The 57413-nt window shown below is 70.2% G+C and carries 49 protein-coding genes; 29 read left to right on the top strand and 20 right to left on the bottom strand.

What is annotated here, in order from left to right; all coding sequences use genetic code 11:
* Positions 1-1122: 1122 nt before the first annotated feature.
* The 3 genes from ACFQU4_RS04430 to ACFQU4_RS04420 all read left to right on the top strand — a co-directional run bounded on the left by ACFQU4_RS04430 (position 1123) and on the right by ACFQU4_RS04420 (position 4787).
* Positions 1123-2412, top strand: a complete 1290-nt coding sequence (locus ACFQU4_RS04430) for an ABC transporter substrate-binding protein (protein WP_377487457.1) — start codon at positions 1123-1125, stop codon at positions 2410-2412.
* Positions 2413-2497: 85 nt separating this feature from the next.
* Positions 2498-3790, top strand: a complete 1293-nt coding sequence (locus tag ACFQU4_RS04425) for an ABC transporter substrate-binding protein (RefSeq protein ID WP_377487455.1) — start codon at positions 2498-2500, stop codon at positions 3788-3790.
* Complete coding sequence (locus ACFQU4_RS04420; RefSeq protein ID WP_377487453.1) at positions 3780-4787, top strand: dienelactone hydrolase family protein; 1008 nt, start codon at positions 3780-3782, stop codon at positions 4785-4787. The genes ACFQU4_RS04425 and ACFQU4_RS04420 overlap by 11 nt, the downstream gene beginning before the upstream one ends.
* Here the strand turns inward: ACFQU4_RS04420 and ACFQU4_RS04415 are convergent.
* Positions 4777-5820, bottom strand: coding sequence for a LacI family DNA-binding transcriptional regulator (locus ACFQU4_RS04415; protein ID WP_377487451.1), 1044 nt, complete (start codon positions 5818-5820; stop codon positions 4777-4779). The two genes, ACFQU4_RS04420 and ACFQU4_RS04415, sit on opposite strands and share 11 nt — an antisense overlap.
* Positions 5821-6193: 373 nt before the next feature.
* On the opposite strand from ACFQU4_RS04415, the gene ACFQU4_RS04410 reads away from it, so the two are divergent.
* The 6 genes from ACFQU4_RS04410 to ACFQU4_RS04385 are packed head-to-tail and all read left to right on the top strand — an operon-like array spanning position 6194 to position 15725.
* The gene (locus ACFQU4_RS04410; RefSeq protein WP_377487449.1) at positions 6194-7687 is read left to right on the top strand and encodes an ABC transporter substrate-binding protein; all 1494 of its coding nucleotides are present in this window, start codon (positions 6194-6196) and stop codon (positions 7685-7687) included.
* Between the two features lie 48 nt (positions 7688-7735).
* Entirely contained in the window at positions 7736-8680 is a 945-nt protein-coding gene (locus ACFQU4_RS04405; protein WP_377487447.1) for an ABC transporter permease, read from the top strand.
* Positions 8677-10443 (top strand): dipeptide/oligopeptide/nickel ABC transporter permease/ATP-binding protein, encoded by a 1767-nt coding sequence (locus ACFQU4_RS04400; RefSeq protein WP_377487445.1) that lies wholly within the window; start codon positions 8677-8679, stop codon positions 10441-10443. Before ACFQU4_RS04405 ends, ACFQU4_RS04400 begins: the two co-directional genes overlap by 4 nt.
* Complete coding sequence (locus tag ACFQU4_RS04395; protein WP_377487443.1) at positions 10436-11302, top strand: ATP-binding cassette domain-containing protein; 867 nt, start codon at positions 10436-10438, stop codon at positions 11300-11302. Before ACFQU4_RS04400 ends, ACFQU4_RS04395 begins: the two co-directional genes overlap by 8 nt.
* A gap of 25 nt (positions 11303-11327) precedes the next feature.
* Positions 11328-15323: a hypothetical protein gene (locus ACFQU4_RS04390; protein WP_377487441.1), complete on the top strand. Its 3996-nt coding sequence runs from the start codon at positions 11328-11330 to the stop codon at positions 15321-15323.
* Between the two features lie 57 nt (positions 15324-15380).
* Positions 15381-15725 (top strand): cupin domain-containing protein, encoded by a 345-nt coding sequence (locus ACFQU4_RS04385; protein ID WP_377487439.1) that lies wholly within the window; start codon positions 15381-15383, stop codon positions 15723-15725.
* Here ACFQU4_RS04385 and ACFQU4_RS04380 read toward each other — a convergent pair whose 3' ends face one another.
* Positions 15726-17342 carry a molybdopterin-dependent oxidoreductase gene (locus tag ACFQU4_RS04380; RefSeq protein WP_377487437.1) on the bottom strand — a complete coding sequence of 539 codons (1617 nt, stop codon included), beginning with the start codon at positions 17340-17342 and terminating at the stop codon, positions 15726-15728.
* Positions 17343-17436: 94 nt separating this feature from the next.
* On the opposite strand from ACFQU4_RS04380, the gene ACFQU4_RS04375 reads away from it, so the two are divergent.
* Positions 17437-18879, top strand: coding sequence for an MFS transporter (locus ACFQU4_RS04375; RefSeq protein ID WP_377487435.1), 1443 nt, complete (start codon positions 17437-17439; stop codon positions 18877-18879).
* A 2-nt stretch (positions 18880-18881) separates the two neighbouring features.
* Positions 18882-19556 (top strand): ArsR/SmtB family transcription factor, encoded by a 675-nt coding sequence (locus ACFQU4_RS04370; RefSeq protein WP_377487433.1) that lies wholly within the window; start codon positions 18882-18884, stop codon positions 19554-19556.
* Positions 19557-19659: 103 nt separating this feature from the next.
* Here ACFQU4_RS04370 and ACFQU4_RS04365 read toward each other — a convergent pair whose 3' ends face one another.
* Genes ACFQU4_RS04365 through ACFQU4_RS04355 form a run of 3 tightly spaced genes read right to left on the bottom strand, consistent with a single transcriptional unit; the run spans position 19660 to position 24123 of the window.
* Positions 19660-21648 carry an ABC transporter ATP-binding protein gene (locus ACFQU4_RS04365; RefSeq protein WP_377487431.1) on the bottom strand — a complete coding sequence of 663 codons (1989 nt, stop codon included), beginning with the start codon at positions 21646-21648 and terminating at the stop codon, positions 19660-19662.
* Positions 21645-23381, bottom strand: coding sequence for an ABC transporter ATP-binding protein (locus ACFQU4_RS04360; protein ID WP_377487429.1), 1737 nt, complete (start codon positions 23379-23381; stop codon positions 21645-21647). The genes ACFQU4_RS04365 and ACFQU4_RS04360 overlap by 4 nt, the downstream gene beginning before the upstream one ends.
* A 52-nt stretch (positions 23382-23433) precedes the next feature.
* Positions 23434-24123 carry a TetR/AcrR family transcriptional regulator gene (locus ACFQU4_RS04355; RefSeq protein ID WP_377487427.1) on the bottom strand — a complete coding sequence of 230 codons (690 nt, stop codon included), beginning with the start codon at positions 24121-24123 and terminating at the stop codon, positions 23434-23436.
* Between the two features lie 79 nt (positions 24124-24202).
* Here ACFQU4_RS04355 and ACFQU4_RS04350 point away from each other — a divergent pair, with 79 nt between their 5' ends.
* Positions 24203-24892: an HAD family hydrolase gene (locus ACFQU4_RS04350; RefSeq protein WP_377487425.1), complete on the top strand. Its 690-nt coding sequence runs from the start codon at positions 24203-24205 to the stop codon at positions 24890-24892.
* 2 nt (positions 24893-24894) lie between these two features.
* Here ACFQU4_RS04350 and ACFQU4_RS04345 read toward each other — a convergent pair whose 3' ends face one another.
* Genes ACFQU4_RS04345 through ACFQU4_RS04335 form a run of 3 tightly spaced genes read right to left on the bottom strand, consistent with a single transcriptional unit; the run spans position 24895 to position 26529 of the window.
* Positions 24895-25089, bottom strand: a complete 195-nt coding sequence (locus tag ACFQU4_RS04345) for a DUF5302 domain-containing protein (RefSeq protein WP_377487423.1) — start codon at positions 25087-25089, stop codon at positions 24895-24897.
* 59 nt (positions 25090-25148) lie between these two features.
* Positions 25149-26042 carry a YbjQ family protein gene (locus tag ACFQU4_RS04340; RefSeq protein ID WP_377487421.1) on the bottom strand — a complete coding sequence of 298 codons (894 nt, stop codon included), beginning with the start codon at positions 26040-26042 and terminating at the stop codon, positions 25149-25151.
* Positions 26043-26091: 49 nt separating this feature from the next.
* Positions 26092-26529, bottom strand: coding sequence for a hypothetical protein (locus ACFQU4_RS04335; RefSeq protein ID WP_377487419.1), 438 nt, complete (start codon positions 26527-26529; stop codon positions 26092-26094).
* A gap of 79 nt (positions 26530-26608) precedes the next feature.
* Here ACFQU4_RS04335 and lysS point away from each other — a divergent pair, with 79 nt between their 5' ends.
* Together lysS and ACFQU4_RS04325 are read left to right on the top strand one after the other, a co-directional pair.
* A complete protein-coding gene (lysS, locus tag ACFQU4_RS04330) occupies positions 26609-28117 on the top strand; it encodes a lysine--tRNA ligase (protein WP_377487417.1) in 1509 nt (502 codons plus the stop codon).
* On the top strand, positions 28114-28605 hold the full coding sequence (locus ACFQU4_RS04325) for an NUDIX domain-containing protein (RefSeq protein WP_377487415.1): 492 nt from the start codon (positions 28114-28116) through the stop codon (positions 28603-28605). The genes lysS and ACFQU4_RS04325 overlap by 4 nt, the downstream gene beginning before the upstream one ends.
* Before the next feature lie 6 nt (positions 28606-28611).
* Here the strand turns inward: ACFQU4_RS04325 and ACFQU4_RS04320 are convergent, their stop codons facing one another.
* Complete coding sequence (locus ACFQU4_RS04320; protein ID WP_377487413.1) at positions 28612-29118, bottom strand: DUF4395 domain-containing protein; 507 nt, start codon at positions 29116-29118, stop codon at positions 28612-28614.
* Positions 29119-29184: 66 nt separating this feature from the next.
* Between ACFQU4_RS04320 and ACFQU4_RS04315 the strand changes: the two genes are divergently transcribed.
* Positions 29185-29637 (top strand): PaaI family thioesterase, encoded by a 453-nt coding sequence (locus ACFQU4_RS04315; RefSeq protein WP_377487411.1) that lies wholly within the window; start codon positions 29185-29187, stop codon positions 29635-29637.
* 121 nt (positions 29638-29758) lie between these two features.
* Here the strand turns inward: ACFQU4_RS04315 and ACFQU4_RS04310 are convergent, their stop codons facing one another.
* The gene (locus ACFQU4_RS04310; RefSeq protein ID WP_377487409.1) at positions 29759-30265 is read right to left on the bottom strand and encodes a cupin domain-containing protein; all 507 of its coding nucleotides are present in this window, start codon (positions 30263-30265) and stop codon (positions 29759-29761) included.
* Between the two features lie 121 nt (positions 30266-30386).
* Between ACFQU4_RS04310 and ACFQU4_RS04305 the strand changes: the two genes are divergently transcribed.
* Both ACFQU4_RS04305 and ACFQU4_RS04300 read left to right on the top strand, forming a co-directional pair.
* The gene (locus ACFQU4_RS04305) at positions 30387-31547 is read left to right on the top strand and encodes a response regulator transcription factor (protein ID WP_377487407.1); all 1161 of its coding nucleotides are present in this window, start codon (positions 30387-30389) and stop codon (positions 31545-31547) included.
* 32 nt (positions 31548-31579) lie between these two features.
* The gene (locus ACFQU4_RS04300) at positions 31580-32554 is read left to right on the top strand and encodes a TIGR01777 family oxidoreductase (protein WP_377488754.1); all 975 of its coding nucleotides are present in this window, start codon (positions 31580-31582) and stop codon (positions 32552-32554) included.
* Between the two features lie 24 nt (positions 32555-32578).
* Here the strand turns inward: ACFQU4_RS04300 and ACFQU4_RS04295 are convergent, their stop codons facing one another.
* The 3 genes from ACFQU4_RS04295 to ACFQU4_RS04285 are packed head-to-tail and all read right to left on the bottom strand — an operon-like array spanning position 32579 to position 35446.
* Entirely contained in the window at positions 32579-33661 is a 1083-nt protein-coding gene (locus tag ACFQU4_RS04295; protein ID WP_377487405.1) for an S-adenosylmethionine:tRNA ribosyltransferase-isomerase, read from the bottom strand.
* Between the two features lies 1 nt (position 33662).
* Entirely contained in the window at positions 33663-34334 is a 672-nt protein-coding gene (locus ACFQU4_RS04290; protein WP_377487403.1) for an SDR family NAD(P)-dependent oxidoreductase, read from the bottom strand.
* Between the two features lie 56 nt (positions 34335-34390).
* A complete protein-coding gene (locus tag ACFQU4_RS04285; RefSeq protein ID WP_377487401.1) occupies positions 34391-35446 on the bottom strand; it encodes a LacI family DNA-binding transcriptional regulator in 1056 nt (351 codons plus the stop codon).
* A 105-nt stretch (positions 35447-35551) separates the two neighbouring features.
* Between ACFQU4_RS04285 and ACFQU4_RS04280 the strand changes: the two genes are divergently transcribed.
* Positions 35552-37006, top strand: coding sequence for an aldehyde dehydrogenase (NADP(+)) (locus ACFQU4_RS04280; protein ID WP_377487399.1), 1455 nt, complete (start codon positions 35552-35554; stop codon positions 37004-37006).
* A gap of 1 nt (position 37007) precedes the next feature.
* On the opposite strand, the gene ACFQU4_RS04275 is transcribed toward ACFQU4_RS04280, so the two are convergent.
* A complete protein-coding gene (locus ACFQU4_RS04275) occupies positions 37008-37565 on the bottom strand; it encodes a hypothetical protein (protein WP_377487397.1) in 558 nt (185 codons plus the stop codon).
* 55 nt (positions 37566-37620) lie between these two features.
* Positions 37621-38829, bottom strand: a complete 1209-nt coding sequence (gene tyrS, locus ACFQU4_RS04270; protein ID WP_377487395.1) for a tyrosine--tRNA ligase — start codon at positions 38827-38829, stop codon at positions 37621-37623.
* A gap of 166 nt (positions 38830-38995) precedes the next feature.
* Here tyrS and ACFQU4_RS04265 point away from each other — a divergent pair, with 166 nt between their 5' ends.
* The 4 genes from ACFQU4_RS04265 to ACFQU4_RS04250 all read left to right on the top strand — a co-directional run bounded on the left by ACFQU4_RS04265 (position 38996) and on the right by ACFQU4_RS04250 (position 42343).
* Entirely contained in the window at positions 38996-39394 is a 399-nt protein-coding gene (locus ACFQU4_RS04265; RefSeq protein ID WP_377487393.1) for a hypothetical protein, read from the top strand.
* Positions 39382-39942, top strand: coding sequence for an AAA family ATPase (locus ACFQU4_RS04260; protein WP_377487391.1), 561 nt, complete (start codon positions 39382-39384; stop codon positions 39940-39942). The genes ACFQU4_RS04265 and ACFQU4_RS04260 overlap by 13 nt, the downstream gene beginning before the upstream one ends.
* Before the next feature lie 31 nt (positions 39943-39973).
* Positions 39974-40630, top strand: a complete 657-nt coding sequence (locus ACFQU4_RS04255; protein ID WP_377487389.1) for a class I SAM-dependent methyltransferase — start codon at positions 39974-39976, stop codon at positions 40628-40630.
* A 753-nt stretch (positions 40631-41383) separates the two neighbouring features.
* The gene (locus ACFQU4_RS04250; RefSeq protein ID WP_377487387.1) at positions 41384-42343 is read left to right on the top strand and encodes a hypothetical protein; all 960 of its coding nucleotides are present in this window, start codon (positions 41384-41386) and stop codon (positions 42341-42343) included.
* A gap of 87 nt (positions 42344-42430) precedes the next feature.
* Here ACFQU4_RS04250 and ACFQU4_RS04245 read toward each other — a convergent pair whose 3' ends face one another.
* Positions 42431-44008, bottom strand: a complete 1578-nt coding sequence (locus ACFQU4_RS04245; RefSeq protein ID WP_377487385.1) for a YibE/F family protein — start codon at positions 44006-44008, stop codon at positions 42431-42433.
* A gap of 175 nt (positions 44009-44183) precedes the next feature.
* Here ACFQU4_RS04245 and ACFQU4_RS04240 point away from each other — a divergent pair, with 175 nt between their 5' ends.
* Genes ACFQU4_RS04240 through ACFQU4_RS04225 form a run of 4 tightly spaced genes read left to right on the top strand, consistent with a single transcriptional unit; the run spans position 44184 to position 47199 of the window.
* Positions 44184-44978 carry a DUF3152 domain-containing protein gene (locus ACFQU4_RS04240; protein ID WP_377487383.1) on the top strand — a complete coding sequence of 265 codons (795 nt, stop codon included), beginning with the start codon at positions 44184-44186 and terminating at the stop codon, positions 44976-44978.
* A gap of 36 nt (positions 44979-45014) precedes the next feature.
* Complete coding sequence (locus ACFQU4_RS04235) at positions 45015-45779, top strand: YaaA family protein (RefSeq protein ID WP_377487381.1); 765 nt, start codon at positions 45015-45017, stop codon at positions 45777-45779.
* Complete coding sequence (locus ACFQU4_RS04230; RefSeq protein ID WP_377487379.1) at positions 45776-46252, top strand: GNAT family N-acetyltransferase; 477 nt, start codon at positions 45776-45778, stop codon at positions 46250-46252. The genes ACFQU4_RS04235 and ACFQU4_RS04230 overlap by 4 nt, the downstream gene beginning before the upstream one ends.
* On the top strand, positions 46249-47199 hold the full coding sequence (locus ACFQU4_RS04225; RefSeq protein ID WP_377487377.1) for a DNA-3-methyladenine glycosylase family protein: 951 nt from the start codon (positions 46249-46251) through the stop codon (positions 47197-47199). The genes ACFQU4_RS04230 and ACFQU4_RS04225 overlap by 4 nt, the downstream gene beginning before the upstream one ends.
* Before the next feature lie 60 nt (positions 47200-47259).
* Here ACFQU4_RS04225 and ACFQU4_RS04220 read toward each other — a convergent pair whose 3' ends face one another.
* The 3 genes from ACFQU4_RS04220 to ACFQU4_RS04210 are packed head-to-tail and all read right to left on the bottom strand — an operon-like array spanning position 47260 to position 50424.
* Positions 47260-48270, bottom strand: a complete 1011-nt coding sequence (locus tag ACFQU4_RS04220; protein ID WP_377487375.1) for a phosphotransferase enzyme family protein — start codon at positions 48268-48270, stop codon at positions 47260-47262.
* 5 nt (positions 48271-48275) lie between these two features.
* Positions 48276-49712 carry an ATP-binding protein gene (locus ACFQU4_RS04215; protein WP_377487373.1) on the bottom strand — a complete coding sequence of 479 codons (1437 nt, stop codon included), beginning with the start codon at positions 49710-49712 and terminating at the stop codon, positions 48276-48278.
* A gap of 16 nt (positions 49713-49728) precedes the next feature.
* Positions 49729-50424, bottom strand: coding sequence for a response regulator transcription factor (locus ACFQU4_RS04210; protein ID WP_377487371.1), 696 nt, complete (start codon positions 50422-50424; stop codon positions 49729-49731).
* 81 nt (positions 50425-50505) lie between these two features.
* Between ACFQU4_RS04210 and ACFQU4_RS04205 the strand changes: the two genes are divergently transcribed.
* Complete coding sequence (locus ACFQU4_RS04205; RefSeq protein ID WP_377487369.1) at positions 50506-51147, top strand: uridine kinase; 642 nt, start codon at positions 50506-50508, stop codon at positions 51145-51147.
* Here ACFQU4_RS04205 and ACFQU4_RS04200 read toward each other — a convergent pair.
* The gene (locus tag ACFQU4_RS04200; protein ID WP_377487367.1) at positions 51125-51745 is read right to left on the bottom strand and encodes a TetR/AcrR family transcriptional regulator; all 621 of its coding nucleotides are present in this window, start codon (positions 51743-51745) and stop codon (positions 51125-51127) included. The two genes, ACFQU4_RS04205 and ACFQU4_RS04200, sit on opposite strands and share 23 nt — an antisense overlap.
* Before the next feature lie 136 nt (positions 51746-51881).
* On the opposite strand from ACFQU4_RS04200, the gene ACFQU4_RS04195 reads away from it, so the two are divergent.
* Both ACFQU4_RS04195 and ACFQU4_RS04190 read left to right on the top strand, forming a co-directional pair.
* On the top strand, positions 51882-54557 hold the full coding sequence (locus tag ACFQU4_RS04195; protein WP_377487365.1) for an MMPL family transporter: 2676 nt from the start codon (positions 51882-51884) through the stop codon (positions 54555-54557).
* Positions 54558-54570: 13 nt separating this feature from the next.
* Positions 54571-57183, top strand: coding sequence for a YhgE/Pip family protein (locus ACFQU4_RS04190; RefSeq protein WP_377487363.1), 2613 nt, complete (start codon positions 54571-54573; stop codon positions 57181-57183).
* Positions 57184-57413 lie beyond the last annotated feature (230 nt).

Genomic DNA, 57413 nt, shown 5'->3' with positions numbered 1-57413 from the left:
CTCGACCCAGCCGCGACCGCTCGACCCAGCCGCGACCGCTCGACCCAGCCGCGATCGCTCCACCCAGCCGCGACCGTTGCAGCGGTCGCGGCTCGGAGGAATGGTCGCGGTTGCGCTGGTGGGGCCGGTGAGCGTGTCGAGGTGGGGCGAGCCGGGTGCGGTGGGCAGGTGGCGCAGCGATCGTCGGGGGTGGTCGGAAGTGACGATGTGGGCGGGCGCCACGGGATGGGTGCCCGTTAGGGAGTCGCGGAAGGGGAGGGGATTTGGCGAGGCGCACCACCGGGTTCCCCGCGGCATCGAACGCGGTGGCGCTGCCTCGAGGTCGATCATGCCGGGACTCGGGTTAGCTGCGGGTTACCTGGAGTGGACGAATTCCCCGGACTTGTCCGAAGTCGCAGTTGCCGCCCCGAAGCCGAGCCGCACCAAACTCGTACCGGAGCAGTCTCTTCGCCGCGTTGGCAACGGTTCGCCTCTCGGAATCGGTGTCGCTGAATCCGTCCGAAAGCAGCCCAGCCGAAGATCTTGCGGTCCGGCTTCATACGCGCTCTCTCGGCTCACACCGAGTGGACGCTTTGACCGTTCTGCCGGCCTCGCTGGCGGTCTTAGCGTCCACTCGATGAAGCCTGATCGCGGGCGACCGAAGATTCTCCGGTTACGGCATGCAGCTAAAGTCCGCGATCCGCTCGCCGCGGCCGGCTCGGTTGATCGCGCTCGCCGACGAGCCACCGTGGGACTCAGCCCGCTGGTCGACGGGATCGTGGTCATGATCGCCGCTCGCTCGTCGAGCCGCGCCTGGTCGAGCGATCCTGCCCGCCAACCGGTGCGACCGGCCAATGAACGTGATGGGCCCGATCCAGTACGGCCAGCTCGACCGGGTCCGACAGCGCTCCCCGGCCGGAACCGTCGCCGCACACCTCCTGCCGATGCTCAGCGGAACAGGCCGACCCGACCGCACGGAGCCCGAACTGGCCAAGCCGGCGGGCAACTGGGCGGTGCCCATCCCCGGAGTCACGCTCCCCCAGACCGCCAACCGGCATGACTGGGCGGGGGTGAATATTGACCCAGGGCGCGGGTCGCGCTTAGCCTCGAGGTCAGAAACCACTTTCTCGACGGGGAGGAACGATGGCCGGATTGACCAGGCGCGGGCTGCTCGGGCTGGCGGGCGGCGCGGCCGTGGCCGGGCTCGCCGGCTGCGGGCGGAACAGTGGGGCGCCGGCCGCCGACGGGTCGGCGTCGTTGATCTTCGCGTGGTGGGGCAATGATCTGCGCAACGCCCAGACGGGACAGGCCGTCGAGCTCTACCTTCGGCAGCATCCGGGGCTGGCGGTCGAGCAGCAGCCGGCGGAGTTCTCGGCCTACTGGGAGCGGCTGGCCACCCAGACCGCCGGCAACGACGCGCCGGACCTGATCCAGATGGCCGACGGGTTTGTGGGCGACTACGGATCCAAGGGTGCGCTGCTCGACCTGGCCGACCTTGTCGACGTGACGAAGTTCGGTCCGGGAACGCTGGACTCGGGGCGGGTCGACGGGAAGCTGGTCGGGATCAACGCGGGCATCAACACGCCGGTGATCATGGCCCGACCGGACGTCCTCGAGCAGGCCAAGATCGAACTTCCGGACGACCAGACCTGGACCTGGGACGAGTATCGCGAACTGGCCGCCGAGGTCACCGCGAAGTCGCGGGACGGGATCTTCGGCACCGCCAGTCCCTTTGGTGACAAGGCGATGCAGGCCTGGCTGCGGCAGCACGGCGCTGACCTGTTCACGCCGGAAGGGCGGCTCGCCTTCACCGCGACCGATCTGGAGTCCTACTTCGCGCTCATGATCGACTTCATGAAGGCGAAGGCGATCCCGCCGGCCGAAGTGGTGATCGAGGACGGCAGCAAGTCCCTGGAGCAGTCCACCCTGGTCGAGGGCCGGACCGCGTTCATGATCAGTTGGTCGAACCAGCTCGCGGCCACGACCAAGGCCGCCGGGAGCGAGATCGCGATGCTGCGGTTGCCGAGCGTGACCGGGAAGGCGGCCGACCTCAAGGCCTGGTACCACCCGTCGATGATGTGGTCCGCCTCCAGCCGGACCAAGCATCCCGAGGAGGTGGCGGCCTTGATCGACTGGTGGGTCAACAGCGTCGAGTGCGCCTCGATCTGCCTGGACGAGCGAGGCTATCCGGCGAACACGGAGGTGGCCGCGGCGATCGAGTCGAAGCTGACCCCGGAGGGGCGCCGGGTCGCCGAGTTCATCGCCGACCTGGAGTCGGCCCTCGGGGGCACGCCGCCGTCTCCGCCACCGGGTGGTGGCACCATCCTGGGCGACGTCCTGGCCCGGGCCCACTCCGACGTGCTGTTCGGGAAGATCTCCGGCCAGGAGGCGGCGGCCCGGTTCGCGACCGAGTCGGAGGGCGCCCTCGGCTGATCGCTCGACCCTTGACGGCTCCCGTACGATAGCCTCAGGAAAACGGTTTCTCAGATCGAGGGTTCTCAAAGTCGAGGAGTTTCCGATGAGCGTACTGAGCCGGCGCGGGATGCTGGGGGCGATGGCCGGACTGGCGGGCCTCGGCCTGGTCGGCTGCGGGCGGTCCGGCACGGCCGGGCCGGGTGGCGGATCGGTCCGGTTCGCCTGGTGGGGCAATGACTATCTGAATCGGCAGACCCAGGCCGTGATCGACCTGTTCACCAGCCGGCACCCGGACATCCCGGTTGCGCCGGAGCCGGGTGAGTGGGGCAGCTACTGGGACAAGCTGGCCACGATGACCGCCGCGAACGACGCGCCGGACGTGATCAACATGGACCAGAAGTACATTGCCGAGTACGGCGAGCGCGGTGCCCTGATGAATCTCCGCGAGGCGACCGGCCTCGAGCTCGGCACGATCGATGATCAGGCCCTGGCCGCCGGCAGCTACACCGACAAGCTGTACGGCATCAGCACCGGCCAGAACGCGTACACGGTGGTGGCGAATCCCCGGCTCTTCGCCGACGCCGGACTGGAACTGCCGGACGACAAGACCTGGACCTGGGACGACTACCGCGAGGCCGCGACCAAGATCGGCCAGGAGTCCGGCGGCAAGATCATCGGCACCGCGTACGGGATCAACGAGGCCTACTTGATCATCTGGCTTCGGCAGCACGGCGAACAGCTCTACACACCGGACGGCAAGCTCGGCTACCGGCCGGAGACCTTGATCAACTTCTTCGCGGAACTGCTCGCCTTGATGGAGGCCGGCGCGGGCCCGGCGGCCGAGCACTACGTCGAGGAGGCCGACGCCTCTCTGGAACAGTCCGCGTTCGGCACCAACCGGGCCGCGATGACCTGGTACTGGACCAATCAGCTCGGCTCGCTGGAGGGCACCAGCGGCTCCGACCTGGTCCAACTCCGCCCGCCCAGCCGGACCGGCCAGGCGGCCGACAACGGCCTCTACTACAAGCCGAGCATGTTCTGGTCGCTGTCCGCGCGGACCGAACGGCGGGACCAGGCGATCACCTTCCTCAACTTCCTGGTCAACGACCCGGACGCGGCGAAGACGTTGCTGGTGGACCGGGGCGCGCCGATCAACCGGGCCACCAGGCCGGCCGTCGAGCAGGCGCTGCGTCCGGTCGACCTGAGGTCGTTGCAGTTCCTGGACGCCCTCGCCGGCGAGATCAAGGACGCGCCGCCGGTGCCACCGGTCGGCGCGAGCGACGTACAGAACGTCCTCAAGCGGTACGTCTCCGACGTCTTCTTCACCAAGCTCAGCCCGGAGCAGGCCGCGGAAAAGTTCACGACGGAAGTGCAGGGGATGCTTGATGCGGGTTGACGAACCGGGGGCCGACCCGGCCCTGTCGGTGCTGGACCGTTCGCTGGACCGGGAGGCGGTCTCGGCGCAGCAGCGGCTGGAGTTCCTTCGCGAGCTGACCACGCCCTTCCTCCGGATGCGGACCGACACCGAACCGAAGATCATCGAGCAGGTGGCCTGCGACGGCTACCGGCGGGACCGGATCGAGCTGGAACTCCTGTCCGGCATGCGATTCCGGGCCTACGTCCTGGTACCGGACCAGGTCGCTGCGCCGGCGCCGGCGGTGCTCGCCGTGCACGGCCACGGGTACGGCAGCCGGCAGATCACCGGCCTGCTGCCGGACGGCGGTCCGGACCCCGATGATCTTGACGGGCACCACCATTTTGCCGTCGCGCTGGCCCGCCGTGGCCTCCTGGTCATGGCACCGGACGTGGTGGGCTTCGGCGAGCGACGCAGCCGGGCCGACCGCGGCTACGACACCGACGCGGGCAACTCCTGCTACCGGCTGGCCAGCACGTTGCTCATGCAGGGCGCCACCCTGGCCGGGCTGCGGGTCGTCGAACTGCTCGGTGTCCTTGATCAACTCGCGGCCCGGGACGACGTCGACCCGGACCGGATCGGCATCGTCGGGCACTCCGGCGGCTCCATGCTGTCCATGATCGTCGCGGCGCTCGACGAGCGGGTCCGGGCGAGCGTGCTGTGCGGCTACCCGAACACGTTCGCCGACTCGATCCGCTCGGTCCGGCACTGCCTGTGCAACTACCTGCCGGGGGTTCTGACACTGGCCGAGCAGCCCGACCTGCTGGAGTTGATCATGCCCCGCCGGCTGTTCCTGGAGTCCGGCGAGCGGGACCCGATCTTCCCCCGGGCCGGCTTCGAGCGGGCAGCGGCCAAGCTGGCCGAGGGCTACGCGGCCGCCGGAGTCGCGGACCGGTTCGGCACCGACCTGCACCCGGGCGGTCATGAGGTGAGCGGCTGGCAGTCCTTCGCCTGGCTGGAACGGGCCCTCACGGACTGACGGCTTCCCGCGTTCCCAGCGCGGGTGCCGATTCGCGGATGATCAGACTCGGCGTGTACAGCACGGTGGAATGCCGGTGGGCGACGGGACCGGGCGCGGTCTCCTCGAGCAACATCCGCATCGCCGCCCGGCCGAGCTCGTACTTCGGTTGTTCGACGGTGGTCAGCCCGATGATCCCGTGGGTGGCGGGCTCGAGGTCGCCGTAGCCGACGATGGCGAGGTCGTCGGGCACCCGCACGCCACGATCATGGAGACCGAGCGCAAGGCCCGCCCCCAGTAGATCGTTGATGCAGAAGACTGCGTCCGGCAACGGACCTTCGGCCAGCCGCCGGCCCAGTTCGCGGCCCTCGTCGAACGACATGTCGACCACCTCGTACTCGATCATGGAATCGGGATCGCGGTGGTGCTTCTCGAAGGCCAGGCGGGCGCCGGTTCGTCGGTTCGTGCACTGGGTGACGGTGGCCGGGCCGTTGATCATGGCGATCGACGAACGCCCCGTGGACAGCAGGTGATCGACCGCGATCCGGCCGCCTTGGACGTCGTCGATCGCCACGGCGCATCCTTCGGTGGTCGACGCCAGCCGGTCGACCAGGACGAGCCGTGAGCCGACGGCGCGCAACCGGCGAAGCCGGCTCTGATCAGCGGTGATCGGAACGATCAGCGCACCGGCGGCGCGTTGCTCGGCGAGCATGCGCAACTGCCGTGCCTCGCGTTCCGGGTCGTCGCCGGTGACGCACACCGCGACGGTGAACCCCGAGGTGTCGGCGGCGTCGGCCACTCCGCGCGCGATCTCGGCGTAGAAGGGGTTGGCGATGTCGGGGATCACCAGCCCGACCAGCCGGCTGAGGCCCTGGCGCAGGGTCGCCGCGGCGCGATTGGGGACGAAACCCAGCTCCTCGATCGAGGCCAGCACCTTGGCCTTGGTCTTGGCGGTGACAATTTCAGGACGATTCAAAACATTGGAGACCGTGGCGGTGGAAACCCCGGCATGGCGAGCAACCTCATCGAGCCCCAGCTTCGTCCTTTCGGCCACCCGAACCACTCCCGTCGACTGATGGTGCAGTGCGCCGATCGTCGACCGGCCATCATGGGCGGCGCTTCGCCCCTTCTGCCGCAAACCCTAGCTCACAAGGAGTCTCGGCAGGTTGGTCGGAGAGCAATTCGGCGCCCAGCGCGCGGTCTTCGCCTAACCGGACGGCCGGGATTCCACGGAATAACCGGTGCTCCGACGGGGTCCCCCTTGACGTCCGGGCGTCGGCCTGCTTCGATCTGAATCGATACAAATTCTGCCCCGGCGGTGCTGGGGACGGCCAGCGATCGGTTGTAAAGGAGCAACGATGCCGCGACATCACCAGCAGGTTCCGGTTGCGCTCACCCGAAGGGCCGTCTTGGGCGGAGGTCTCGGGTTGGCGGCCACGGTCGCGCTCTCGGGCTGCGTCGACGCCGTCCAGGGCGGCGGCGGAGGCGGCGAGATCGACCACAGTGTGCTGAACCTGGCGCTGGCGGGGGAACCGGGTTCCTGGAATCCGGCGATGCTGACCAGTGCGGGCGACGTGCGCTGGCGGTGGATGGCGGTGTACGACACGCTGCTCCGGGCCGAGCCCGGCGGCAAGGTGGTGCCCGGCGCGGCGGAGTCGTACGACTTCAGCGAGGATGCCAAGACCCTCACCATGAAGCTGCGGTCCGGGATGAAGTTCTCCGACGGCAACCCGGTGGACTCCGCGGCGGTGAAGGCCTCGATCGTCAACATGCAGAACGGCGGCGGCACCGACGCCAGCCGGGTGGCCGGCCTCACCATCGAGACGCCCGACGACCTGACCGTGATCTTGAAGTCACCGGAGCCCAGGGGTCAGCTCCCGGTGTTCATGTCGTTCTCGACCGGCGTCGTGGCGAGTCCCGCCGCCCTGAAGTCGAAGGACGTCGACAACACCCCGGTCAGCTCCGGACCGTACGTGCTCGATGTCGCCAACACCACCAGCGGATCGGTCTACACGTTCAACAAGCGCCCCGACCACTGGGAAGCCGATCGCTACCCGTACCAGAAGCTGGTCCTCACGGTGATGACCGATCTCAACGCGCGGGTCAACGCGCTGCGGGCCGGCCAGGTCAGCGGCGCCAGCATCGACCGGGAGGTCGCGGCCGAGGCGGAGGCGTCCGGGATCAAGGTGACCAAGCGGGTCAACAGCTGGCTCGGTCTCTACATCATGGATCGCAACGGCAAGCGCACCAAGGCGCTGGGTGACAAGCGGGTCCGGCAGGCGATGAACATGGTCTTCAACCGGGACGACATTGCCACCGGCCTCTATCAGGGTGAGGCGACCCCGACCACACAGATCTTCAACCCGGAGACCCCGGCCTACCTCAAGGAACTCGACGGCCGGTATCCGTACGACGTGGAGAAGGCCAAGCAGCTGATGGCCGACGCCGGGTACGCCGACGGCTTCAGCCTGACCATCCCGGCCCAGTCGCCGGACACCGACCAGGCGAATCCGTTGATCATCCAGCAGCTCGGACTGCTGAACATCAAGGTGACCGAGAAGCCGCTGTCGGGACCGACGGCGATCAACGACATCCTGAGCGGAAAGTTCGACGTCCTGTACGCCTGGATCGGGATGGCGGATCCGCTGTTCGACACCGTGCAGTCGCTGGTGCCGGACGCGGTCTGGAACACCAGCAAGGCCACGGATCCGCGGCTGAGTGAGATGGTCACCAAGGCCGAGGTGCTCACCGGTGCGGAGGCGGACGCGAACTTCCAGGAGATCAACCGGTTCTGCGTCGAGGAGGCCTGGTTCGTGCCGTGGGTGAACGCGAAGTTCTATTTCGGTCTCGATCGGGAGGATCGGATCAGCGGCAACACGGACTACTTCCAGACCACCCCGCTGCTCTGGGACTTCCAGTGATCCCGAGCTGTCGTCGCTCGGATCCGTTCGCCGGGTGATCAGCATCCGATGATCAGATTCGCACTGAACCGGCTGGCTTCGGCGCTGCTGCTGTTCGTGGTGGTCAGCTTCGTCAGCTATGCCATGGTCTTCAGCAACGGGCCGGCGATCGCGCGGGCGATCCTTGGTCCCGACGCGGGCCAGGACCAGGTCGCGGCCAAGGTGGTCGAGCTGCAGCTCGACCAGCCGGTGATCACGCAGTACGGGCAGTGGCTGCTGGCGTTGGTGACCCGCGGTGATCTTGGTCGGAGCTTCTACACCCAGGACTCGGTGAGCTGGCTGCTGGCCTCCCGGATCCCGGTCACCCTGTCCGTGATGATCGTGGTGATGCTCGGTACGGCGCTGATCAGTGTGCTGATCGGCGTGGTCGCCGCAGTGCGCGGTGGCTGGGTGGACCGGGTGTTGCAGTTCTTCGCCGTGCTCGGCGCGGCGGTGCCGCAGTTCGTCGTCGCGATCGGCCTGATCATCGCCTTCGCGATCACCGTGCGCTGGTTCCCGCCGACCGGCTACGTCTCGTTGCTCAAGAATCCGGCCGGGTGGATGGCGAGCCTGGCTTTGCCGTGGACCGCGGTCCTGATCGGGTCGGCGGCCAGTGCGGCCCAGCAGTTCCGCGGAGCGGTGGCCGACGTGCTGCGGCAGGACTTCGTCCGTACGCTGCGGACCCGGGGCATCTCCGAGCGGGCGATCATCTTCCGGCACGTGCTGCGCAACGCGGCGGCTCCGGGCCTGACCATCCTCGGCCTGCAGATCGTCGGGATGATGGGCGGTGCAGTGATCATCGAGCAGGTGTTCGCCCTGCCCGGCGTCGGCAACCTGACGGTCGCGAACTCGCTGCGGTCCGACGTGCCGGTCGTGATGGGGTGCGTGTTCTTCTCCATCGTCGTTGTCGTCGTGGTGAACTTCCTCGCCGATCTGCTGATGGCCTGGGTCAATCCGAAGGCGAGGGTGCGATGACCGCGGGACCCGTCGTCGAACCGGCGGACGTGATCACGACCGGCCGGCGTCCGTCCGTGCTGCGGGCCCTGCTCGGCGAACCGGTCGGCCTGGTCTGCACGGTCTTCCTGGTGCTGGTGGTGCTGACCGGCCTGCTGGCGCCCCTGATCGCGCCGTTCGATCCGAACCTGACCCAGATCGGGCTGACCAACGCGCCACCCTTCAGCGGCGACTACCTGCTCGGCGGCGACGCCGCCGGCCGGGACACCTTGTCGCGGCTGCTCTGGGCCACCCGCTCGACCATGATCGCGTGCCTGGTGGTGCTGGTCAGCTCCGTTGCGGTCGGGGTCACCAGCGGCCTGCTGGCCGGCTTCTACCGGGGCCGGGTCGAGATCGTCGCCAACTGGCTCTCCGACACGATCATCGCGCTGCCCGGAATGATCTTGCTGATCGCGCTGTACGCCGTGATCGGAACCTCGACCACGATCGCGATGGCCGTGTTCGGGCTGATGATCGCTCCCACCTACTACCGGCTCGTTCGCGGCGTGGTGGCCCAGGTGCGCTCGGAGCTGTTCGTCGACGCCGCCTACGTCGCCGGCCTGTCCGACGCCCGGATCATCTTCAAGCACGTGCTCGGCGCGGTCCGTCCGCCGGTGATCATCCAGAGTTCGTTCGTGCTGGCCGCCGGCATCGGAATCCAGGCCGGGTTGGCGTTCCTCGGGTTGGGGGATCCCAAGGAGGCGTCGTGGGGCGGGATGTTGCAGCTGGCGTTCCGCAACATCTACATCAACCGATCGGCCGTCGCCTGGCCCGCCGTGGTGATCACGATCACGGTGCTCGCTCTGGTGCTGCTGGGGAACGCCCTCCGCGACGCGATGCAGCAGGGCACCCGCAACGCGGAACTGAGCCGGCGCACTCGGCGGCGCCTCGAGCTGAGCGTCCCGGTCGAGCACCCTGACCGGCCGGCGCCGGACCCGGTCGTCGACACCGAGCCCGAGCTGCTGACCGTACGGGGCCTGCGGATCGGCTACCCGGGCAGTGACGGCGCGATCTCCGAAGTCGTCCACGGCATCGACCTGTCGGTGCGGCGCGGCGAGATCCGCGGTCTGGTCGGCGAGTCGGGTTCGGGCAAGTCGCAGACCGTGTTCGCGATCCTGGACATCCTGCCGCGGGAGGCGGTCGTGCTCGGCGGCAGCGTGCAGGTGGGGGACACCGAGATCCTGCGCCGCCCGGCGCTGAAGGCGATGCGGGGACGCCGGATCGCGTACGTGCCGCAGGAGCCGATGACGAACCTCGACCCGACGATGACGGTCGGCCAACAGCTGACATACGGGTTGCGGGCGGTGCGGCCGATCAGCAACCGCCAGGCCCGCACCGAGCTGCTCGAGTTGCTCGGCTCGGTCGGGATCCGCGATCCCCAGCGGGTGTTCGACAGCTATCCGCACCAGATCTCGGGCGGCATGGCGCAGCGGGTGTTGATCACCGGGGCGGTGGCGTCCGACCCGGACCTGATCTTGGCCGACGAGCCGACCACGGCACTCGACGTGACCGTGCAGGCCGACGTGCTGGAGATCCTCCGGGAGCTGCGTGATCAGCGCGGACTCGGGATGATCCTGGTCACCCACAACCTCGGCGTGGTGGCCGACCTCTGCGACACCGTCAGCGTGATGCGCTCGGGCGAGATCGTCGAGTCGGCCGACTGCCGGACCCTGTTCGCGTCGCCCCAGCACGAGTACACGAAGGTGTTGATCGCCGCGGCCGAACAAGGTGATCACGTTGCCTGATCAACTTCTCGAGATCAGCGACCTGCACGTGCACTTTCCCCAGCCGGGCCTGCGCCGGAAGCCGGTCCAGGTGATCAACGGTGTCTCGCTCAGCATCAAGCGCGGCGAAACGGTCAGCCTGGTCGGGGAGTCCGGATCGGGCAAGACCACCATCGGTCGTGCGGTGCTCGGGCTCGCCCCGGTCACCGCCGGCACGATCACCTTCGACGGCCAAACGATCAGCAACCTGCCCCGCCGGCAGCGTCGCCCGCTGACCCGCGGTATTCAGGTGATCTTCCAGGACCCGTACTCGTCCCTGAATCCGGCGATGACGATCGAGGACATCCTGGTCGAACCGCTGCGGGCCCGGGGCATGCTGGGCGTCGATGGTGTGAAGGGCGGCCGGACGAAGGTCCGGGACCTGCTCGACGCCGTCCACCTGCCCGCGGACGCCGGGTCGCGGTACTCACGGGAGTTCTCGGGCGGGCAACGGCAGCGGATCGCGATCGCGCGGGCGCTGGCCCTGGACCCGACCTTGATCGTCTGCGACGAGCCCACCAGCGCGCTCGACATGACCACCCAGGATCGGGTGCTGACGCTGCTGAGCGAGATCCAGCAGCGCACCGGGGTCTCGTACCTCTTCATCAGCCACGATCTCGCCGTGGTCCACCGGATGAGCGATCGGGTCGCCGTGTTGTTGCGAGGAGAGATCGTCGAGACCGGTCCGGCCGACGTGATCATCAACCGTCCCGAGCACCCGTATACCCAGCGGTTGCAGATGGCCACCCCCGTACCCGATCCGGTACGCCAGCAGCGGCGGCGCGAAGATCGCCGTACCTTGCTTGACGCGCAGTCACACGAATCGTCAGAGTCCGCCTGACGCCGTCCGGAAGGACCAACGTCCCATGCCCTCCCGTCAGTTGCTGGACCGGTTCACCGACCCCGATCGATCGTTCGCGCCGATCCCCCTGTGGTGGTGGAGCGGTGATCAGGTCACCGACGAGCGCATCGACTGGCAGCTCGATCAGTTCGCCGCCGGCGGTGTCCAACACCTGGTGATCATCAATCTGGCTCCGCGCGGCCCGATCGTCGGCGGGTATGCCGACGACCCGGCCTGGTTCTCGGAAGCCTGGTGGGATCGCTTCGAGCACACCTGCGAGTCGGCGGCGAGCCGGGGCATGAAGCTCTGGTTCTATGATCAACTCGGCTTTCCGGGGTCGGGCAACAACATCCGCGGCAGCCTGGCCCTCGACAACCCCTGGATCGCCGGGCGCAAACTGGTCCGCACCGACCTGGGCCAGCTCGATCCCGAGGTGATCACGGACCTCGACGACGAGACCTTCGTCGGCGCGTACGACCATGACGGCAACCGCTACGGCCTCGGTGACCTGGCCGACCTGCGACGCCGCGGCACCAAGGTCGAACTGATCACCAGCCAGCGCACCTCGCTGGACTATCTGAACCCGGACGCAGCGCGGCTGCTGTTCGACTACGTCCACGGTGAGTTCGAACGTCGGGTTCCGCAGCACCTCGGGACGGTGATCGTCGGCAGCTTCCAGGACGAACTGCCGCCGGTGAACACCTGGACGCCGCGGTTCGCCGAACACTTCGCCGAGCTCAAGGGCTACGACCTGATCAAGGAACTGCCGGCGCTGTTCACCGGCGACGACGACCGGTCGGCCAAGATCAGGACCGACTACTACGAGGTACGGACCGCGCTGGCCGAGCAGGCCTTCTTCCGGCCGTTGGGCGAATGGCATGACCGGTACGGCATGCTGCTCGGCGCCGACCAGTCACACCCCGCGCGGTCGGGGTGGCCCACGCAGTCGACCCAGCTCTACTCCGACTACTTCCGAACCCATCGCTGGTACAACGCCGTCGGCTCCGATCACAACGGGGACGCCAAGGTGCACAGTTCGATGGCGCACCTGTACGGCCATGATCGGGTCTGGATGGAGTCCTTCCATTCCAGCGGCTGGGGCGGCACGCTCGAGGAGACCTACGACTGGTTGATCCCGTTCGTCGGGTCCGGCGCCGACCTGTACAACCCGCACGCGAGCTACTTCGGCACCTTCGGAGGGTGGTTCGAGTGGGCACCGCCGTCGACCGACTGGCGGCAACCGTACTGGGCGCACTATCCGGAGTTCGCCACCGCGGTCGCCCGGCTGTGCTCGGTCGCCAACTGGGGCAGCTACGTCGCCGAGGTCGCGCTGCTGCATCCGGCCACCGTGAGCCAGGCCCTGACCACGCTGGACACGACCATGAGCACGTCCAGCGAGGGCATCGGCCTGCTGGGTGAGGACTATCCCGAGGTGGACCGCGCCCAGCAGCTCTACATCGAGCTGGCCGGCGAAGGGAACTGGTTCAACCCGAAACGTGGGGCGCTCGACTCCGCAGGGGTGCCGTTCGACGTGATCGACGACGCCTCGATCCAGGCGGCGGAGCTCGATGCCGACGCACTGGCCGTACGGGATCAGCGTTACCGGACGGTGCTGCTGCCGGCGGCCACCGTCCTCGAACCGGGAACGGTGGCCGCGCTCACCGAGCTCCTGGACGCCGGCGGCACGGTGATCAGCATCGCCGCGGCACCACGCCTGGCCAGCGGGCTCGCGACCGACGAGGCGCTGATCACGCGGTTGGCCGAGCATCCGAGGCTGACCCGGGTCGACTCCATCGACGCGGCGATCGCGGTGATCAACCAGAACCGTCGCTGGCCGCACAGCGACGTGCCGCTGCTGACCAAACGGGTCGGCGATCAGTACGTGACGCTGGTACCCGCGGCTTGGCCGAGTGCCACCGAGCACATCGAAGGCGTCGGACTGCGTACGGTCAAGAAGTTCGATCGGGGCCGGTACGCCGAGCGACGGACACTCACCGTGCCGGGCCCGGTCACCGACGTGGAGTTCTGGGACCCCGCGACCGGCGAACGCCGACCCGGAACGGCCCGGCCGACCGAGGCCGGCGGGCACCGGATCGACGTCGAACTCGCCGGTGCGCCGGCCCTGTTCGTGACCTGGCAGGCGACCGAGCCCGCTGCTGGAGTTGATCATGAACCAGCCGGTGATCATCAGCGCCGCATCGTGCAGGAGCTCACCGAGTGGACCGGCGAACTGATTCCCACCCTCGACAACCGGTGGGGTGATCTGGCGCGACCGGCGGGCGCCGCACTGGACCGGCTGCAGATCTGGGCGTTGGACTGGGCCGAGACCACAGACCCCGCCGCACCCCGGGCCGAGGACTGGACCCCCGCCCGGGTGACGTTCGGCCAATGGCTTCGCACGGTCGGCCCGGTGCCGAGTGATCAACTTCCCGAGCCGCTCGCCGCCGGCGATGCCGAGGCCGTCCGGACCGGCCGGCAACCGCTCGGCGCCGACCCCTGGCAGCGGTACGAGTACTCGGCATCGCGCGGCCGGGACCGGGATGCCGGAGAGCTGGGCAACAAGGGGCTGGTCTATGAGGAGTTCGTCCGGACGCCGCAGCCGGCGGCCGGCGAGTCCGTCCAGATCCGAGCCCTGATCTCCGACGCCGCCCCGGGTCCGGTGGACCTGGTGATCGGGGCGGCCGCCACGAAGCGGGTGTGGTGGAACGGTCGGGAGGTGGCGACCGACGAGCGGGCGTACCACGCGATCGCCAGGGTCGAGGTGCAGCCGGGGGCCAACGTGCTGGAGTACCGGCTCGAGGCCATCGAGCGACCGAAGAAGGGCGCCGCCGAACTCGGGTCGTTCGTCGGGCTGGCCGAGCCCGGCGGCTTCGCCGTCCCCGCGCAGGTGGTCAGCTACGGACCGATCGAGGAACCGGCCGTCCTGACTTATCGCGCCGAGTTCTCCTGCCCGGAAGGCCTCCGGTCCGCGCACCTGATCACCGGATCGCACGCGACCATGACCGTACGCCTCGACGGGAAGGTCGCGGCGGTGCAGGTCCGCAACGAGCTGTACGAGGACCTGATCGGCGACGAGCCACGCTACTTCTCGCACGACGTCACCGAGCTGCTCGGTTCCGGTGATCATGAACTCGAGCTGGAGGTGGAGGCCTTTGCCGGCGCCGAGTTCGCCTACGCCGACCTGGCTCTGCGCACCGGGACGTCCGGGCAAGAGGTGATCACCACCGTCGCGACCGACGGATCCTGGACGGTGCACGGCCCCGACGGTGAGCGGCCGGCCACGATCCTGCCCCGGCACTGGGGCGAGACCGCGTCGCTGCGCGCGGCCCGGCGCCCACACCCGCTGCCCGAGGCGAACTGGATGCGCGGCGAGGCCGAAGTGGGATCCGAGTTCCACCGGCTCGCGCTCACCGATGACCTGACCCCGGCGCTGCAGTGGTACCGGATCGTGCTGCCGTCGGGCGCCGTCGCGGTGACGTTGCCGACCGCTGTCGAGCCGGAGTCGATCATGCTCGACGACGCTTCCGTACGGTGGCGGCGAACCGCCGAGGGACTCTCCCTCGGCGAGCCGCTGCAGCGCGCCCAGACCTTGATCATCCGACTTCCGGCGCGCGCCTTCGATCGGGCCGGCGCCGCATGGCGCGGTCCGCTGCAGGTGACGACCGCCGTGGCACCGCTCAGCTTGGCCGACTGGTGTGAGATCGGGCTGGCCGCCTGGAGTGGTGGCGTCGAGTACCGCAGCACGGTTCGCGGCGAGGACCTGGAGGGTGCCCTGGAACTTGATCTTGGTCATCTCCGCGGCACGGTCGAGGTCGAGATCGACGGCGAGCTGGTCGGCACGCGGTTCTGCGGGCCGTACCGGTTCGCGCTGGGCCGTCGCCCGGTCCCGTTCGACCTGACCGTACGCGTCTACAACACGCTGGGTCCGTTCCTGCACGAATCGACGCCGACCATGTGGGTGCTCCCGGGGCAGCGCGAGTCCGGCCTGATCGGTCCGGTGCGGCTGGTCCGGGTGGGGTGACGGCGACCGGTTCCCGCGAACCCTGCGAGGGGTGGAGCCGTCGTCTACGCTCGGGCCATGGATGGCTTCGTGATCAATCGTGAGGACGGCCGCGCCGACGGCGAGGACTGGGAACAGAACTACGAGGAACTGCCGGGCAACGCCAGCATCTCGATCATTCTGGAGTCGACGACGAAGGAGGGCACCGGGCCGCGGCTGCACAAGCACCCGTACGCCGAGACCTTCATCATCCGGCGCGGCTCGGCCACGTTCACCATCGGCGACGAGCAGGTGGTCGGCACGGCGGGGCAGGTGCTGGTGGTGCCGGCCGACACCCCGCACAAGTTCCGTACCGGGCCGCAGGGCTACGAGGCGGTGCACATCCACGCGGGCAGCAAGTTCGAGACCGAGTGGCTCGAGTGATCACTCGACCTTGATCGCCACCGAGTGATAGCCGGTCGCGCCGTCCGGTGCGGGCGGGGCGGCGGACTCGATCTGCGTGGTTCCGTCGGCGGCGACGGCGCGGACGGTGATCGTGTGATCACCGGGACTGGCGGCCCAGGGGTACGACCACTGGCGCCAGGTGTCCGGGCCCGTGACGTCGGCGAGTTGGGCCTGCTGCCAGGCGTCGTCGTCGATCTTGACCTCGACGCTGCCGATGCCGGTGTGCTGGGACCAGGCGACGCCGGCGACCATGATCGTGCCGGCCGCGACGCCGCGGCGCGGGGTGTCGATCCGTGACGCGAGTTTGACCGGACCGAGGGCGGACCAGCCGAGCGGTGTCCAGTAGCCGGCGTCCTCCTCGAAGGTGGTGACCTTGAGTTCGACCACCCACTTGGTCGCCGAGACGTAGCCGTACAGGCCCGGCACGACCATCCGGACCGGGAAGCCGTGCTCGAAGGGCAGCGGTTCGCCGTTCATGCCGACCGCGAGCAGGGACTGCCGGCCCGGGTCGGTGAGCACCTCCAGCGGAGTGCCCGCGGTGAAGCCGTCCTGGCTGCGGGACAGCACCATGTCGGCGCCGCGCAGCGGCCGGGCCTCGGCCAGCACCTCGCGGATCGGCCAGCCCAGCCAGGTCGCGTTGCCGATCAGGGAACCGCCGACCTCGTTGGAGACACAGCAGAGCGTGATCTGGTGCTCGACCAGCGGCTTGTTGATCAACTGGTCGAAGCTGAGGGTGATCTCCCGCTCCACCATGCCGATGACCCGGAGCTCCCAGGTCGCCGGGTCGACCTGCGGCACCTGCAGGGCGGTGTCGATCCGGTAGAAGTCCTCGTTCGGTGTGACGTACGGGGACAGTCCGGGCACCCCGAGCTCGGCGCCGGGCGGCACCGGATCGGCCGGGCGGGCCGGAACCGGGAGCCGGACCCGTTGTCTGGCCTCGGTGACGGCCTGCAGCGCGCCCCCGATGGCCTGTCCGGCCAGGGTTCCGGCGGCACCGAGGCCCGCCACCAGGGCGGCAAGGCCGAGCACCCGCCGCCGACCGGCGGGGTCCACCGGCGCGTCCGGGCGCAGATGCCCGACCAGGCTTCTCATGATCAGGTACGCGATCGTGCTGCCGATGATCATGGGAACGAACGCCAGCCAGCCGCCCGGCTCCCCGGCCTGGATCGCCAGCAGGGCCAGGACGGTGAGGACGAGGACCGGCGCGACTCCCGCCCAGCGCAGCCGGCGTTCGACCAGCCCGGCCACCGCGGCGACGGCCAGGCTGACCAGGGCGATGATGATGATCAGGATCGGCTTGTCGGCGGTGCCCAGGACGTCCTTGCCGAAGTTGATCATGGGGGCGGGCAGGCCGGCGATCACCGCGTCACCGACGGCGACCAGCGGCGAGCCGGCCGGTGCCAGCACGGCGGCCCCGAACTCGGCGACGCCGAGGCCGAGCAGTCCGGTGGCGGCACCGATCAGGGCGGCCCGGCCGCTCAGTCCTCCGCGCTCGGAGCCGGCGGTGTGGGCCCCGCGCGTCGGCTCGTCGCCGTCCGGCGGCGTGCCGCGACCCGGCTGGTCGAGCGCGCCGGGTCCTGGTGGGGCTGTCGTCACCCTTCCATGGTGCGCCCGCCCGGTCGGCAGGACAACGCCGGGCGGCGTACCGTCAGAGTTTGACAATATCTCTTATTCTAACGATCCTTAGATTATGAGTCAGAAGAGCAGCACGGCGGGGCCCAGGCCCGAGGTCGGCGACGGAGACGGTTGGCGGGATCTGTTCGGCCCGGCGGCCCGGGGGCCGGTGACGGTGTTCGCGGGCGGGGTCGCCCTCTACGCGATCAACGTCTACCTGACCACGAGCCTGTTGCCCAGCGCGGTCGCGGAGATCGGCGGGCTGGAGCTCTACGCCTGGGCGATGACGGTGTTCCTCATCGCATCGGTGATCACATCGATGCTGGTCAGCCGGACGTTGACCCGGTTCGGCCCACGGACCTCGTACTGGATTGCGCTGGGACTGTTCGGCGCCGGCAGCCTGGTCGCGACCTTCGCCCCGACGATGCCGGTGCTGCTGGCCGGCCGCGGACTGCAGGGGCTCGGCGGCGGACTGCTGGCCGGGCTCGCGTTCGCGGTGATCCGGATGGTGCAGCCGGAACGGCTGTGGAAGCGCTCGCTCGGCCTGACCTCGGCGATGTGGGGCATCGGCAACGTGGTCGGACCGGTGCTCGGCGGGATCTTCGCCCAGTTCGGCGCCTGGCGCGGCGCGTTCCTGCTGCTCGCGATCTGCTCGGCCGGCATCGCCCTGCTGGCCAAGCGCGCCATGCCGGCCCGGACCCCGGACTCCGGTAGCACGACGCCCGGCCGGGTGCCGACCCTGTCCCTGGTGCTGCTGACCCTGGCCACGACGGCCGTCAGCATCGCCTCGGTGGTGGGGTTGTCGGTGATCATGGTCGTCCTGATCGCGGTCGCGGTGATCCTGGTGATCGGCTTCGTCGTAGCGGAGCGCCGCGGCGGCGCCCAGGTGCTGCCGGCCGGCACCTTCCGTCGCGGTTCGGTGCTGATCTGGCTGTACCTCGCGGTCGCCGTGCTGGCGATCACCTCGACGGTGGAGGCGTTCCTGCCGCTGTTCGGCCAGCGGATCGGCGGGTTGTCGCCGCTCGGGGCCGGCCTGCTCGGTGCCTCACTGTCCTGGGGCTGGAGCGTTGCGGCCATCCTGAACAGCGGCATCTCGCGCCCCGCCGCCACCCGGGTGGCCCGGCTGGCCGGCCCGATCCTGGTGGCGGTCGGCCTGGCCGGCTACACCGCGCTGCAGCTCGAGGGCGCCGCTCCGGTCCGGATCGGGCTCTGGTTCGTGCTGCTGTTCGTGGCCGGCGCGGGCATCGGCATGTCGCTGGTGCACTGGATGCCTGCGGTGATGTCGATCAGCGCGGACCCGACCGAGTCGCAGCAAGCGGCCGCGGGCGTCAATACGGTGCAGTTGATCTCCAACGCGTTCGGCTCGGCGCTGGCCGGCCTGCTGGTCGGGATCGGCGGCCCGGCGATCATCGGATCGGCCCAGCTGCTGGGGTACGGCTACGCTGTGGTCGGCGTGCTGGCCCTGGTCGTCGCCGCCAGAGCGCTGAGGACTCGCGCCCTCCGTACCGACGGGAAGTGATCATGAATCGTCCAGAGCCGAACGATTTCGACGACACCGGCGTCTACGACCAGCTGGCGCGGCTGGGCAAGGCCCTGTCCAATCCGGTACGGCTGCGGCTGCTCGACCTGCTGGAACAGGGCGAGCACACCGTGGAGGAACTGGCCCGGGCGGCCCACCAGCCGGTGAAGAACACCTCGGCCCAGCTGCAGCAACTGCGGGCCGCGCAACTGGTCGAGACCCGGCGGGACGGGGTCCGGATCCACTACCGGCTGGCCGGCCGGCGGGTGTCCAGGTTCCTCGGCGAGTTCCAGGGATTCGCCGAAGAGACGCTGGCCGGGATGAAGATCGAACTGGACGAGCTGAGCCGCAAGCCGGGCGGCATGCAGCGGGTCTCGATCAAGGAATTCCGGGAGCGGCTGCGGGACGAGCACACGGTGATCATCGACGTCCGGGCCGCCGAGGACTACGCCCGCGGCCACATCCCCGGCGCGGTCTCCATCCCGCTCACCGAACTGCGGCAGCGGATGGACGAGATCCCCGATGATCATGACGTGATCGCCTACTGCGACGGACCGTACTGCTTCGCCTCCGGCCGCGCCGTCGATCAACTGGAACGAGCCGGCCACCCGGTCCGCCGCCTCGACGGCGGCCTGGCCCGCTGGGTCCGCGCCGGCGGCCGCCTGCAGTCGGCCTGACCCGGGCCGAACGCGCGGCCGCTCCACCACTCCGGACTGATCCCGACAACGGCGAAGCCCGGCCCACCAAGAGTGGTGGACCGGGCTCCGTGCGCCGGGTCGATCAGCGGCGCAGGGCCGGTGCCGGGGTGGGCGTGCCACCGCCGGCGGCGGCCGGCTCCTCGTCGATCTCGATCGCACCGGAGAACTGCGAGTTGTACAGGTCGAAGTAGTGACCCTGCCGATCCAGCAGTTCGGTGTGGCTGCCCTGCTCGACGATCGCTCCGTCCTCCATCACCAGGATCACGTCGGCGTCCCGGATGGTCGACAGCCGGTGCGCGATGACGAAGCTGGTCCGGTCCGCGCGGAGCGCCGACATGGCCTGCTGCACCAGCAGTTCGGTCCGGGTGTCCACCGAGCTGGTCGCCTCGTCCAAGATCAACAGGGCGGGGTCGGCCAGGAAGGCGCGGGCGATGGTGATCAACTGCTTCTCACCGGCGCTGACGTTGCTGCCCTCCTCGTCGATCACCGTGTCGTAGCCGTCCGGCAGCGAGTGGACGAACCGGTCGACGTAGGTGGCCTCGGCGGCGGCGATGATCTCGGCGTCGGTCGCGTCGGGGCGTCCGTACGCGATGTTGGCCTTGATCGTGCCGTGGAACAGCCAGGTGTCCTGCAGCACCATCCCGATCTGGGACCGCAGCGCGTTGCGCGGCACGGTGGCGACGTCGACGCCGTCCATGGTGATCCGGCCGCCGTTCAGCTCGTAGAACCTCATGATCAGGTTCACCAGCGTGGTCTTGCCGGCGCCGGTCGGACCGACGATGGCGACGGTCTGGCCCGGCTCCGCGGTCAGCGACAGGTCGGTGATCAGCGGCTTGTCCGGGTCGTAGCTGAACGAGACGTGCTCGAACGCCACCCGGCCCCGGGTCGAGTCCAGCACCCCGGTCGCCTCCGGCGTCTGCTCCTCGGAGTCGAGCACCTCGAACACCCGCTCGGCCGAGGCGACCCCGGACTGCAGCAGGTTGGCCATCGACGCCACCTGAGTCAGCGGCTGGGTGAACATCCGGGAGTACTGGATGAACGCCTGCACGTCGCCGAGGCTGAGTGTCCCGCTGGCCACCCGGAGGCCGCCGATGACCGCGATCACGACGTAGTTCAGGTTCCCGATGAACATCATCGACGGCATGATCGTCCCGGAGACGAACTGGGCGCCGAAGCTCGCTTTGAACATCCGCTGGTTGCGCTCGTCGAAGTCGGCCTCGACCTCCTTGGACCGGCCGAAGACCCGGACCAGGGTGTGGCCGCTGTAGGCCTCCTCGATGTGCGCGTTCAGTTCGCCGGTGCTCTTCCACTGCTCGACGAACAGCTTCTGCGACCGCTTCCCGATCAGCGTGGTGATCACGATCGTCACCGGTACGGTGATCAGCGCGATCAATGCCAGCACCGGCGAGACCACGAACATCATGACGATCACGCCGATCACGGTGAGCAGTGCGGTGAGCAACTGGCTCAGCGTCTGCTGCAGCGACTGGGACACGTTGTCGATGTCGTTGGTGACCCGGCTCAGCAGCTCACCCCGCGGCTGCCGGTCGAAGTAGCTCAGCGGCAGCCGGTTGATCTTGGCCTCGACCTCGTTGCGCATCCGGAAGATCGACCGCTGGATCGCGCCGTTGACCAGGTAGCCCTGGAACCACAGCACCAGCGAGGCGACCAGATAGATCGCGATCGCGCCGCCGAGGATCTGGCCGAGCCGGGCGAAGTCGATCCCGGCGCCCGGCACGATGTTCAGCCGGGAGGCGACGTCGGGCGGGATCTCCGAGGCCGGCCGGGTGCTCAGGAAGCCGGCGAAGATCGTGTCGGTGGCCGCGCCGAGGATGATCGGCCCGAGCACGTTGAGCAGGATGCCGACCAGGGCGAGGAAGATCGCCACGGCGAGGATCTTGCGCTCCGGGCCGAGGTGGCCGAGCAGCCGCTTCAGCGACGGCAGGAAGTTCATCGACTTCTCCACCGGCCGGGCGCCGGGCGGACCGGCGATGCGTTCGGTCGGTGCGTACTTGGGTCGTTCCGGAGCCTTGGCCTTCGGTTGCTCGGAGGTTTCGGTCTGCTCGGTCACGCTGCTGCCTCCTCGGCGCTCAGCTGGGAATCGACGATCTCCGCGTAGGTCGGGCTGTCCAGCAACAATTCGTCGTGGCTGCCGCGTCCGACCACGGCCCCGTCCTCGAGGACGATGATCACGTCGGCGTCGGCGATGGTCGCGACCCGCTGCCCGACGATGATCACCGCGGCGTCACCGGTCTCGGACTTCAGTGCGGCGCGGAGCCGCGCGTCGGTCGCCACGTCGAGCGCCGAGAAGGAGTCGTCGAAGATGTAGATCTCGGGCTTCTTGACCAGGGCCCGGGCGATGGCGAGTCGCTGCCGCTGGCCGCCGGAGACGTTGGTGCCGCCCTGGGCGATCGGCGCCTCCAGCTGCTCCGGCATGGCCCGGACGAAGTCCTCGGCCTGCGCCACCCGGAGTGCGTGCCAGAGTTCGTCGTCGGTCGCCTCCGGGTTGCCGTACCGCAGATTGCTGGCGACCGTCCCGGTGAACAGGTACGGCCGCTGCGGCACCAACCCGATCTTGGACCAGAGCGCCTCGCCGTCCAGCTCGCGGACCTCGGCGCCGTCCACCGTCACCGAGCCGCCGGTGGCGTCGAAGAGCCGCGGGATCAGCGAGATCAGGGTGGTCTTGCCGGCACCGGTCGACCCGATGATCGCCGTCGTCTGGCCGGCCCGGGCGGTGAGCGACACGTCGCGCAGCACCGGGTGATCGGCACCCGGATAGGTGAACTCGGCATTGCGCAGCTCGACCTGGCCGACGGCGCCGCCGACCGCGACCGGACGCTCCGGCATGACCACCGACGACTCGGTGTTCAGCACGTCCGAGATCCGTTCCGCACAGACGATCGCGCGCGGCGCGATCATCAGCATGAAGGTCGCCATCATGACCGACATCAGGATCTGGATCAGGTACGTCAGGTAGGCGGTCAGCGAGCCCACCTGCATGGCGCCGCTCTCGACCCGCTGGGCGCCGAACCAGAGCACCGCGACGCTGGACAGGTTCATGATCAACATGACGATCGGGAACATCGAGGCGAACAACCGGCCGACCGAGGTCGCGGTGGCCGTCAGGTCGCCGTTGGCGCCGTCGAAGCGCTTGATCTCCTCCGGCTCGCGGACGAACGCCCGGACCACCCGGATGCCGGTGATCTGCTCCCGCAGCACCCGGTTGACGGTGTCGATCTGGGTCTGCATGACGCGGAACAGCGGGCCGAGCTTGCGGACCACCAGGCCGATCGAGACGCCGAGCACGGGCACGGCGACGGCGACCAGCCAGGACAGGCCGACGTCCTCACGGAGCGCCGCGATGATCCCGCCGACCATGGTGATCGGCGCCATCACGAGCAGCGTGAACGTCATCAGCACGAGCATCTGCACCTGCTGGACGTCGTTGGTGTTCCGCGTGATCAACGACGGGGCGCCGAAGCGGTTCAGCTCCCGGGCCGAGTAGTGCAGCACCCGGTCGAAGATCGCGCCGCGCAGGTCACGACCGAACGCCATCGCGGTGCGGGCGCCGAGATAGGTGGCGCCGATGGCGCAGACCAGCTGGACCAGGCTGACCACGAACATGATCATCCCGGTGTTGGTGATGTAGGCGGTGTCGCCCTTGGCGACGCCGTTGTCGATGATCGCGGCGTTCAGGCTCGGCAGGTAGAGCGACGCGATCGTACCGATGAGTTGGAACAGGATGACCCCGACCACTGCGGCCCAGTAGGGCCGCAGATAGGTCCGGAGCAGCTTGATCAACATGAGCGTCCTCGGGGATTCGGTGGAGTGGGCATGACGTGCTCGAGTTCTGGGGTCAGGTCGCGGAGGGCCGCGCGCAGTTGTGGGTTCCGGGCTGGGACACCTGGGCGAAGGCCGCCGCCAGGTCGACCCGCTGGGCCGGCCGGCCGGTGTCGTCGAGCCCGTACAGCAGCAGGTCGACGATCGCCTCCGGGTCGGTGGCCTCGAGGTGCCAGCCGTGCACCCAGGCGACCATCGGGTGCGAGAGGGCGAATACGGTCGACCGGAGCAGGAAGGCGGCCGCCGTCCCGTCGACCCGGAGCTGATGCGCGTCGTCGCCGATCAGTTTGGTGATCGCGTCGGTCAGCAGTTCGGCGTCGGCGATCATCCGGTCCCGGAGCTTGCGCCGGTCGTCCTCCTGCGGCTCGGCCGGCGGACCGATGGCGTGGATCAGCGTGAAGCTCTCGATCATGCGCTGCTGCATCACCCGGGCCATCTCCACCAGCCGGTCCCGAAGGCTCGCGTCGGTGGGGATCTGGAGCAACTGCTGCAGGGTCACCTCGGAGCTGAACGCGCGCTCCAGGACGGCGTCGATCAGGGCCTGCTTGCTGTCGAAGACGCGGAAGATGGTGCCCTCGGCGACGCCGGCGGCCTCCGCGATCTGCTTCGTACTGACAGTCCGGCCGTGCTCGCGCAGCAGCGGTTCGGTCGCGGCGATGATCATCGCGCGGCGGTCCTCCGCGGACATCGGGGTAGCACGGGCCATGCCGAGCAGCCTATGTGAGTGAGCACTCACTCACAAGTGGGTTTTTCGGAGTCGCCGACCCCGCTGGTTGAATGAGGCGGTGATCGACGTACCTGGAGCCGACCCGCTGGCCGGGCTCGCGGACCGACGGTTCGCCGCCGTGATCTTCGACATGGACGGGACGCTGGTCGACTCTACGCCTGCGATCGTCCGGGCGTGGACGGCGTGGGCGATCGATTTCGGGATCACCGCCGAACAGCTGGCCGGCAGTCACGGACTGCCCTCCGCGGACGTTGTCCGGCGGCTGATCGCCGAGCCGGATCAGGCGCGGGCGATCGACCGGATCAACGAGCTGGAACTGGCCGATCTGGCCGACATCGTGGTGCTGCCGGGAGCCGACCACGCGCTGCGCGATCTCGCCTCGGCGCGCAATGCGATCGCCACCTCGGCCAGCCGCCCGCTCGCGGCGGCCCGGCTTGCGGCCGCCGGCCTGGTGCCGCCGACGGTGCTGGTCACGATCGACGATGTCCGTCGCGGCAAGCCCGCCCCGGACCCGTTCCTGGAGGCGGCGCGGCGGCTCGACGTACCGCCGGAAGATTGTCTGGTGGTGGAGGACGCGCCGAACGGGATTCGCGCCGCCCGCGCCGCCGGATGCGCGACGCTCGCCGTACTCACGACGTCCGACCGCGCGGAACTGCCGGCCGACGCCGTCCTGCCGGACCTGTCAGCGGTCCGCTTCCTGCCGGACGGTGAGCAGATCACCGTCCGGCTGCACAGTCGTACGGGCTGAACTCAGCCGGTCTTGCGGCGGAAGTTCCGCTTGGCTTCGATCCGGCCGTGGGGTTGCACCTTGGGGCCGTTGCCGTCGAGGTGATCCTCACCGCGGCGACCCTGCTTGGCCTCGAGTGCTTCCCGGAACTTGCGCTTGGTCTCGTCCTCGGCCGCGTCGACCGGCGGCGTGGACTTCTTGTTCTTGTCGGCACTCATGGCGCCAATTCTATTGGCAAGGAGCACGGCCCCCCGGATCCCCGCTCCGCCTGGGGCGATCAGGACTGGGACGGCCAGCCCGGGCTCGACGGCGGCCACGGACCCGGCTGGTCCGGCCGCTTCAGGGTGGTCGCATCCGACTCGGGCGCCGAGGCCGACGAGACCGGCGCCTGGCCGGTCGGCGAGCCGGTGGCGCTCGGGCCGGACGTGGGGTTCGGGCTGGACGTGGGATTCGGGCCGGAGGTGGGGTTGGCGGGGATGTCGTCGGCGCCGAACGCCTTGCGCGGCGCCGCCTCCGCCTCCTGCTCCTCGGTCGCGACGCCGGGATCGGTCTCCTCGGCGGCGTCGCCCTCGACCGGGTGCAGCTTCACGGCCGTCCCGTACGCGGAGACCTCGCTGAGCGACTGGGTGATCTCACTGGAGTCGAAGCGCAGTCCGATCACCGCGTCCGCGCCGGCCGCGGTGGCCATCTCGACCATCCGGCCGACCGCGTCCTGGCGAGACCGGGTGAGCAGTGCGACGTAGCTCTCGGTCGGATTGGCGGTACGGAGCTCGCGGGGCAACTCGCGGGCGCGTGCGACCACGCCGACCACCTCGCCGAGGATCTCGGACACCTCCCGGCCGGGCACCGTCTCGGTGGTGCTGACCGGCACCGCCCGCTTGATCAACTCCGGCTGCTGCGGACGCTCCGGCTGCTGCGGCCAGACCTGCTGTTGCTGCTGCCCGTACTGCTGCTGGCCGCCGTAGGGCTGCTGTCCGTACTGCTGCGGCTGCTGCGGCTGCTGGCCCCAGCCGGGCTGCTGTCCGTACTGGCCGGGGCGCTGTTGCTGCTGCCCGTACGGCGGCTGCTGGGGTTGTTGGTACGGCTGCTGACCGCCCGGCTGTTGCGGGTACGGATTGGGCTGACCGTACGGGTTCTGGCCGTAAGGGGGCTGCTGGCCGTAATTGCTCATGCGGCCAAACATAGTGCTCGGGCCGACCCCTCGGCCATGGCCCGATCGATCAGCTGTTCAAGCCCGCGATGACGCCGACGATCACCAGAAGCAAGATCACCGCGACCGGGATCGTGATCATCAGGATCCAGGCGATCATGCCTGGCCGGGGCTGCTCGGTGAAGCCCATCCGGCCGCTGCCGAAGGTGATCACGGGGCCCGTGTAGTGCACCTCGAGCGACTGGCCGGGCGGGATGTCGACGGCCATCGTCTGCGGGCCGAACTCCCACATGTAGCGGGAGGAGCAGGCGACCTGGTGCTGTCCGGCGTGGGTCGGGTAGAAGTTCTGGCCCCACTTCGCCGGTGCCGGATGGCCGTTGATGTTGACCACCGGCGACACCATCTGATCGGCCAGCAGCCCGAACGGCTTGCGCAGGTTGACGACGAGTTGGGACTGCCCCATGGCGGGCGGAGGCGGCGTCGGTGCGCCGTACGGTGGTTGAGCCATGGCGCACACCGTAGTGGTCGCACAGGTCGGCCAGGCAAACCTGGCGGAACGGCCGGCCGGCGATCGATAGGCTGACCCGGTGAGCCACGACAGCGACATCGAGGAGTCCGAACAACAGCGCATTCGGACTCAGAAGCGGGCGGACCTGATCGCCGAGGGGATTCCCGCCTACCCGGTCGAGGTCCCGCGCACGCACACCCTGCGGGACGTACGCAAGGACTGGGCCCACCTGGCCGCCGGCGAGGAGACCGACGACGTCGTCTCGGTGACCGGACGGGTGGTCTTCGTCCGCAACACCGGCAAGCTCTGCTTCGCCACCCTGCAGGAGGGGCTGTCCCTCGATGATTCCGGGGTACGGCTGCAGGCGATGCTCTCGCTGGCCGAGGTGGGCGAGGAGTCGCTGGCGACCTGGAAGCGGTTCGTCGATCTGGGCGACTTCGTGTCCGTGACCGGCCGGGTGATCTCCTCGAAGCGCGGCGAGCTGTCGGTCCTGGCCACGTCCTGGCAGCTGGCCAGCAAGGCGCTGCGGCCGCTGCCGACGCTGCACAAGGAGCTCTCCGACGAGGCCCGGGTCCGTCGCCGCTACGCCGACCTGATCGTCCGCGACGCGGCCCGCGACATGGTCCGGACCCGCGCGACGATCATGCGCAGCGCCCGGGAAACGCTGCACGAGCAGGGATTCCTGGAGATCGAGACGCCGGTCCTGCAGCTGATCCACGGCGGCGCCCATGCCCGCCCGTTCGGCACCCACCTGAACGCGTTCGACATCGACATGACGCTGCGGATCTCGCTGGAGCTGTTCCTGAAGCGGGCCGTCGTCGGCGGCATCGAGCGGGTGTACGAGATCGGCCGGATCTTCCGCAACGAAGGGATCGACTCCACCCACAGCCCCGAGTTCACCATGCTCGAGGCGTACGTGGCCTGGGGTGATCAACGGACCGTCGCCGACCTGCTGCGCAAGATCATTCTCGACATCGCGGACCGGCTCGGCAGCCGGGTCGTGCAGACCGCGGCCGGCCCGGTCGACCTCGGTGTCGAGTGGCGCTGGCTCGGCGTCTACCCCGGGCTGTCGGAGGCGCTCGGCGAGGAGGTCACGCCGGACACGCCGGCCGACCGGCTGCGCGAGATCGCCGCCGCCCGGTCGATTCCGGTCGAAGCCTCCTGGAACGCCGACAAGTTGATCATGGAGCTGTTCTCCGAGATCGTCGAGCCGACCCTGATCCAGCCGACCTTCATCCATGATCTTCCGGCGTCGAAGGAGCCGCTGGCCCGGCCGCACCGGAGCGATCCACGGCTGATCGAGGCCTGGGACCTGATCATCGGCGGCACCGAGCTGTGCACCGCGTTCTCCGAGCTGATCGACCCGGTGATCCAGCGGGAGCGGCTGGTCCAGCAGTCGCTGGCCGCGGCCGCCGGCGATCCGGAGGCGATGCAGCTGGACGAGGACTTCCTGACCGCGCTCGAGTACGGTGCGCCGCCGATGGGCGGGCTCGGGGTCGGCATCGACCGGCTGGCCATGCTGTTCACCGGAGCCGGGATTCGGGAGACGATCCTGTTCCCGCTGCTCCGGCCGGAAGCTCAGCGGTGACCTCGGCGGTCCCCTTCTCCGTGGTGCCGGCCGCGTACCTGATCTTCCTCCGGGACAACCAAGTGCTGCTGCAGTACCGGTCCGGCACCGGCTACCGGGATGATCACTGGGCGGTCGCCGCGGCCGGGCACGTCGAGGCGGGCGAGTCCGTCCTGTCGGCCGGGGTACGGGAGGCTGCCGAGGAACTCGGCGTGACCGTACGGGAGCAGGATCTGGTCGGCGTGACCACGCTGCACCGGACCAACGAGGACCCGGCCGAACGGCGCGGCACCGTCGAGGACGAACGGTGCGACTACTTCTTCGTCGTCACGGACTGGCAGGGCGAGCCGAAGATCATGGAGCCGGAGAAGGCGGCGGACCTGCGCTGGTTCGCCCTGGACCGGTTGCCGGACCCGGTGGTGCCGCACGAGTTGCGGGTGCTCGAGGCCGTACGCGACGAACGGGCCGGCCGGTCACGGGTGCCGGCGATCATGATCCACGGCTGGTGATCAGCTTCAGCGCGGAGTGATCACCGCGCCGGTGCCGTACCGGCTCCAGATGTCGTTACAGGACTCGCAGGTGTCCGCCGGGATGACCCCGGCCCGCATCAGCAGGGCGAACATCCAGCAGCCGGCACAGAACCCGACCACCGACTCCAGCGTGGCGAAGATCAACAGGATCCCGATCAGCACCGAGCCGGCCAGGGTCAGCCCGAACCCGAGGCTGAGCACCGCGGCGGCCGTGGTCAGCACCAGCCCGATCCCCTGGGCGAACCGCTTCGGCGGCCCGGGGACGAACTTCGGCAGGCCGAGCCTCGGCGCGATCACCTGGGTGGCCAGCCGGCCGAGCAGGCTGAACCGCGGACCGGCCGCGACCCGCGCCGCGAAGCCGATCGCGATCAGCACGATCAGCCAGTGCCAGTTCGTGATCAAGGTCAGGGCGGCGAGCACGACCACACCGCCGGCGACCACGCGGGCGGCCTTCTCGTTCACCGGATTGGGGAATCCCCACAGTGAGGCCATGGAATAACCGTAGGTCGGCGCCGGGCCCTTGTGATCGCTGTCCGATGGGTGAGACCCTGCGGAGTCATGGACGGAGAGACGAGAACGGGTGTGTTCTGGGACGCGGTCCGCGGCGAGGCTCCGGTGCCGCCCGCGGCGGCCACCCTCGGGTTCGAGTTCGTCGAGGTCGACCCGGACCGCGGCACGATCGAGCTCGCCTTCACCGCGACCGAGGCGTTCACCAACCCGGCCGGCAACGTGCTGGGCGCGTTCGTCGCGGCGATGCTCTACGACACCGTCGGCCCTGCTCTGATCGCGACCCTTGACCCGGACCAGTTCCAGTCGACGCTCGACCTGAACACCCGCTTCCTCCGCCCGACCCGCCCCGGCCGCAAGCTCGGCCACGGCCGGATCGTGCACCGGTCCGGCGACCTGGCCCACCTCGCCGCCGAACTCACCGAACCCGACGGCACCCTGATCGCCACCGCCACCGCGACCGCCCGGGTCATCCCGCTCACCGAAGCCCGAAACGCCGTCTGACCCTCCGCCACCGAGCCGCAGCCGCGACCGCTCCTCGTATCCGCGACTGTTGCATCGGTCGCGAACGCGAACAACGGTCGCGTACGGCGAGCGCGGCCGAGGCGTTGTCGGCGGGGACGGGTTAGAAGGCCAGTCCGTGGCGCTCGACCAGGGGCATGGTGGCGGCGAAGTCGAGATCGCAGCCGTAGCGGCCGGCCAGGTCGCGAAGATCGTCCGGCGTCATGTCGCCGACTCTTGGGCCGAGTTCGCGGAAGAGGTCCTCCAATCCGGCCGCGGTGATGATCTCCAGGATCCGGGCCGGCTCGTCGCCGGCGTTCCAGAAGGTGTGCCATTGCCCGCGCGGCTTGTAGATCAGGTCGCCCGGCCGGCCGACGACTTCCTGGTCACCGAGCAGCACGCCGATCTCGCCGGCCAGCACGTAGCTGTATTCGTCCTCCCGGCTGTGCCGGTGGACCGGTGCGACCAGCGCACGCGGGGCCAGGCTGTGCTCGACCAGGGCCAGCCGGCCGTCGGTCCGGTTGCCGTCGATCATGAACCGGTCGGTGACCGCTGCCGGGTCTCCGGTGATCTCGCCCTGCTTCGGGCCGAGGATCGGATGGGTGGTGGTGAGTTGGCCGTTGGTGATCATGGCTGCTGCTCCTTCGCTCGTCGAGTCGGTATCGGCATCGACGCTAATCAGGGCCGAAGGGCCCGCCCATCCCAGATTTGTGCCATGTTCGCCGCCTCGGCGCGGGCGTAGGCTCCCGACCATGGGTGCCGAGACCCTGCGTCGGGCCCAGGCCAAGATCACGCGACTCGCGGGTCAGCAGTTGGACCTGGTGTCGTTCTGGCGGGCCGTGACCGCTGTCCTCAGCGGTGCCGTCCCGCACTACCGATCGCCGTGTTTCTACACGCTCGACCCGGCCTCGCTGTTGATCACCAGCCACTTCCAGGAAGGGCTGCCGGAGTTCCCGGCCAACTGGCTCACCCACGAGTACCTCGGCGACGACGTGAACAAGCTGGCCGACGTCGGCCGGTCCGAGCGGGGGATCTCGACCCTGCACGAAGCGACCGGGGGCGACCCGGCGCGGAGCCTTCGCTGGCACGCCAACATGGCCTACGGCGGTGATCAGGAGCTGATCGCCGCGCTGCGCGTCCGTTCCGGTGACGTCTGGGGCGCGCTCGGGCTCTACCGCGATCCGGGGCGGCCGATGTTCGATCCCGTCGAGCTGGCCTTCGTCCAGGCCATCGCGCCCGTCCTGGCCGAAGGTATCCGGCGGGCCCTGTTGTTCGGCGAGGCCACCGATCCCGACTTCCCGGACGGTCCCGGCCTGTTGATCATGACCGACACCGGCGACGTGGAGTCGGTGACGCCCGGAACCGAGCGCTGGTTGGCCGACCTGCCCGACGGCGACTGGGCGGCGGGCCGGTTGCCGTCCTCCGTGCAGGCCGTCGCCGGCCGTGCCCTGCAATCGATGCGGCACCCCGGCGAGCCCGGCTCGGTCGCGATGTCCCGGGTGCTGTCGCGGAGCGGAAGCTGGGTCGTTCTGCACGGAGCCGGCCTGGCCACGGCCGCCCAGGGCCGGGTCGCGGTGATCGTCGAGCCGGCGCATCCGGGACGGATCTCGCCGCTCCTGATGGCGGCGTACGGGCTGACCGACCGCGAGCAGGACGTGACCCGGCTGGTGCTGATGGGGAATTCCACGACCGAGATCGCCGCCAGGCTGGTGCTCTCCGCGTACACGGTGCAGCAGCACCTGCAGAACGTCTTCGACAAGACCGGGGTCCGCAGTCGTCGGGACCTCGTCGGCAAGATCTTCTTCGCCCACTACGAACCTCGGCTTCGGGACAACGAGCGACGTGCCCAGGACAGCAAGCCGTTGCGCGGCGGTCCCTACGGTCCGGCGAATTTGAGCGACTGCTCAAAGTAGCGTTACGCTGGGCGGGAGAGGTCGTGAGGCGGATGAAGATCGTCGTACCCGGTGGCAGCGGGCATCTCGGCAGGGTGCTCGGTTCGGCGCTGGTCGAGGCGGGGCACGAGGTGGTCGTCCTGACCCGGACGCCGACCGGGGCTCCGGGGGTCCGGGAGGTCGCGTGGGACGGCCGAACGCTCGGGGCGTGGGCGGCGGAGATCGACGGGGCCGAGGCGGTGATCAATCTCGCCGGGCGGAGCGTCGGCTGCCGGTACACCGAGGCCAACCTGCGGGACATGATGAACTCGCGGGTCGACTCGGCCCGGGTGGTCGGACAGGCGATCGCGGGTGCGGAGCGGCCGCCGTCGGTCTGGCTCCAGATGAGTACGGCGACGATCTATGCCCATCGGTTCGACGCGGCCAACGACGAACCGACCGGGATCATCGGAGGTACGGAGCCGGACGTGCCCGCCTACTGGGCCTACAGCGTGGACATCGCCCGCAACTGGGAGGCCGAACAGGCCCGGGCCGACACCCCGGACACCCGCCGGGTCGCGCTGCGGACGGCGATGGTGATGAGTCCCGGCCGGGGCGGCGTCTACCGGATCCTCCGCGGCCTGGCCCGGCTCGGACTGGGCGGGCCGGTGGCGGGCGGGCGGCAGTACGTCTCCTGGATCCACGACCGGGACCTGGTGCGCGCCATCCTGTTCCTGCTCGACCACGCCGAGCTGTCCGGGCCGGTCAACCTGGCCGCGCCGAATCCGCTGCCGCACGGCGAGTTCATGCGGGTGCTGCGCCGGGCCTGCGGACGGCCGTTCGGGCTGCCGGCCACCCGCTGGATGGCCGAACTGGGCGCGTTCGTCCTGCGTGCGGACACCGAGCTGTTGCTGAAGAGCCGCCGCGTGGTGCCGACCCGGCTGCTCGAGGCCGGCTTCCGGTTCGACTTCCCGGACTGGGCCGGCGCCGCCGCCGAGCTGGAGGGTCGGGTCCGGACCTCGAGCGGGCGGACGGCCGCCGTCGGCTGAGCGATGCCTGGGGAGCCTTCCGGCTCAGGGCAGCAGCAGGGTGGCGTCGCCGAACTCGTGCCAGAGATAGCCCTGCTCGATGGCGGCGTCGTAGGCGCGCTGGGTCAGGTCGGGACCGGCCACCGCCTCCACCAGCAGCAGGTGCGAGACCTCGGGCTCGTGCCAGCCGCTGATCAGGCCGGACACCACGCGGACCGGCCGGGCCGGGCCGATCACCAGGTCGGTCCAGCCCATCCGAGGCCGTACGGTCCCGTCGGGGTCGGCCGCGGACTCGACCGCGCGGGTCGCGGTGGTGCCGACGGCGATCACCCGGCGGTGCCGGGCCCGGGCGGTGTTGATCATGCGGGCGGTGGCCTCGGGCACCGCGTACCACTCCGGCAGCGGCGCCTCGCCGGCCTCGGGCGACGACACGGTCGTGTGCAGGGTGATCGGCGCGAACTGGATCCCGGCCGCGACCAGCCGGGTCACCAGGCCGGTGCTGAACGGGCGGCCGGCGCTCGGCATCTCGGCCGAGCCGGGCCGCAGGCTGAAAACGGTCTGGTAGCGGTCCAGCGGGAAGCTGCGGCCGAGGTGCCCGTAGCTGATCGGCCGGGCCTGCCGGTCCAGATAGCCGGCCAGCGGAACCGGGGTGTGCACGGCGGCGCGCCAGAGCCGGTTGCCGACCCCGGTCGGTGACGACCCGACCTCCGGGTACGGCTCCAGCAGGGTCACCGTCGCGCCGGCCGGCAGCTCGATCGTCTCGCCGGCCCGGCCGTCCAGGGTCGGGTTCGCGGCATTCGGCGCCGTCCGCAGCTCGACCACCCGCCGGCCGTCGGCGAGCCGGTTGGCGAGATGGACGACGACGGGACTCTGGTCCTCCCGCCGGCCGTCCAACTGGCCGGCGACGGTGGCCGAGTTGTTGATCACCAGCAGGTCGCCCGGGACCAACACGTCGCCGAGCTCACGGAACCGTAGATGATCAAGGCCGCGCGGCTGGCCGACCAGCAGTCGTACGCCGTCCCGGGCCGGCCGTCGGGATCCGCTGCCGCGCAACTCCGGCGGCTCGGTGGCCGGGCGGATCGACGCGGCCGAGAACCGGGTTTGCGGGCGATCCTGCAGGGTACTCATCTCAGGCGACCTCGGCCGCCCGGTAGCGCCCGCTGGCTGGCCGGGTGGTGATCAACCGGAGAAACGCCGGCGACGCCGTCTCCGGCAGCGGCCGGTCGCTGATGTCCTCGCCGGGGAAGGCGGCCTGGTGCATGGCGGTACGGAGATCGCCGGGATCGACCGCATACCAGCGCCGCTCCGGCTCCTCGGCGGCCAACGTCGCCGTCAGGTGGTCGAGGGCGGACTTGCTGGCCGCGTAGCCGCCCCAACCGGCGTAGTGGTCGGCGGCCGCGTCGGAGGAGAGGTTGATGATCACCGCGTCGGGGGCGAGCCAGGGCCGGGCCGCGTTGATCAACTCCAGCGGCGCGACCAGGTTCACCGCAAGGATCCGGGCGAAGGTGTCGCCGGCCAGGTCACGGAGCTGCGGCTGCGGGCTGCCGCCGAGCTCGCTGGCGTTGTTGATCAACAACTCGATCGGCCCGGCCTCGGCGGCGAGCCGGACCAGGCGCTCCCGGTGGTCCGGATCGGCGACGTCTCCGGCGAGCCAGTGCACGCCGTCGAGAGGATCGGCGACCTGGGCGAGCGTCGCCCGGTTGCGGGCGGTGGTGGTGACCGTCCAACCGGCGGCGACCAGATCGGTGATCAGGGCAAGGCCGAGTCCGGCGGATCCTCCGGTGACGATGGCGTTCGGCATGACTTCCTCCTCGATGACTGGAGGAAGCCAGTATCAAACCTCAAGTTGACGTGAACTCAAGCCCCGATCCCGGGAGTGCTCTCCCGGATCACCACCGACGACTTCGCGGTCCAGACGACACTCGCCTGGCCAGGTCGTTCTTCCGGCGTCTCCAGCGCGTGCCGGACCGCCTCGCGGCCGATCTCGGCCAGCGGGATGCCGACCGTGGTCAGGGCCGGCGTGACGTCGCGTACCGTCGGAATGTCGTCATAGCCGGCGACGGCCACGTCGACGCCGGGCCGCAGCCCCACCGAACGCAGCGCGGACATGGCGCCGACCGCCATCACGTCGTTGACGGCGAAGATCAACTCCACCTCGCCGCGGGCCTCCTTGATCAACTCCAGCGCCCCGGCGTAGCCGCCGTCCCGGGTGAACTCGGTGCTGATCACGTGCCGGTCGGCCAGCTCGATGCCGTGCCCGGCCAGTCCCTCGCGGAAGCCGTGCAGCCGTTCGTTCGAGGTCTCCAGCGCGTCGTTGCCGCGCAGCACGGCGAACCGGCGATAGCCCAAGCCGGCCAGCGCTTCGGCCAGCTGCCGGGCCCCGGTGGTGTTGTCCATCGCGACCGTCGGGAACGGCAGCACCGGCTGGCTGATCATGATCACCCGCCCGCCGGACTCGGTCAGCGCGGTGAGCTCCTCGATCAGGGCCGGCTGGTCGGCGTTGCCGGCGAGCCGGCTGCCGGCGACGATCATGATCCGCGGACGCTGCGCGGACATGGTGCGGACCAGGTCGAGCTCGCGGGACGAGTCGCGCCCGGTGGCCGCCATGGTCACCACCAACCCGGCGGCGTCGGCCGCCTCGATGACGCCCGACGCGATCCGGGAGAAGTACGGGTCGGACACGTCGCCGACCAGCAGCCCCACGGTCGTCGTGGTGCCCCGCGCCACGGCCTGGGCCGCGTAGTTCGGCTTGTAGTTCAGCCGTTTGGCGGCGGCGAGCACCCGAGCTCGATAGTCGTCGCGAACCCGGCGCGTGCTGCCGTTGATCGCCCGGGAGGCGGTCGCCAACGAGACGCCGGCCTCCCTGGCGACATCGTGCAGCGTGACCGGGCTCGGCCCGTTCGGTCGCGGCATGGGGGTCATTGTTGCAGCCGGGACGCCCCAGAGCGCGGCGACGCGACAATGAAATGATGGCGGTACGGACTCGCCGGTGAATCGATGTGCAAGAAGAGGGGACCCATGACAGAGCGCCCGACCACCCAGCCCGGACTCGACCAGGCCTTGCGATCCGCCGCCCGCGCGGCGACCGCGCTGGCCGGATCGGAGCCCGCGACCCGGGCGGACTGGCTGCGGGCGATCGCCGACGAGCTGGACGCGCACCGCGACGAGCTCGTCGTGCTGGCCCAGGAGGAGACCCACCTGCCGCGGCCGCGCCTGGAGGGCGAGGTCGGCCGGACCACGTTCCAGCTGCGGCTCACCGCGGACGCCGTCGTCGAGGGCTCCTGGCTCGAGGTCGCGATCGACCATGCCGACCCGAACTGGCCGACCGGGCCGCGGCCCGACCTGCGCCGGATGCTGCGGGCGCTCGGGCCGGTGCTCGTCGTCGCGGCCAGCAACTTCCCGTTCGCGTTCAGCGTGGCCGGCGGCGACACCGCCTCCGCGCTCGGTGCCGGCTGCCCGGTGCTGCTGAAGCTGCACCCCGGGCACCCGAAGCTGTCCGAACGGACCGGCGAACTGGTGCTCGAGGCGCTGACCAAGGCCGGGGCGCCGGCCGGGACGTTCGCCATGATCAGCAGCGAGGCCGACGCTCAGGCCGCGCTGAAGGACCCGCGGATCAAGGCGGGCGCCTTCACCGGATCGATCCGCGGTGGCCGGGCGCTGTTCGACATCGCCGCCGGCCGGCCCGACCCGGTCCCGTTCTACGGCGAACTGGGCAGCGTCAACCCCGTCTTCGTGCTGCCGTCGGCGCTGCGCCGCCAGTCCGAGACGCTGTCCGGCTATGTCGGCTCGTACACGCTCGGGGTGGGCCAGTTCTGCACCAAGCCCGGCGTGCTGTTCGCGCCGCACAGCCAGTCGGTGCTGGACGAACTGGCCGGGCTGGTCGGTGCGGTGGCGCCGGCGCAGCCGCTGAACGACCGGATCGCGCAGGGCTTCACCGGCCGGCTGGCCGAGCTGCGGGACCTGTGGCAGCCGGTCAGCGAGGGCGCCCAGACCGCCGACGGCCTCAGCCCGTCCTTGTTCGCGACCACGATCGACGACGCGCTGGATGATCTCGACGGACTGTTCGAGGAGGCGTTCGGGCCGGCTTCGGTCGTCGTCTCCTACGAGGACCCGGCCGAACTGGTCGCGGTGGCCCGGCGGCTGCCCGGCCAGCTGACCGCGACCGTGCACGGCGACGAGGACGACCCGATCGCTCCGGAACTGCTCGGGGTGCTGGCCGGGCACGCCGGCCGGGTGATCTGGAACGGCTGGCCGACCGGAGTCTCGGTCACCTGGGCGATGCAGCACGGCGGCGGCTGGCCGGCGACCACGGCCTCGGTGCACACCTCGGTCGGGCCGACCGCGCTGCGCCGGTTCGTCGCCCCGATCTCGTACCAGGACCTGCCGGAGGCCCTGCTGCCCGCTGCCGTACGCGATGACAACCCGCTCGGCATCTGGCAGCGGATCGACGGCAAGCTGACCCCGCCGAGCTGAATCAGCGCACGCCCTGGATCGCGAGGAAGGTACGGAGCTCGGACGCGTGACCGGTGAGGTGGCGCAGGCCGAGGACCAGGACCTCGGCCCGCTGCTTCACCCCGTTCCGGTGCTCCTCGACCAGCTGCCCGGCCCCTTCGTCGGTCAAGGCGGCGAGTTCTCGTTCCGCCTTGTCCCGGCAGTGCGCCTGGTAGCCGAGCAACTGGTCCCGGGAGTAGGTCGGCGGCACCACGTACCCGTCCTCGTCGTGCGGTGAGAACGGGGCCGGCGGCGCCCACCCGACGGCCGAGGGCGACAGGTCGACGTCGGTGAAGAAGAGCGCATGGGACGCCATCCGCCAGAACGCGGTCATCGCCCGGAACTTGCGTTCGCGGACCTCTGGATCGTCGAACGGCCGGCCGTCGGGATCGGTCGGCGGCCAGGCCCACGGGTCCGTCTTCCGCGGCTCCATGACGCAGGCCTCCCACAACTCGTCCGGGCCGTCCCGGAGCACCGCCGCCAGATCGTCGAGCGCGCCCCGATAGCCGGCGGCCAGCGCCGCTGTCCACGTCGTCGTCATGACGTGAAGGTACGGCTCGGCGCCGACAGTGGGACGGCGAAGGACGACGCTCCGCTCAGCGCGCGATCCGGCGGCGGTCCCGCTTGCCGAGCTTGATCACGTCACCGGCGTTGACCAGGGCCGGCGCCTCGGGCTCGGTCAGCTTGGCGCCGTTCACCGAGACCCCGCCCTGGCCGATCAGCCGCAGCAGTTCGCTCCGGCTGGCCTCCGGTTTGGCCAGCCGGAGCAGGTCGATCACCGTGAGCCGATCCTGGTCGACGGCGAGCGTCGGCAGGTCGTCGGGCAGTTCGCGGGCGGAGAACAGGCTGAGGAACCCGGCCCGTTCCCGGGCGGCCGCCTCGGCGCCGTGGTAGCGCGCGACGACCGCCTCGGCCACGTCCAGCTTCGCGTCCCGGGCGGCCCGGCCGCCCTCCGCGGCGCGCCGGGCGAGGTCGGCGACCCGGTCTTCGGGCAGGTCGGCGTAGACCGCGGCGTATGTCTCGATCAAGGAATCCAGCAGCCGCATCAGCTTGCCGAACTTGTCCTGCGGGCTGTCGATCAGGCCCACGTAGTTGCCGAGCGACTTGGACTGTTTCGGCCCGCCGTCGAGTCCCGGCGTGATCTTGGTCGTGATCACCACCTGCGGCTCGGCGCCGAGTCGCTGCTGCAGGTGCCGGCCCATCATCTCGTTGTAGAGCTGGTCGGTGCCGACGATGGTCAGATCGCTGTTCATGGCGAAGCTGTCGTACCCCTGCAGGACCGGGTAGATCAACTCGTGCCCGGCGATGTCCGCGCCGGCCGCGATCCGTTCCGCGAACATGTCCCGCGCGATCAGCCGGCCGTGGGTGACCAGGGCCAGCACGTCGAGCAGCCCGCCGACGCCGAGCGGCTCCAGCCATTCGGAGTTGCGCCGGATCTCGAGCAGCTCGTCGTCGGTACGGAGCACCGTGGTGACCTGGTCCAGGTAGGCCGTGGCGTTCCGGTCGATCTCCTCGGCGGTGAGCACCGGCCGGGTCTCGGACCGGTCGGTCGGGTCGCCGATCCGGGTGGTCACGTCGCCGAGCAGGAAGACCACCCGGTGCCCGTGATCTTGCAGGTGGCGCATCAGCCAGAGGTTGACCGCATGGCCCAGATGGAGGTCCGGGGCGGTGCAGTCGACGCCGTACTTGATCCGTAGCGGGCGTCCCGATTCGAGACGCTCGATGAACGACTCACGGCCGACGATCTGCTCCGTGGTCCGGGCGAAATGATCAAGAACAGAGGTTGCGGAAGGTCTTGCAGACATGGGATTTCCTCGAGAAGAGCCGAATGATCACGATGGAGTACGGGCTCTGCGAGGACGCCGGACGGCTAGGAGCGCGACGACAGGACCGGAGCTCCTCCCAGAGCCCGGCTATAGTCGTTCGTCCGCTGCGGCATGGGGCGACCCTAACATGCGATGGAGGGTGCGGGTGAGTACGGACGAGCGGCCGCCGGACGGGTACACCGACGAGGAACTGGCCCGGCGCCAGGCCCGGGACGCCGAGGTGCTCCGCCTCCAGGCGGCCGGCCGGTGCTACCATCGTCATGATCAACAAGTCGGTGGCGAACTGCTCGGCCGGGAGACCGTGATCGCCGTCCGGTTGTCGTCGTCGGCGGCGGTGGATCCGAGGTATCTCGGATCGCTGATCGGGTCCGCGAGGTTCGAAGCGCGCAGGCCACAACGTTCCCTGAGCCTGTCGAAGGGCAAGGCCAGATCAGGCTTGGCCCTTCGACAGGCTCAGGGCGCGAACATCCAGCGCCCGCTGCGGGACGCGGCCGTCCTGACCGGAGCCGTACGAGAGCGATTGGGGGAAGCGTGGCAGGCCTGACGGGCAGCGCGGAGACGCGGCTGGTGATCATCCGAGGCAACTCGGCGTCCGGGAAGTCCACCGTGGCGCGGCTGCTCCGGGAGCGGGTCGGCCGCGGGGTCGCGCTGATCCAGCAGGACCACGTGCGGCGGATCCTGCTCCAGGAGTACGACCGGGTCGGGTCCAGCAACATCGTCATGATCGACACGATCGCCCGGACCGCGCTGGACCAGGGCTACGACGTGATCATCGACGGGATCATGAACGTCGACCGCTATGCCGAGATGCTGAACCGGCTGATCGATGATCACCGGGGCCGCAGCGTCGCCGTCTACCTGAACATTCCGGTGGACGAGACGATGCGCCGGCACCGGACCAAGCCCGACATCGGCGAGGTGCCGGAGGAGACCGTACGCTCCTGGTACGCCGCCGACGACCTGCTGCCGGAGCGCGACGAGCTGGTCTTCGGGCCCGAACTGTCGGCCGCGGAGATGGTGCAGGAACTCTTCCAGCGCACGGGATTCCGGCCGCGGGACGGGTCCGCGGAATTGCCTCCGCACAGCCGTTGATCATGGTCGGGATTCGGGTAGATTCATGATCATGACCACCACTGCTTGGTACGACAGCCACGCCGACTGGTACGTGACGCACACGCAGGAGTGGCAGCCGACGGCCGCCGATTTCCTGCCACCGGACCTGACCGGCCAGGCGGTGCTCGACCTGGCCTGCGGCTGGGGCCAGCTGAGCCGGGTCCTGGCCGAGCGCGGCGCGGCCGTCACCGGCGTCGACGTCGCCGAGCAGTTGCTCGCCCGGGCCCGCGACCTGGAACAGGCCGAACCGGCCGGCATCCGCTACCTGGCCGGGAACGCGGCCGGGACCCGCTGGTGGGACGGCACCCCGTTCGACGGGGCCGTCTGCAACATGGCGCTGATGGACATCGACGACCTGCCCGGCGCCATGAGTGCGGTGGCACGGGTGCTCCGGCCGGGCGGCTGGTTCGTCTTCACCCTCTTCCACCCGTGCTTCCCGGGCCGGGGTGACACCCTGTCGAGCTGGCCGGTGGACGGCGGCTACGGGACCGAGCGGCGCTGGACCACCGGGCGGGACGGGGTCCGGGGACATGTCGGCGCCAATCACCGGATGGTGTCCACCTATCTGAACGCGGCGCTGCGGGCCGGGCTGGAGTTCGAGGAGTTCGCCGAGCGGGACACCGACCTGCCGCAGGCCCTGCTGGTCCGCTGCCGCCGTCCGCGCTGATGGGCTCTGGTCGAGATCGGACCCGGGACTGGGGAAGATCCCGCCGGGTACACGAGGCCGAACTCTCCCCGATCCCGAGGCGAAGCTCCTTGCTGGTGCCGACACCGCGTGCGAAGATCAGCTCAGCGGCGTGCGTCTGACGCCCAGTCCGGTGCCGGACCCCAGCTCCAGCACCCCACGACGAAGGGGAGCACATCCTCCGACGTAGCTGATTCGCGCGTTGTCACTCGATCCTTGGGCGTGGCCGACGGGCTGGGGCAGTCGTTGACGCCCGGAGGATTCGACATGACCGAAGACGCCGATTTCAAGCAGCTGGTACGCGAGCGGATGGCCCGTACCGGCGAGAACTACACCCAGGCCCGAGCCGCACTCCGCCCCGACGATTCCGCTCCGGCCGAGCCCACGCGGACCCTCGACCCGGTCCCACCCGCTGATCCGGTTCCGCCGGTCGGTTCGGAGCCGTCCGTCAGTTCCGCTCCGCCGGCCGCACCCGCTCCGCCGGTTGGTGTGGAGCCGGTTGCTCCGGTACCGCCGGCTGCTCCGACTCCACCGGTTGGTGTGGATCCCGTCGCTCCGGATCCGCCCGTTGCTCCGGTGCCGCCGGTCGCGCCGACTCCGCCCGTTGCTCCGGTGCCGCCGGTCGCACCGACCTCGCCGGTCGCGCCGACTCCGCCAGTTGCTCCGGTACCGCCTGCCGCTCCCACTCCGCCGGCCGGTTCAGAACCGTCCGCTGTTCCGGATCCGTCCACCGGGTTGGGTTCGCTCGGCGGTCTGGGACCGCTGGCAGAGCTGGGATCGCCGGCCGAACCCTGGCCCCAGGCCGGACCTGCCAGGCCGACGGACCCGGCGGATCCCGAACCGCCGAGCGAGCGCAGCATTGCCGCCTATCTCGAGGTCGACCCATCGCTCAGCGTCGACGACCTGATCATGCTCGGTTCGGTCGGGATCAGCCCGACGGAGATCGCCGACGCCCGGGCCACGATGCCGGGCATCACGATCGAGGATGTCGCCGGCCTGCACACCATGGGGGTCTCCGCCGAGACCATCGAGGGCTGGCGTGCGATCGACCCGACGGTCCAGGTGGAGGGGATCGTCGGCGCGGCGACGATGGGCGTGACTCCGGAGTTGTTCCGTAGCTTCCGGGAGCGTTTCCCGGAGTTGACGCTCGAGTCGGCTGTCGCTCTGCAGACCATGGGGGTCTCGGTCGAGACGGTCGAGGGCTGGCGTGCGATCGACCCGACGGTGCAGGTGGAGGGGATCGTCGGTGCGGCGACGATGGGTGTGACTCCGGAGCTGTTCCGTACCTTCCGGGAGCAATTCCCGGACCTGACGCTCGAGTCGGCTGTCGCCCTGCAGACCATGGGCGTCTCGGCCGAGACGGTCGAGGCTTGGCGTGCGATCGACCCGACGGTCCAGGTGGAGGGGATCATCGGAGCGGCCACGATGGGCGTGACTCCGGAGTTGTTCCGTACCTTTCGGGAGCGACTCCCGGAGGTGACGCTCGAGTCGGCGGTCGGCCTGCAGACCATGGGGGTCTCCGCCGAGACGATCCAGGGTTGGCGTGCGATCGACCCGACCGTGCAGGTGGAGGGGATCGTCGGTGCAGCCACGATGGGCCTGACTCCGGAGCTGTTTCGCAACTATCGGGAGCGATTCCCGGACCTGACCCTCGAGTCGGCCCTCGCCCTTCACACGGCCGGACTCACCGGCTGAGACTGTCGCCGATCACCCGCTCTGTGGGGTGAACCGTCCGATTTCGGCCGGTTCGCCTCACAGCGGGGGACTTCGGCGACATCCGGGTCAGCGGCCGCCGCCACCGTCGGTGTCGTCGTCGGTCTCGCGCAGGTGGGAGAAGTCGCCGAAATCGTCGTCCTGCCGGGCCCGGCGGGAGCGGCCGCCGTGGTCCGTCTCGCCGCGCCGGAACAGCCGGCCGACGGCGGTCTGGGTCATCGTCGGTTCCGGATCCTGCTCCGGCTGCTCGGATCGCCGGCTGGCGGCGCTCCGGGACGGGCGGGGCGAGGGTTCGGCCGAGCGAGGCGACTCGGCGGACCGGCCGGAGCCGGCCGAGCGACCCGAACCGGAGGTCCGGCCGGACCGTGCCGAGGAGGTACGGGATCGGGTGGCGGCCACGGCTCCGCCGCCCGAGGCGAGGGCCGGCGTTCCGGCCTTGGACCGGTCGCTGACCCGGACCACGGCAACGCCGATGAACGTGGTCAGTGGCACGGCCAGGATCAGCCCGATCGAGCCGACCAGGGTCCGGATCACCTCGCCGGCGAACTGTTCGGTCTGCACCACCTCGAGCAGCGGCCGCTGGTAGATCACGATCAGCAGCAGCACCGGCAGCACCGCGCCGGCGGTCGCGAAGGCGATCGTGTAGACCGTCGAGGCGATGTGGTCGCGGCCGATCCGCATGGCCCGGGAGAACAGCCGCTTCCGGTCCGGGTCCGCGTCGGCCAGCTCCCAGACCGCGGAGGCCTGGGTGATGGTGACGTCGTTCAGCACGCCGAGGCCGGCGATGATGATGCCGCAGATCACCACCGAACTCAGCTCCATGTTGGGTGCGGTCGCCGCCAGGACGTAGTCGTCCTCCGCCGAGACCCCGGTCAGATGCGCCCACTTGGTCGCGATCCAGCCCAGGGTGGCGCTCAGCACCAGCCCGAACAGGGTGCCGAGCAGGGCTGTCGTGGTTCGGGCGGTGAACCCGTGCGCGGCATAGAGGACGACGAACATGATCGCGGCCGACCCGATCAGGCCGACCAGGATCGGACTGGACCCGATCACCAACGCCGGGAACATGAACTTGATCAGGATGAATCCGGCGAACGCCAGGCCGATCAGCGACGCGAAGCCGCGCCACCGGGCGACCAGCACCACCGCCACCGCGAAGATCAGGGCCATGATCGCCAGCGGAACCGTACGTTCGAAGTCGGAGAACTGATAGGCGGGTGGTTGCCCCGGCTCGGCCGGAACCCGCATCAGTTTCAGCTTCTGGCCGATCGAGACCCCGGACTTGAAGATCGTGTCCGAGACCGCGACCTGGACCGTCTGGCCCAGTTCGGGGCCGTCGATGAGCTCGACCGCCAGATCGGCACAGATCTGGTCGGTCCGGCCGGTCACCATCCCCGGCAGGCCCTCGCACTTGATCTGGTTGATGTTCGTCACCTTGCCGGTGACGAACGTGATGTCCGGCGGATTCGCAAGGCTCGGGTCGATCTTGGACTCGACATCGCGTGGCCACAGGAAGACCAGGCCGGCGATGGTCCAGATCAGCAACGGGATCAGAATCACCACCATGATCCGCAGCGCCTTGCGGTGCCGGACCCGGTCGGCCTGCGTCAGGGCGCGGTCGTCCTCGTGGTGAGTGTGAGTCTCCGTCATAGTCTTAGTTCCCGTGAGCCAGATTCCGAAGGGCAAGAAGAAAGCTACCCGGTCGAGTCTGCCCGCCGCGAAACGAGAAGACGATCCGACGTGGCCCAGGGCCGGCCGGTACGACACCGGCTCACAATCTACCCCGCATCGCTCCGGCGAACCTGGTTCCCGCACCGCACCCACGGTGCTGGTGCTCGCCGTGGTGGTCTGGGCCATCGCCCTGACCGCCGGGATCGCGGTCTGGAGCACCCGGACCGATACCAGCGCCGGGGCCGGGTCGGCGGTCCCGCCGAACCTGCCCGAGGCACCGGGCGGTACGCCCGAGGAGACCCCGCCGCCGTCCCCGGAACCGGAGCCCGACCCGGAGAATGACCGGTCGGAGCGACCGTCCCGCTCCGATCCGCCGGCGTCGAAGAAGCCGAAGAAGAAGGAGCCGCAGATCCCGGTCGCCGGCCCGGGCACGTACGACCGGCAGCAGCAGACCGCGAAGCCCGCCGGTGATTCCGGGCAGGTCCTGACCTACGACGTCCGGGTCGAGAAGGGGCTGCCGTACCGGGTCGAGGACATCGCCAAGGCGATCCACACGATCCTCAACGACGAGCGGTCCTGGACCGGGACCGGAGACTGGCGGTTCGAGCTGGTCGGGCCGGGCGAGGAGGCGGACCTGCACGCCTACCTGGTGACGCCGAAGACCACCGACAAGCTGTGTGCGCCGCTGCTGACCGGCGGCGAGGTGTCCTGCCGCAACGGCGAGAAGGTGGTGCTGAACGCGAAGCGCTGGGCGTTCGGTGCGGAGGCGTACGGGGACGATGTCGCCAACTACCGGCGCTACCTGGTCAACCACGAGTTCGGGCACGCGCTCGGCTTCGGCCACGTCGGCTGCCCGGGCCGGGGGCGGCCGGCGCCGATCATGATGCAGCAGACCAAGGGCGTGGACGGCTGCCGGCCCAACCCGTGGCCGGCCGGCGACGATGAATGAACCAACCCTGACCGAGCTTCGCCCAAGGACCTGCTGATGTTGATCTTGCTGCCGCCCTCCGAGGGCAAGGCCGCGCCGACCCGGCGCGGCCGTCCGGTCGAACCGGACCGGCTGTCCCACCCGGAACTCGCCGAGGCCCGGCTCACGGTCCGGGACGCCCTGATCAAGGCCAGCGGGCATGCCGACGCGCTGGGCATCCTCGGCGTCGCGCCCGGGCTGGCCGCGGAGGTGGACCACAACACCCGGCTGGACACCATGGCCGCGCAGCCGGTGTCGAAGGTCTACACGGGCGTGCTCTACGACGCGCTGGCGTACGGAACCCTGTCGACCACCGCCCGGCGCCGGGCGACCCGGTCGCTCCGGGTGCAGAGCGCGCTCTGGGGACCGGTCGGACCGGGTGACCGGATCGCCCCGTACCGGCTGTCGATGGCTGTCTCACTGCCCGGGATCGGTCCGCTGGCGCGGTTCTGGCGGTCCCGGCTCGGGCCGGTGCTCGGCGACCTGGCCGGCACCGGGGTCGTGGTCGACTGCCGCTCGTCGACGTACACGGGCGCCTGGCAGCCCGCCCCGACCGCCGTACACCGCTACCTCGCGGTCCGGGTCTTCACCGAGGTGGACGGCCGGCTGGTCGCGATCTCGCACCAGGCCAAGCACACCCGCGGCCTGGTCGCCCGGCTGCTGCTGGAGGCGCCGACCGCGCCGCGTACGCCGGCCGCGGTGACCGAGCTGGTCGCCGCCGAGTACCGCTGCGAGCTGACCGACCAGGGCCGGCGCGGCTTCAGCCTGGACGTGATCACGTGATCACGCTGCGGCGGCTGGACGAGCGGGACCGGCTCGGGTTCGAGGCGGACGGAATGCTGCCCGGTCCCGTCGACGGGCTCCGCTGGCACCCGGAGTATCCGACCGAGAACACCTTGATCGGCTACCGGCTGTCCGTGGAGGCTGGGCAGCCGGAACCCGACACGACTCCCTGGTGGATGTATCACGTGGTCCGCGACCGCGAGGTGGTCGGCAACATCGGATTCCACGGCCCGCCCGATGATCACGGAACCGTGGAGATCGGCTACGACATCGTGGATTCCCTGTGGGGACAGGGAATCGGGTCGGCGGCCTGCGCCGCGATCGTCGGGATCGCGCGGAACGCCGGGGCCGGTCAGGTGATCGCCGAGACGGAACCGGACAACGTCGGGTCGCAGCGGGTGTTGATCAAGAACGGCTTCGTCCGGTTCGGCGCCGAGGAGCCCGGCGCGGTGAGGTTCCGGCTCCGGTGGTGATCACGGCCGAGACCCGTACGGTCACTCTGGACCACGACGTGATGCTGGATTCGATCATGGCCGGGCTGCGCCGCGGGGCGGGCGACCCGACCCATCGCCGGATCGGCAACGGCTGGCTGCGGGTCTCCCGGACGCCGGACGGCCCGGTGTTGATCATGATCGACGCCGCCGGCCGGACCGCCCGGGCCCGGGCCTGGGGCGACGGTGCGGCCTGGGCGCTGGACCAGTTGCCGCGGCTGCTCGGCGCCACCGACGACCCGTCCGACTTCCGGCCACTGCCCGAGCATCCGCAGCTGGTCGAGGCGCACCGGCGCTTCCCGTCCTTCCGGGTCGGCCGGACCGAGCGCGTGATCGAGGCGATCCTGCCGTCCTGCATCGAGCAGGTGGTCACCGGCAAGGAGGCGTTCCGGGCCTGGCGGCTACTGGTCACCGAGTACGGCGAGGTGCCGCCCGGGCCGGGCGGCGACCCGGAATCACCGGCCTACGGGATGCGGGTTCCGCCGACTCCCGAGGTGTGGGCGCGGGTGCCGAGCTGGAAGTTCCTGCTGGCCGGCGTCGAGCAGCGGCGCAGCCGTCCCCTGGTCCGCGCCGCCGGCCGGGCCGCCGCCCTGGAGCGGACCCTGGCGCTGAGCTTCGCCGACGCCGACCGGGCCCTGCAGAGCCTGCCCGGGATCGGGCCCTGGACCTCCGCCGAGGTACGGCAGCGAGCCCACGGCGACCCGGACGCGTGGAGCATCGGCGACTACCACGTCGGCAAGGCGATCACCTGGGCGCTGACCGGCGAGAAGCTGGACGACGACGCCTGCACCGAGTTGCTCGAGCCCTACCGCGGGCACCGGTACCGGGTCCAGGTGCTGCTCGGGATGGCCGGCCTCACCCCGCCCCGCCGCGGCCCGCGGATGACCCTGCCGACGCACACCCCGTACGCGACCCGCGGCAGAAGTTGATCACGCGGGAGGACTGTCGCCAGAACTCCTCAACTCGAGCGCTGGAGCGCTATATCGCCGCTAGCGGTCGAGTTGAGGAGGTTTCGCGACAGTGAGCAGCCGACGCAGGTCGTCGGCGATCCGCGGCGCCGCGCTGAGGCGGTCCAGGCTCCACCGGATCGACGGCTCGTTCAGCGGGCTGCGGCCGGCGGCCAGGAGGGTGCCGAAGCCGACGGCGGCCGCGACCAGGACCCGGAAGGCCACCGCGAACGGCAGCGCGTCGAGGTCGGCGTCGGACAGCGTGAACTCCCGCCGGTAGCCCGCGGCCATCGCCGACAGCCGGGCCGGATCCGGCGCAGCCAGTGGGCCGGTCAGGCCACCGGTGGCGCACGAGACGGCCAGGAACCCGAGATCGATCACGGCCGGCCCCGGGCCCGAGCTGTCCCAGTCGATCATGATCACCGAACCGTCGGCGGCGAGCAGGCTGTTCCACGGATGGGCGTCCCCGTGCAGGAACACGGAGGTCAGGCCGTGGCCGAAATCCAGCCCGGCCCGGCAGGCAGCGATGAGCCGATCCGCCACGACCCGCTCGGCCGCGGTGCCGCGACCGCCTGCCGCGGCCAGCCGGCTCAGGCCGAACCGAAGCTCACCCGCCGGGAGCATGCCGGCCCGGTCGACCACGGGGAGGCCGGCCGGTGGGCCGGCTGCGGCCTGGATCGCCGCCGACCCGTCGCGGTGCAACTGGCCCAGCGCGCCACCGAGCCGACCCAGCGGCTCCGGGTGAAACGGGGTCGGCCTGCCCTCGACGTACCCGATGATCAGGATCTGGACGGTCTCGGTGTCGGATCGGAACTCGGTCACCGTTCGGCCGTTGCGGTCGGTCAGAACCGGCGGGACCGGAAACCCGGCCCGGTCCAGGGCGCTGAGCACCGCGGCGTAGCGGTCCAGACCGGCGCCGACCCGGATCACCCAACGCTCCTCGCCGGTGATCAACAGGTAGACCGGATGATCATCGACGAGTCGCTCGACTTGGGGATCGGCCACGTCGTAGCGTTCGGCGACCAGGGCTCGGAGTCGTTCGGGATCCGGCACCGGGCTCAGGACGACCGCAGTTGGTCGGTCAGGCGGGGCGCGGTGGAGGCCAGGCCCTCCAGGGTGGTTGAGCCGGGCAGCCGGACGGTGAACTCGGCGCCGCCCTGGGCGGAGCGGCCGGCGGTGACGCTGCCGCCGTGCCGGTGGACGGCCTGCGCCACGATGGAGAGGCCGAGGCCGGTGCCGGGAGTGTTCCGGGAGGTGTCGGAGCGGTAGAACCGGTCGAAGACGTACGGCAGATCCTCCTCGGCGATGCCCGGGCCCTGGTCGGCGACCCGCAGCCGGTCGCCCTCGAGCTGGACCCGGATGGTGCCGCCGGGCGGGCTCCATTTGACCGCGTTGTCGAGCAGGTTGGTCACCGCCCGCTCCAGGTTGTCGGCCTCGCCGATCACGTAGAACGGGTTCAGCTCGACGTCGAAGGTGAGTCCCGGTCCGCGCCGCCGGACCCGGTCCAGGGCCGCGTTGACGACGTCGCGGAAGTCGATCGGCTCCGGCGCCGGCTTCACCCGGTCCTCGCGGGCCAGCTGGACCAGGTCGCCGATCAGCGAGGTGAACTCGACCAGCTGCGCGGACACGTCGTGCAGGATCTCCTCGCGGTCCTCGGGCCGCAGCATCCCGCTCTCGGCGTCGGACACCAGCAGTTCGATGTTGGTGCGCAGGCTGGTCAGCGGGGTCCGCAGCTCGTGGCCGGTGTCGGCGATCAGCTGCCGCTGCCGTTCCCGCGACGACGCCAGCGACCGCAGCATCCGGTTGAACGACTCGGCCAGCCGGGTCAGCTCATCCTTGCCGGAAGCCACCTCGATCGGCTTCAGCTCGTCGGTCGCGGTGACCCGTTCGACGGCCCGGGTCAGCGCGCGTACGGGACGCAGGCTGGACCGGGCGATCGCGGCCCCGGCGGCGGCGGAGATGATCACGCCGGCGCCGCCGAAGATGATCAAGACCAGCCAGAGCGAGCTGAGCGCGTCCTGGGTCGGCTGCAGCGGCCGGCCGAGCACCAGGGCGTACGAGGGCAGGCCGCGGATCGGCACCGCGACGATCCGGTACGACTCGCCGTCGGTGGTCATGCCGGTCCGGGCCGACGGCTCGGTCTGCAGCCGCGCGACGGCGAGTTCCTTCGGCCCGAGGATCAGGTGCGTTCCCTCGTCCGGCACGTAGTAGATCTCGCCGTCGGCCCGGATCGCCGCGACCGACATGCCGCCGGCGCGCAGCCCGACCTCGGTCAGCCCGCCGAGCCGGCCGATGTCCCGGGCGACCGAGACGGTCAGGTCGTCGGCGATCGCGGTCAGCTCGGCGTCCATCGCCCGGTACAGCGAGATCCGGATCGTCAGGTAGCCGGCGATGCTGGTCACCGCGACGGCGAGCGCCACGGCGACCGAGGTCAGATAGGCGACCCGGCTCCGTAGCGGAAGCTTCCGCCACTTCCGCCTCAGCGGGCTGACCATGATCCCGGAACCATGATCACGGCGGGGTCTCCCGGAGCACGTACCCGACGCCGCGGACGGTGTGGATCAGCCGCGGCTCGCTCTCGGCCTCGGTCTTGCGGCGCAGGTAGCCGATGTAGACCTCGAGCGAGTTGGCGGTGGTCGGGAAGTCGAAGCCCCAGACCTCGTTGAGCAGCCAGCTGCGTTCCAGCACCCGCCGCGGATGTTCCAGGAACGCCTGCAGCAGGGCGAACTCGGTCCGGGTCAGCGTGATCGCGCGGGGCCCGCGGAGCACCTCCCGGGTATGGGTGTTCAGGATCAGGTCGGAGAAGGTCAGGCTCTGCTTGGACGGGTCGCTGGACTCCGCGGTCGTACCGGCTCGCCGGACCAGGGCCCGCAGCCGGGCCAGCAGCTCGTCCAGCGCGAACGGCTTGACCATGTAGTCGTCGGCGCCGGCGTCGAGGCCGTCCACCCGGTCGCCGACGGCGTCCCGTGCGGTGAGGACCAGGATCGGGACGTCGTTGCCGGCGGCGCGGAGCATCTGGGTTGCCTCCAGCCCGTCCACCCGGGGCATCATGACGTCCATGATCACGGCGTCCGGACGGACGGCGGCGAGCCGAGCCATGGCCTCGGCACCGTCACCGGCCGTGCTGACCTCGTACCCGTTGTAACTGAGCGAGCGCTTCAACGAGTCTCGGACGGCCTGATCGTCGTCGACAACAAGGATGTGCATGCCCCCAAGCATCCCAACCGCCGCCAGCTCCCGAGCGCGCGGGCTCTCGCGGCGTGTCGAACGGCTGGCAGGATCCTGGAGATGGAGGTCCTCCCATCCTTGGCGGTACGGATCCGGGCGCTGCCCGGGCCCAGGTCCCTGGTCGCGCTGGACGGGCCCGACGCGGCGGGCAAGACCACCTTGGCCGACGCTCTCGCCGGCCTCCTCGGCCCGTCCGCGACCCGGCTCTCGGGCGACGACTTCCACCATCCGGCGGAGCGGCGCCGGGCCCGCGGCCTGACTGCCGAGGCCTACCTGGAGGACACCTTCGACGTCGCCGCGCTGGCCGCGGCGCTGCGCGGGTTCGCCGCCGGGGACCCGTACGTCCTCGTCGGCATCCATGACCTGGACACGGACGAACCGCGCCGGACCGAGCTCCCCGTACCGCCGCGGAGTGTCTTGATCATCGACGGTGTCTTCCTGCTCCGTCCGGAGCTGGCGCCGCTCTGGGATCTGAGCATCTATCTGCACGTCACGGAGCAGACCACCCTGCAGCGAGCGGTCCGGCGCGACCTTGATCGTTTCGGTGACGCGGCGGAGGTGGAACGGCGCTATCGCCGGAAGTACCTGCCCGGCCAGGCGCTCTACCGCGCCCGGCACGACCCGCTCGCCCGTGCGGACCTGGTGCTGGACACCACGGAGCCGGCCCGGCCCAAGATCATCAGTCCGGCAACGGACGGGTGATCGCCCGGATCAGCAGGTGCAGCGGCCGCAGGTCGGGCCGGCTGTCGTCGAGGGCGGCGAGCAGGTGCGCGTGCTGGTGGGCGGCCGCGCACAGCGTGACGGCGTCGTCCAGGCCGATCGTGAACTCCTGGCCGACGTTGTGCAGCAGGTCGTAGAGCAAACCGCGGAACCGGGTCAGGCATTCGTCCTTGTACGTCGCGTACTGCCGGCCGACGCTCCGGTGCCGGGCCGCGTAGAGCATCAGCTCCTGGTTGATGAAGATCAACTCCGGGTCCGGCCGGGCGGCGCCCTGCAGCACGTCGAGGGCCGCGGCGATCAGTTCGTCGATCGAATGATCACGGTCCAGCGGCAGTTCGGCGATCTGTTCCAGCGCCGCGTACTGCTCCTCGACCTGGCGCTTCAGCAGCGCCAGCACCAGCTCGTCCTTGCTGCCGAAGTTGGAGTAGAAGGCGCCGCGGGTGAAGCCGGCCTCCTCGGAGATCTCCTCGACCGAGGCGCCGATGATGCCGCGCGCGGCGAAGATGCGGACCGCCGCCGCCATCAGCTTTTCCTGCGTCTGGGCGCGGCGGGCCGACGGCCGCGCGGCTGCCTCGGTCATGGTTGCGTCCCCTTTGTCGACAGATCGGACCCTACCGGTTGTGGTGCTGATCACGCGCTGTCGAGATTTGCATACACTTCTGTATTGGATACATTACTGTATCGAAATCGTCAGCGGTTCGGTTCGGGGGTAGGCCATGTCGTCCTTGCTGTACCGGCTCGGTCGGTACGCGGTCCGCCGGCGCATCGCCATGCTGCTGGCCTGGCTCGCCGTGCTGGCCGCCGTCGGCGGGATGGCCGGGCTGCTCGGCCGGTCCTTCGACGACGCCTTCACCCTTCCGGGTACGGAATCGCAGGCGGCCCTGGACTCGCTGTCCCGCACCTTCCCCGAGGTGAGCGGCTCGGCCGCCCGGATCATCGTGGTGGCGCCGGACGGCGAATCGGTCCGCGACCCGGAGCTCCGGACCGCGGTCGAGGACAGTGTCGAGCGGATCCAGGACTTCGACCTGGTGAAGGCCGCCGCGTCGCCGTACGACAAGAACATCGACGGGGCGATCGCCGCCGACGACAGCGCCGCGATCGTGTCGGTACAGCTGGAGGGTGCGGCGGCCACGATCCCGGAACACATCCGGGAGGCGCTCCGGCACGAGGCGGAGACGATCGCCGCCGCGGTGCCCGGCTCGACCACCTCGATCGGCGGCGAGGTGTTCAGCGAGAACATCCCGAAGCTCACCGCGACCGAGGGGATCGGCGTGGTGATCGCGTTGATCGTCCTGTTCTTCACCCTCGGGTCGCTGCGGGCCGCCGGGATGCCGCTGCTCACCGCGCTGCTCGGGGTCGGGATCACGATGGCGTTGATCTTCGCCGCGACCGGTCTGGGCACCGTGTCGTCGACCACCCCGATGCTGGCGCTGATGCTCGGCCTGGCCGTCGGGATCGACTACGCCCTGTTCATCCTGGCCCGGCACCGTGATCAACTCGCGGCGGGCATGGCGGTCGAGGAATCGATCGCGCGGTCGGTCGCGACCGCCGGCTCGGCCGTCGTCTTCGCCGGGATCACCGTGATGATCGCGCTGATCGGCCTGGCCGTGGCGCAGATCCCGTTCCTCACCGTGATGGGCGTGGCGGCCGCGATCGGCGTCGCGATCGCCGTGGCGGTCGCGCTGACCCTGCTGCCGGCCCTGGTCGGCTTCGCCGGCGAGGCACTGCGGCCCAAGCCGCGCAAGCCGCGGCGGAACAAGGCGCCGCGCGCGGAACGGATCCCGCTCGGCACCCGCTGGGTCCGGCTGGTCACCAAGGTTCCGGTGATCACCGTCGTCGTCGTGATCGCCGGGCTGGCCGTGATGTCCATCCCGGCCAAGGATCTCCAGCTCGCGCTGCCCAGTGACGGGGCCGGCGCGCCCGGTGCTCCGGCCCGGGTCACCTACGACCTGATCAGTGATCATTTCGGGCCCGGCCACAACGGCCCGTTGATCGTCTCCACCACGATCGTCACCTCCGACGACCCGCTCGGCGTGATGGACGGGATCGCCGACGAACTGCGGGAACTGCCCGGCGTCGCCGAGATCCCGCTCGCCACGCCGAACCAGAACGCCGAGGTCGGCATCGTCCAGGTGATCCCGGAGACAGCACCGGACAGCGACGAGACCAAGGACCTGGTGCTCCGGATCCGGGCCCTCAAAGATCATTTCGAGGAGAAGTACGGGGTCACGATCGCGGTCACCGGCTACACCGCGGTCGCGATCGACGTCTCGGACCGGCTCGGCAATGCGCTGTTGCCGTTCGGGATCCTCGTGGTCGGGCTGTCCCTGGTGCTGCTGACGATTGTGTTCCGGTCGATCGCGGTGCCGATCAAGGCCACGGTCGGCTACCTGCTCAGCGTCGGCGCCTCGTTCGGGGCGACGGCGGCCGTCTTCCACTGGGGCTGGCTGTCCGGCCCGCTGAACGTGCACCAGACCGGACCGGTGATCAGCTTCCTGCCGATCATCCTGATGGGCATCCTGTTCGGGCTGGCGATGGACTACGAGGTGTTCCTGGTCTCCCGGATCCGGGAGGACTACGTGCACGGCGGCGACGCGCGGGACGCGATCGGGACCGGGTTCTCCGCCTCGGCCAAGGTGGTGACGGCGGCCGCGGTGATCATGTTCGCCGTCTTCGCCGCGTTCGTCCCGGAGGGCGAGGGGGCGATCAAGGCGATCGCGTTCGGGCTGGCGGTCGGCGTGTTCGTCGACGCGTTCCTGGTCCGGATGACCCTGGTGCCGGCCGTGCTGGCCCTGCTCGGCAAGGGTGCCTGGTGGCTGCCGCGCTGGCTGGACCGGCGGCTGCCGACGTTCGATGTCGAGGGCGAGGGGCTGGCCCACCAGCTGGCGCTGGCCGACTGGCCGGCGCCCGGCGATGATCATCTCGTCTATGCCGAAGGCGTACCGGTCGGCGGCGAGCCGGTCTCGGTGGCCGTCCGCCCGGGCGACGTGTTGATCATGGACGGCCCGGACGAGGCCGGTCGCCGGGCCCTGCTGCTGACCCTGGCCGGGCGGATGCGGCTGACCGAGGGCCTGGTCAAGGTGGCCGGACTGGTGCTGCCGAGCCAGGCGGGTGAGCTGCGGGCCCGTACCGCTGTGGTCGCGGATGACTGGGACGCCGCCGCGGTCGACGAAGCAGTCCGCAGCAAGGCGTCGTTGATCTTCGTCGACGGCGAGGGTACGGCTGCCGGGCGGGACCGGCTGGCCGGACAACTCGACGCCCTTCGTGATCTTGGCCGCGCCGTCGTCTGGTCGGTGCCGGACCGGGAGCGGATCGACGGTGTGGTCGGCGGCCCGTACAGCTATCTCACGCTCGGCCGGGCGCACGACCTGGCCGACGCGCACCACGGATGATCAAGGAAACCCCATGCTGAAGCTTGAACGTGCCCGCTCCGGGAACCCGGTCGGCCCGATCGCGATCATCGGGCTGATCCTGATCCCGATGATCATCGCCGGCGGCATGCTGCTGGCCACCTGGCAGTCGGACACCAGGCTCGGCCGGGTGCAGGCGGCGATCGTCAACGAGGACGAGGCGGTGAAGCTCAACGGGCAACTGGTCCCGCTGGGCCGGCAGCTGGCCGGCGCCCTGGTCGAGGGCGACCCGGACGACGCCTCGGCACCGAACTTCGACTGGGTGCTGAGCGACGAGGCCGACGCGGCGGACGGGCTGGCCAGTGGCCGGTACGCGGCAGTGGTGACCATCCCGGAATCCTTCTCGGCCGACGCGACCTCGTACGCGGCCAACGACGCCGACAAGGCTCGTTCGGCGACGCTGGACGTCAAGACCTCGCAGGTCTCCGGCATCGCCGACCCGGTGGTCGGGCAGGCGATCGCGGCGGCCGCCCAGACCGCGGTCAACAAGCAGCTCACCGAGGAGTACCTGAAGAACATCTACGTCGGCTTCAACGACACCGGCAAGCAGTTCCAGAAGGTGGCCGACGGCGCCGGGGAACTGGCCGACGGTGCCGGTGAGCTGGCCGACGGGCTGCACCAGACCTCCGACGGCACCGGCCAACTGGCCGGCGGCCTGGCCGACCTGAACACCGGAGCGAAGGGCCTGGCCGGCGGCGTTCGTGATCTTGACAAGGGCGTCGGCCAGTTCGCCGACGGTGCCGGGGAACTGGCCCGGCAGACCCGCGACCTGCCCGGGCAGGTCGGCCAGCTGGCCGACGGCGCCCGGCAGTCCGCACAGGGCGCCGGCGACCTGGCCGACGGCACCGCGAAGACGGCCGACGGCGCCGGGCAGCTGGCGAAGGGGATCCGCGACTCGGCCAAGGGGGCCGGAGACCTGGCCAAGGGCGCGGACGCGGCCGCGAAGGGGACCGGCGAGTTGGCCAAGGGTGCACGGAAGTCGGCCGAGGGCGCCCGCGACCTTTCCGACGGCGCGAAACAGTCGAGTCAGGGTGCGGCGAAACTGAATTCGGGTGCCAAGGAACTTGCCGCCGGTGCCGAGCAGAACGCCGACGGTGTCCGCGAGTACGCCGACGGCGTGGCCGACTACACCAAGGGCGTCGCCGGGCTGAACACGGGACTCAACGGCTACAAGGACAGCATGGAAGGGCTCGCCGAGGACGGCATCAAGTGCCCGGCGGAGATTCCGGAGCCGGCCTGCCCGGTCTTCCTGGCCGGCTTCAAGGCCGGAGCCGGTGCGGCGGTCGAAGGCTTGGAGCACCGGGAGGACGGGAACCCCAGCCTGATTCAGCTGTCTGGATCACTGGCGGACGGTGGTCCGGAACTGGCCGAAGGTGGCGATCAGCTTGCGACCGCGGCCAAGGGATTGCAGGCCGGCATCGACGGGATCGCTGACGGCGTCGCCAAGTTTGCCAAGGGTCTGCAGCAGCTGGCCGGCGGCAATCAGCAACTGGCCGTTGGCCTTGATCAACTCGCTGACGGCGGTGATCAACTCGCCAAGGGCTCAAAGCAGGTGGCCGGCGGGACCGAGTCGCTCGCGGGCGGTCTTGATCAACTGTCCGACGGCGGTGATCAACTGGCCGACGGGACCGGGCAGCTCGCGACCGGAACGAAGCAACTGGCCGGTGGGCTCGATCAACTCGCGGACGGGACCGGGCAGTTGGCGGACGGGATGCCGGCGCTCTCGAAGGGGATCGGGGAGCTGGCCGACGGGGCTGCGGAGCTGAAGACCGGGACCGCGCAGCTGAGTGACGGGGCCGCGCAGTTGGCCGACGGCACCGGTCAGTCGGCCTCGGGCGCAGCCGAGCTGAGCAAGGGCGTGGGACAGCTCGCCGACGGCGGTGATCAGCTGGCCGACGGAACCACGAAGCTGGCCGACGGGCTGGCCGACGGCGCGAAGCAGTTGCCCAGCTACACGTCGGCCGACCGGACCGTGCTGGCCGACGTGGTCTCCACGCCGGTCACCACGGAGCGGCCCGACCAGGCCTTCGCGGACAGCGCGACGTCGACGTTCCTGGCCGTGTTCGCGCTCTGGATCGGCGCCCTGGCCACGTACCTGATCGTGCAGGCGGTCAGCTCCCGGGTACTCACCTCGATGAAGTCGTCGGTACGGATCGCGCTGGAGGGCTGGCTGCCGGGCGTGATCATCGCGGCCGTCCAGTCCGTCGTGCTGGCCGTCATGCTGAGAGTGCTGCTGGACCTGTCGGCCGGACAGACCGTGGGCCTGATCGGCTTCACCCTGCTCGGCGGCCTGACCTTCGTCGCGGTGAACCACGCCCTGGTCGCCTGGTTCGGTGGCGTCGGCCGGTTCGTCTCGGTGATCATGGTCGTGCTGGCCACCGCCGGCGCCATCACCGCGGCCGTGCCCGCCGTCTTCGACGTGATCCGTCCCCTGCTGCCGCTGACCCCGGCCCTGGACGGCATGCGCGCGATCGTCACCGACGGGCCCGGCGTGAGCTCAGCCATCCTCTCCCTGCTGGCCTGGCTCGTCGTCGGTCTGGGCGCCGGCCTCCTCGCCGTGGCCAGGCGCCGCATCCTGTCCAACCCCGCCACCGCCTACGCCCACTGACAACCCGCCGACCGGGCACAACCGCAGCCGCTTTTGCGGCGTGTTGCTGCACTTGTGCCTGTGAGGATCGTCAAGTGCCGTTCGCGGCGGTGGGTCTGACCCGACTTGTGCCTGGTCTGGTTTGCCTTTGACTGGATCTGTCGGCCTGTCGTCGCGTGCGGTGCTTGCTGCCACCGGGCGGCTGGGGGCGTGTCCCGATAGGGGCCTTGCTGTCACAAGAGCGCCGTCAC

Source organism: Microlunatus sp. GCM10028923, assembly GCF_042666975.1.
Taxonomy (GTDB): domain Bacteria; phylum Actinomycetota; class Actinomycetes; order Propionibacteriales; family Propionibacteriaceae; genus Microlunatus.
Note: the sequence above shows the minus strand (reverse complement) of the source record. Positions and strands in the feature narration are given on the sequence as shown.

Bases quoted from the DNA above. Each gene is read 5' to 3' on its own strand.
- ACFQU4_RS04245 (WP_377487385.1), bottom strand. From the start codon at position 44,008: ATGACGGAGACTCACACTCACCACGAGGACGACCGCGCCCTGACGCAG.
- ACFQU4_RS04320 (WP_377487413.1), bottom strand. From the start codon at position 29,118: ATGGCCTCACTGTGGGGATTCCCCAATCCGGTGAACGAGAAGGCCGCC.
- ACFQU4_RS04215 (WP_377487373.1), bottom strand. From the start codon at position 49,712: ATGGTCAGCCCGCTGAGGCGGAAGTGGCGGAAGCTTCCGCTACGGAGC.
- ACFQU4_RS04345 (WP_377487423.1), bottom strand. From the start codon at position 25,089: ATGAGTGCCGACAAGAACAAGAAGTCCACGCCGCCGGTCGACGCGGCC.
- ACFQU4_RS04360 (WP_377487429.1), bottom strand. From the start codon at position 23,381: ATGTTGATCAAGCTGCTCCGGACCTATCTGCGGCCCTACTGGGCCGCA.
- ACFQU4_RS04425 (WP_377487455.1), top strand. From the start codon at position 2,498: ATGAGCGTACTGAGCCGGCGCGGGATGCTGGGGGCGATGGCCGGACTG.
- ACFQU4_RS04315 (WP_377487411.1), top strand. From the start codon at position 29,185: ATGGACGGAGAGACGAGAACGGGTGTGTTCTGGGACGCGGTCCGCGGC.
- ACFQU4_RS04420 (WP_377487453.1), top strand. From the start codon at position 3,780: ATGCGGGTTGACGAACCGGGGGCCGACCCGGCCCTGTCGGTGCTGGAC.
- ACFQU4_RS04285 (WP_377487401.1), bottom strand. From the start codon at position 35,446: ATGCCGCGACCGAACGGGCCGAGCCCGGTCACGCTGCACGATGTCGCC.
- ACFQU4_RS04370 (WP_377487433.1), top strand. From the start codon at position 18,882: ATGAATCGTCCAGAGCCGAACGATTTCGACGACACCGGCGTCTACGAC.
- ACFQU4_RS04210 (WP_377487371.1), bottom strand. From the start codon at position 50,424: ATGCACATCCTTGTTGTCGACGACGATCAGGCCGTCCGAGACTCGTTG.
- ACFQU4_RS04190 (WP_377487363.1), top strand. From the start codon at position 54,571: ATGCTGAAGCTTGAACGTGCCCGCTCCGGGAACCCGGTCGGCCCGATC.
- ACFQU4_RS04405 (WP_377487447.1), top strand. From the start codon at position 7,736: ATGATCAGATTCGCACTGAACCGGCTGGCTTCGGCGCTGCTGCTGTTC.
- ACFQU4_RS04200 (WP_377487367.1), bottom strand. From the start codon at position 51,745: ATGACCGAGGCAGCCGCGCGGCCGTCGGCCCGCCGCGCCCAGACGCAG.
- ACFQU4_RS04430 (WP_377487457.1), top strand. From the start codon at position 1,123: ATGGCCGGATTGACCAGGCGCGGGCTGCTCGGGCTGGCGGGCGGCGCG.
- ACFQU4_RS04300 (WP_377488754.1), top strand. From the start codon at position 31,580: ATGAAGATCGTCGTACCCGGTGGCAGCGGGCATCTCGGCAGGGTGCTC.
- ACFQU4_RS04295 (WP_377487405.1), bottom strand. From the start codon at position 33,661: ATGAGTACCCTGCAGGATCGCCCGCAAACCCGGTTCTCGGCCGCGTCG.
- ACFQU4_RS04400 (WP_377487445.1), top strand. From the start codon at position 8,677: ATGACCGCGGGACCCGTCGTCGAACCGGCGGACGTGATCACGACCGGC.
- ACFQU4_RS04275 (WP_377487397.1), bottom strand. From the start codon at position 37,565: ATGACGACGACGTGGACAGCGGCGCTGGCCGCCGGCTATCGGGGCGCG.
- ACFQU4_RS04205 (WP_377487369.1), top strand. From the start codon at position 50,506: ATGGAGGTCCTCCCATCCTTGGCGGTACGGATCCGGGCGCTGCCCGGG.
- ACFQU4_RS04310 (WP_377487409.1), bottom strand. From the start codon at position 30,265: ATGATCACCAACGGCCAACTCACCACCACCCATCCGATCCTCGGCCCG.
- ACFQU4_RS04390 (WP_377487441.1), top strand. From the start codon at position 11,328: ATGCCCTCCCGTCAGTTGCTGGACCGGTTCACCGACCCCGATCGATCG.
- ACFQU4_RS04305 (WP_377487407.1), top strand. From the start codon at position 30,387: ATGGGTGCCGAGACCCTGCGTCGGGCCCAGGCCAAGATCACGCGACTC.
- ACFQU4_RS04280 (WP_377487399.1), top strand. From the start codon at position 35,552: ATGACAGAGCGCCCGACCACCCAGCCCGGACTCGACCAGGCCTTGCGA.
- ACFQU4_RS04355 (WP_377487427.1), bottom strand. From the start codon at position 24,123: ATGGCCCGTGCTACCCCGATGTCCGCGGAGGACCGCCGCGCGATGATC.
- ACFQU4_RS04195 (WP_377487365.1), top strand. From the start codon at position 51,882: ATGTCGTCCTTGCTGTACCGGCTCGGTCGGTACGCGGTCCGCCGGCGC.
- ACFQU4_RS04235 (WP_377487381.1), top strand. From the start codon at position 45,015: ATGTTGATCTTGCTGCCGCCCTCCGAGGGCAAGGCCGCGCCGACCCGG.
- ACFQU4_RS04375 (WP_377487435.1), top strand. From the start codon at position 17,437: ATGAGTCAGAAGAGCAGCACGGCGGGGCCCAGGCCCGAGGTCGGCGAC.
- tyrS (WP_377487395.1), bottom strand. From the start codon at position 38,829: ATGTCTGCAAGACCTTCCGCAACCTCTGTTCTTGATCATTTCGCCCGG.
- ACFQU4_RS04290 (WP_377487403.1), bottom strand. From the start codon at position 34,334: ATGCCGAACGCCATCGTCACCGGAGGATCCGCCGGACTCGGCCTTGCC.
- ACFQU4_RS04340 (WP_377487421.1), bottom strand. From the start codon at position 26,042: ATGAGCAATTACGGCCAGCAGCCCCCTTACGGCCAGAACCCGTACGGT.
- ACFQU4_RS04255 (WP_377487389.1), top strand. From the start codon at position 39,974: ATGACCACCACTGCTTGGTACGACAGCCACGCCGACTGGTACGTGACG.
- ACFQU4_RS04335 (WP_377487419.1), bottom strand. From the start codon at position 26,529: ATGGCTCAACCACCGTACGGCGCACCGACGCCGCCTCCGCCCGCCATG.
- ACFQU4_RS04385 (WP_377487439.1), top strand. From the start codon at position 15,381: ATGGATGGCTTCGTGATCAATCGTGAGGACGGCCGCGCCGACGGCGAG.